At 65.3% G+C, this 53,124-nt stretch carries 62 protein-coding genes and 2 pseudogenes (2 of these 64 only partly in view); 33 read left to right on the forward strand and 31 right to left on the reverse strand.

Annotated elements, in window-relative coordinates; genetic code table 11:
• From mdcC to BLS74_RS35270, 8 genes are all read left to right on the forward strand, one after another.
• Positions 1 to 28 carry the 3' portion of a malonate decarboxylase acyl carrier protein gene (mdcC, locus tag BLS74_RS28220; RefSeq protein ID WP_093110451.1) on the forward strand. Its footprint begins 305 nt before the window's first position, so only the last 28 of its 333 coding nucleotides appear in the window; its start codon lies off the left edge, out of view; it ends in the stop codon at positions 26 to 28.
• A complete protein-coding gene (locus BLS74_RS28225; protein WP_093110452.1) occupies positions 25 to 903 on the forward strand; it encodes a biotin-independent malonate decarboxylase subunit beta in 879 nt (292 codons plus the stop codon). Before mdcC ends, BLS74_RS28225 begins: the two co-directional genes overlap by 4 nt.
• Positions 904 to 917: 14 nt before the next feature.
• Entirely contained in the window at positions 918 to 1,619 is a 702-nt protein-coding gene (mdcE, locus tag BLS74_RS28230) for a biotin-independent malonate decarboxylase subunit gamma (protein WP_093110453.1), read from the forward strand.
• A gap of 14 nt (positions 1,620 to 1,633) precedes the next feature.
• Complete coding sequence (gene mdcG / locus BLS74_RS28235; RefSeq protein ID WP_093110454.1) at positions 1,634 to 2,317, forward strand: malonate decarboxylase holo-[acyl-carrier-protein] synthase; 684 nt, start codon at positions 1,634 to 1,636, stop codon at positions 2,315 to 2,317.
• On the forward strand, positions 2,314 to 3,177 hold the full coding sequence (gene mdcB / locus BLS74_RS28240; RefSeq protein ID WP_093110455.1) for a triphosphoribosyl-dephospho-CoA synthase MdcB: 864 nt from the start codon (positions 2,314 to 2,316) through the stop codon (positions 3,175 to 3,177). The genes mdcG and mdcB overlap by 4 nt, the downstream gene beginning before the upstream one ends.
• A complete protein-coding gene (locus BLS74_RS28245; RefSeq protein WP_093110536.1) occupies positions 3,174 to 4,085 on the forward strand; it encodes an acyltransferase domain-containing protein in 912 nt (303 codons plus the stop codon). Before mdcB ends, BLS74_RS28245 begins: the two co-directional genes overlap by 4 nt.
• 52 nt (positions 4,086 to 4,137) lie before the next feature.
• Entirely contained in the window at positions 4,138 to 6,105 is a 1,968-nt protein-coding gene (gene acs, locus BLS74_RS28250; protein WP_093110456.1) for an acetate--CoA ligase, read from the forward strand.
• Positions 6,106 to 6,211: 106 nt separating this feature from the next.
• Positions 6,212 to 6,631 carry a hypothetical protein gene (locus BLS74_RS35270; RefSeq protein ID WP_244504049.1) on the forward strand — a complete coding sequence of 140 codons (420 nt, stop codon included), beginning with the start codon at positions 6,212 to 6,214 and terminating at the stop codon, positions 6,629 to 6,631.
• Positions 6,632 to 6,850: 219 nt separating this feature from the next.
• Here BLS74_RS35270 and BLS74_RS34620 read toward each other — a convergent pair whose 3' ends face one another.
• A complete protein-coding gene (locus BLS74_RS34620) occupies positions 6,851 to 7,132 on the reverse strand; it encodes a hypothetical protein (RefSeq protein ID WP_170855743.1) in 282 nt (93 codons plus the stop codon).
• Between the two features lie 636 nt (positions 7,133 to 7,768).
• Between BLS74_RS34620 and BLS74_RS28270 the strand changes: the two genes are divergently transcribed.
• Positions 7,769 to 8,266, forward strand: coding sequence for a helix-turn-helix transcriptional regulator (locus BLS74_RS28270; RefSeq protein ID WP_093110457.1), 498 nt, complete (start codon positions 7,769 to 7,771; stop codon positions 8,264 to 8,266).
• Entirely contained in the window at positions 8,263 to 8,928 is a 666-nt protein-coding gene (locus BLS74_RS28275) for a nucleotidyl transferase AbiEii/AbiGii toxin family protein (protein ID WP_093110458.1), read from the forward strand. The genes BLS74_RS28270 and BLS74_RS28275 overlap by 4 nt, the downstream gene beginning before the upstream one ends.
• Here BLS74_RS28275 and BLS74_RS35275 read toward each other — a convergent pair.
• Entirely contained in the window at positions 8,896 to 9,078 is a 183-nt protein-coding gene (locus BLS74_RS35275) for a phage integrase family protein (RefSeq protein WP_244504056.1), read from the reverse strand. The two genes, BLS74_RS28275 and BLS74_RS35275, sit on opposite strands and share 33 nt — an antisense overlap.
• A gap of 42 nt (positions 9,079 to 9,120) precedes the next feature.
• Between BLS74_RS35275 and BLS74_RS35280 the strand changes: the two genes are divergently transcribed.
• On the forward strand, positions 9,121 to 9,330 hold the full coding sequence (locus BLS74_RS35280; protein WP_093110459.1) for a hypothetical protein: 210 nt from the start codon (positions 9,121 to 9,123) through the stop codon (positions 9,328 to 9,330).
• A gap of 103 nt (positions 9,331 to 9,433) precedes the next feature.
• Entirely contained in the window at positions 9,434 to 9,628 is a 195-nt protein-coding gene (locus BLS74_RS28290) for a hypothetical protein (protein WP_139191765.1), read from the forward strand.
• A gap of 65 nt (positions 9,629 to 9,693) precedes the next feature.
• Here BLS74_RS28290 and BLS74_RS28295 read toward each other — a convergent pair whose 3' ends face one another.
• From BLS74_RS28295 to BLS74_RS34055, 5 genes are all read right to left on the reverse strand, one after another.
• Positions 9,694 to 12,237, reverse strand: coding sequence for an isoleucine--tRNA ligase (locus tag BLS74_RS28295; RefSeq protein WP_093110461.1), 2,544 nt, complete (start codon positions 12,235 to 12,237; stop codon positions 9,694 to 9,696).
• Positions 12,238 to 12,875: 638 nt separating this feature from the next.
• Positions 12,876 to 13,286 carry a phasin family protein gene (gene phaP / locus BLS74_RS28300; protein ID WP_093110462.1) on the reverse strand — a complete coding sequence of 137 codons (411 nt, stop codon included), beginning with the start codon at positions 13,284 to 13,286 and terminating at the stop codon, positions 12,876 to 12,878.
• Between the two features lie 142 nt (positions 13,287 to 13,428).
• A complete protein-coding gene (locus tag BLS74_RS28305) occupies positions 13,429 to 13,662 on the reverse strand; it encodes a DUF2789 domain-containing protein (protein WP_093110540.1) in 234 nt (77 codons plus the stop codon).
• 431 nt (positions 13,663 to 14,093) lie between these two features.
• Positions 14,094 to 14,603: a hypothetical protein gene (locus BLS74_RS28310; protein WP_170855744.1), complete on the reverse strand. Its 510-nt coding sequence runs from the start codon at positions 14,601 to 14,603 to the stop codon at positions 14,094 to 14,096.
• Between the two features lie 402 nt (positions 14,604 to 15,005).
• Positions 15,006 to 15,440, reverse strand: a complete 435-nt coding sequence (locus BLS74_RS34055; protein ID WP_170855745.1) for a hypothetical protein — start codon at positions 15,438 to 15,440, stop codon at positions 15,006 to 15,008.
• Positions 15,441 to 15,625: 185 nt separating this feature from the next.
• Here BLS74_RS34055 and BLS74_RS28320 point away from each other — a divergent pair, with 185 nt between their 5' ends.
• Positions 15,626 to 16,300, forward strand: a complete 675-nt coding sequence (locus tag BLS74_RS28320) for an alpha/beta hydrolase (RefSeq protein WP_244504050.1) — start codon at positions 15,626 to 15,628, stop codon at positions 16,298 to 16,300.
• Between the two features lie 96 nt (positions 16,301 to 16,396).
• Here the strand turns inward: BLS74_RS28320 and BLS74_RS28325 are convergent, their stop codons facing one another.
• Positions 16,397 to 16,615, reverse strand: coding sequence for a hypothetical protein (locus BLS74_RS28325; protein WP_093110465.1), 219 nt, complete (start codon positions 16,613 to 16,615; stop codon positions 16,397 to 16,399).
• Positions 16,612 to 16,839 (reverse strand): hypothetical protein, encoded by a 228-nt coding sequence (locus BLS74_RS28330; RefSeq protein ID WP_093110466.1) that lies wholly within the window; start codon positions 16,837 to 16,839, stop codon positions 16,612 to 16,614. The genes BLS74_RS28325 and BLS74_RS28330 overlap by 4 nt, the downstream gene beginning before the upstream one ends.
• Positions 16,840 to 17,267: 428 nt before the next feature.
• On the opposite strand from BLS74_RS28330, the gene BLS74_RS28335 reads away from it, so the two are divergent.
• The 3 genes from BLS74_RS28335 to BLS74_RS35670 all read left to right on the forward strand — a co-directional run bounded on the left by BLS74_RS28335 (position 17,268) and on the right by BLS74_RS35670 (position 18,997).
• On the forward strand, positions 17,268 to 17,948 hold the full coding sequence (locus BLS74_RS28335; protein ID WP_093110467.1) for a cyclase family protein: 681 nt from the start codon (positions 17,268 to 17,270) through the stop codon (positions 17,946 to 17,948).
• Positions 17,949 to 18,104: 156 nt separating this feature from the next.
• Positions 18,105 to 18,875 carry a DUF72 domain-containing protein gene (locus BLS74_RS28340; protein ID WP_348272446.1) on the forward strand — a complete coding sequence of 257 codons (771 nt, stop codon included), beginning with the start codon at positions 18,105 to 18,107 and terminating at the stop codon, positions 18,873 to 18,875.
• Complete coding sequence (locus BLS74_RS35670; RefSeq protein ID WP_348272447.1) at positions 18,872 to 18,997, forward strand: hypothetical protein; 126 nt, start codon at positions 18,872 to 18,874, stop codon at positions 18,995 to 18,997. Before BLS74_RS28340 ends, BLS74_RS35670 begins: the two co-directional genes overlap by 4 nt.
• Positions 18,998 to 19,050: 53 nt before the next feature.
• On the opposite strand, the gene BLS74_RS35595 is transcribed toward BLS74_RS35670, so the two are convergent.
• The 6 genes from BLS74_RS35595 to BLS74_RS28365 all read right to left on the reverse strand — a co-directional run bounded on the left by BLS74_RS35595 (position 19,051) and on the right by BLS74_RS28365 (position 22,300).
• Complete coding sequence (locus tag BLS74_RS35595) at positions 19,051 to 19,185, reverse strand: DUF6537 domain-containing protein (protein WP_280142674.1); 135 nt, start codon at positions 19,183 to 19,185, stop codon at positions 19,051 to 19,053.
• A 32-nt stretch (positions 19,186 to 19,217) separates the two neighbouring features.
• The gene (locus tag BLS74_RS28345) at positions 19,218 to 19,862 is read right to left on the reverse strand and encodes a pyridoxamine 5'-phosphate oxidase family protein (RefSeq protein WP_093110468.1); all 645 of its coding nucleotides are present in this window, start codon (positions 19,860 to 19,862) and stop codon (positions 19,218 to 19,220) included.
• Positions 19,863 to 19,874: 12 nt separating this feature from the next.
• Complete coding sequence (locus BLS74_RS28350) at positions 19,875 to 20,906, reverse strand: carbon-nitrogen hydrolase family protein (RefSeq protein WP_093110469.1); 1,032 nt, start codon at positions 20,904 to 20,906, stop codon at positions 19,875 to 19,877.
• A 132-nt stretch (positions 20,907 to 21,038) separates the two neighbouring features.
• Positions 21,039 to 21,611, reverse strand: a complete 573-nt coding sequence (locus tag BLS74_RS28355; RefSeq protein ID WP_139191768.1) for a hypothetical protein — start codon at positions 21,609 to 21,611, stop codon at positions 21,039 to 21,041.
• 34 nt (positions 21,612 to 21,645) lie between these two features.
• Positions 21,646 to 21,960, reverse strand: coding sequence for a helix-turn-helix domain-containing protein (locus BLS74_RS28360; protein WP_093110471.1), 315 nt, complete (start codon positions 21,958 to 21,960; stop codon positions 21,646 to 21,648).
• Between the two features lie 64 nt (positions 21,961 to 22,024).
• Positions 22,025 to 22,300, reverse strand: a complete 276-nt coding sequence (locus BLS74_RS28365; protein ID WP_093110472.1) for a hypothetical protein — start codon at positions 22,298 to 22,300, stop codon at positions 22,025 to 22,027.
• 166 nt (positions 22,301 to 22,466) lie between these two features.
• Between BLS74_RS28365 and BLS74_RS28370 the strand changes: the two genes are divergently transcribed.
• The 4 genes from BLS74_RS28370 to BLS74_RS28380 all read left to right on the forward strand — a co-directional run bounded on the left by BLS74_RS28370 (position 22,467) and on the right by BLS74_RS28380 (position 25,891).
• Positions 22,467 to 22,976, forward strand: a complete 510-nt coding sequence (locus tag BLS74_RS28370) for a hypothetical protein (RefSeq protein WP_093110473.1) — start codon at positions 22,467 to 22,469, stop codon at positions 22,974 to 22,976.
• Positions 22,977 to 23,029: 53 nt separating this feature from the next.
• Positions 23,030 to 23,317, forward strand: coding sequence for a hypothetical protein (locus BLS74_RS34065; RefSeq protein WP_139191769.1), 288 nt, complete (start codon positions 23,030 to 23,032; stop codon positions 23,315 to 23,317).
• Between the two features lie 89 nt (positions 23,318 to 23,406).
• On the forward strand, positions 23,407 to 24,519 hold the full coding sequence (locus tag BLS74_RS28375; protein WP_093110474.1) for a mandelate racemase/muconate lactonizing enzyme family protein: 1,113 nt from the start codon (positions 23,407 to 23,409) through the stop codon (positions 24,517 to 24,519).
• A gap of 445 nt (positions 24,520 to 24,964) precedes the next feature.
• Positions 24,965 to 25,891 carry a ketopantoate reductase family protein gene (locus tag BLS74_RS28380; protein ID WP_093110475.1) on the forward strand — a complete coding sequence of 309 codons (927 nt, stop codon included), beginning with the start codon at positions 24,965 to 24,967 and terminating at the stop codon, positions 25,889 to 25,891.
• 198 nt (positions 25,892 to 26,089) lie between these two features.
• Here the strand turns inward: BLS74_RS28380 and BLS74_RS28385 are convergent, their stop codons facing one another.
• On the reverse strand, positions 26,090 to 26,383 hold the full coding sequence (locus BLS74_RS28385) for a DUF1330 domain-containing protein (protein ID WP_093110476.1): 294 nt from the start codon (positions 26,381 to 26,383) through the stop codon (positions 26,090 to 26,092).
• 305 nt (positions 26,384 to 26,688) lie between these two features.
• A complete protein-coding gene (locus tag BLS74_RS28390; protein WP_093110477.1) occupies positions 26,689 to 27,693 on the reverse strand; it encodes a helix-turn-helix transcriptional regulator in 1,005 nt (334 codons plus the stop codon).
• 118 nt (positions 27,694 to 27,811) lie between these two features.
• Here BLS74_RS28390 and BLS74_RS28395 point away from each other — a divergent pair, with 118 nt between their 5' ends.
• Positions 27,812 to 28,420 carry a glutathione S-transferase family protein gene (locus BLS74_RS28395; RefSeq protein ID WP_093110478.1) on the forward strand — a complete coding sequence of 203 codons (609 nt, stop codon included), beginning with the start codon at positions 27,812 to 27,814 and terminating at the stop codon, positions 28,418 to 28,420.
• Positions 28,421 to 28,540: 120 nt separating this feature from the next.
• Here BLS74_RS28395 and BLS74_RS35285 read toward each other — a convergent pair.
• The 4 genes and pseudogenes from BLS74_RS35285 to BLS74_RS28415 form a co-directional block, all read right to left on the reverse strand.
• Positions 28,541 to 28,900 (reverse strand): annotated as a pseudogene (locus BLS74_RS35285) (hypothetical protein); the annotation flags it as partial.
• Between the two features lie 74 nt (positions 28,901 to 28,974).
• Entirely contained in the window at positions 28,975 to 29,628 is a 654-nt protein-coding gene (locus tag BLS74_RS28405; RefSeq protein WP_093110479.1) for a glutathione S-transferase family protein, read from the reverse strand.
• Between the two features lie 131 nt (positions 29,629 to 29,759).
• Complete coding sequence (locus BLS74_RS28410) at positions 29,760 to 30,302, reverse strand: nucleotidyltransferase family protein (RefSeq protein ID WP_093110480.1); 543 nt, start codon at positions 30,300 to 30,302, stop codon at positions 29,760 to 29,762.
• A gap of 386 nt (positions 30,303 to 30,688) precedes the next feature.
• Positions 30,689 to 31,387, reverse strand: a complete 699-nt coding sequence (locus tag BLS74_RS28415) for a winged helix-turn-helix transcriptional regulator (RefSeq protein ID WP_093110544.1) — start codon at positions 31,385 to 31,387, stop codon at positions 30,689 to 30,691.
• A gap of 103 nt (positions 31,388 to 31,490) precedes the next feature.
• Here BLS74_RS28415 and BLS74_RS28420 point away from each other — a divergent pair, with 103 nt between their 5' ends.
• Both BLS74_RS28420 and BLS74_RS35290 read left to right on the forward strand, forming a co-directional pair.
• The gene (locus BLS74_RS28420) at positions 31,491 to 32,918 is read left to right on the forward strand and encodes an FAD-binding oxidoreductase (protein WP_093110546.1); all 1,428 of its coding nucleotides are present in this window, start codon (positions 31,491 to 31,493) and stop codon (positions 32,916 to 32,918) included.
• Between the two features lie 187 nt (positions 32,919 to 33,105).
• Positions 33,106 to 33,207: pseudogene (locus BLS74_RS35290) on the forward strand (cupin domain-containing protein); the annotation flags it as partial.
• Positions 33,208 to 33,350: 143 nt separating this feature from the next.
• Here the strand turns inward: BLS74_RS35290 and BLS74_RS28430 are convergent.
• Positions 33,351 to 33,977, reverse strand: coding sequence for an adenylate/guanylate cyclase domain-containing protein (locus BLS74_RS28430; RefSeq protein ID WP_212733713.1), 627 nt, complete (start codon positions 33,975 to 33,977; stop codon positions 33,351 to 33,353).
• A 130-nt stretch (positions 33,978 to 34,107) separates the two neighbouring features.
• On the opposite strand from BLS74_RS28430, the gene BLS74_RS28435 reads away from it, so the two are divergent.
• The 3 genes from BLS74_RS28435 to BLS74_RS28445 all read left to right on the forward strand — a co-directional run bounded on the left by BLS74_RS28435 (position 34,108) and on the right by BLS74_RS28445 (position 38,894).
• Positions 34,108 to 34,935, forward strand: a complete 828-nt coding sequence (locus BLS74_RS28435; RefSeq protein WP_170855746.1) for a phytochelatin synthase family protein — start codon at positions 34,108 to 34,110, stop codon at positions 34,933 to 34,935.
• 337 nt (positions 34,936 to 35,272) lie between these two features.
• Positions 35,273 to 36,199 carry a histone deacetylase family protein gene (locus BLS74_RS28440; protein ID WP_093110482.1) on the forward strand — a complete coding sequence of 309 codons (927 nt, stop codon included), beginning with the start codon at positions 35,273 to 35,275 and terminating at the stop codon, positions 36,197 to 36,199.
• A 4-nt stretch (positions 36,200 to 36,203) separates the two neighbouring features.
• Positions 36,204 to 38,894 carry a bifunctional acetate--CoA ligase family protein/GNAT family N-acetyltransferase gene (locus BLS74_RS28445; protein WP_093110483.1) on the forward strand — a complete coding sequence of 897 codons (2,691 nt, stop codon included), beginning with the start codon at positions 36,204 to 36,206 and terminating at the stop codon, positions 38,892 to 38,894.
• Between the two features lie 149 nt (positions 38,895 to 39,043).
• Here the strand turns inward: BLS74_RS28445 and BLS74_RS28450 are convergent, their stop codons facing one another.
• Both BLS74_RS28450 and BLS74_RS28455 read right to left on the reverse strand, forming a co-directional pair.
• Positions 39,044 to 39,331 (reverse strand): hypothetical protein, encoded by a 288-nt coding sequence (locus tag BLS74_RS28450; RefSeq protein ID WP_093110484.1) that lies wholly within the window; start codon positions 39,329 to 39,331, stop codon positions 39,044 to 39,046.
• A 197-nt stretch (positions 39,332 to 39,528) separates the two neighbouring features.
• Entirely contained in the window at positions 39,529 to 39,885 is a 357-nt protein-coding gene (locus BLS74_RS28455; RefSeq protein WP_093110485.1) for a hypothetical protein, read from the reverse strand.
• Between the two features lie 167 nt (positions 39,886 to 40,052).
• Here BLS74_RS28455 and BLS74_RS28460 point away from each other — a divergent pair, with 167 nt between their 5' ends.
• Both BLS74_RS28460 and BLS74_RS34080 read left to right on the forward strand, forming a co-directional pair.
• Positions 40,053 to 40,307: a hypothetical protein gene (locus BLS74_RS28460; RefSeq protein WP_244504058.1), complete on the forward strand. Its 255-nt coding sequence runs from the start codon at positions 40,053 to 40,055 to the stop codon at positions 40,305 to 40,307.
• On the forward strand, positions 40,228 to 40,428 hold the full coding sequence (locus BLS74_RS34080; protein WP_139191771.1) for a DUF993 family protein: 201 nt from the start codon (positions 40,228 to 40,230) through the stop codon (positions 40,426 to 40,428). Before BLS74_RS28460 ends, BLS74_RS34080 begins: the two co-directional genes overlap by 80 nt.
• A gap of 326 nt (positions 40,429 to 40,754) precedes the next feature.
• On the opposite strand, the gene BLS74_RS28465 is transcribed toward BLS74_RS34080, so the two are convergent.
• From BLS74_RS28465 to BLS74_RS28495, 7 genes are all read right to left on the reverse strand, one after another.
• Positions 40,755 to 41,168, reverse strand: coding sequence for a VOC family protein (locus tag BLS74_RS28465; RefSeq protein WP_093110487.1), 414 nt, complete (start codon positions 41,166 to 41,168; stop codon positions 40,755 to 40,757).
• Between the two features lie 60 nt (positions 41,169 to 41,228).
• A complete protein-coding gene (locus BLS74_RS28470) occupies positions 41,229 to 42,224 on the reverse strand; it encodes a 2-hydroxyacid dehydrogenase (RefSeq protein ID WP_093110488.1) in 996 nt (331 codons plus the stop codon).
• Between the two features lie 49 nt (positions 42,225 to 42,273).
• Positions 42,274 to 43,332: a threonine ammonia-lyase gene (locus tag BLS74_RS28475; protein ID WP_244504051.1), complete on the reverse strand. Its 1,059-nt coding sequence runs from the start codon at positions 43,330 to 43,332 to the stop codon at positions 42,274 to 42,276.
• Between the two features lie 82 nt (positions 43,333 to 43,414).
• Entirely contained in the window at positions 43,415 to 44,167 is a 753-nt protein-coding gene (locus tag BLS74_RS28480) for a LamB/YcsF family protein (RefSeq protein ID WP_093110490.1), read from the reverse strand.
• Positions 44,168 to 44,210: 43 nt separating this feature from the next.
• A complete protein-coding gene (locus tag BLS74_RS28485; RefSeq protein WP_244504057.1) occupies positions 44,211 to 45,200 on the reverse strand; it encodes a 5-oxoprolinase subunit C family protein in 990 nt (329 codons plus the stop codon).
• A 20-nt stretch (positions 45,201 to 45,220) separates the two neighbouring features.
• Positions 45,221 to 45,961 carry a 5-oxoprolinase subunit PxpB gene (gene pxpB / locus BLS74_RS28490; RefSeq protein ID WP_093110491.1) on the reverse strand — a complete coding sequence of 247 codons (741 nt, stop codon included), beginning with the start codon at positions 45,959 to 45,961 and terminating at the stop codon, positions 45,221 to 45,223.
• A 28-nt stretch (positions 45,962 to 45,989) separates the two neighbouring features.
• Positions 45,990 to 47,177 carry a pyridoxal phosphate-dependent aminotransferase gene (locus tag BLS74_RS28495; RefSeq protein ID WP_244504052.1) on the reverse strand — a complete coding sequence of 396 codons (1,188 nt, stop codon included), beginning with the start codon at positions 47,175 to 47,177 and terminating at the stop codon, positions 45,990 to 45,992.
• A 406-nt stretch (positions 47,178 to 47,583) separates the two neighbouring features.
• Here BLS74_RS28495 and BLS74_RS28500 point away from each other — a divergent pair, with 406 nt between their 5' ends.
• The 5 genes in view from BLS74_RS28500 to BLS74_RS28520 are tightly spaced (at most 58 nt apart) and all read left to right on the forward strand, a layout consistent with a single transcriptional unit that may run on beyond the window.
• Complete coding sequence (locus tag BLS74_RS28500; RefSeq protein WP_093110493.1) at positions 47,584 to 48,633, forward strand: ABC transporter substrate-binding protein; 1,050 nt, start codon at positions 47,584 to 47,586, stop codon at positions 48,631 to 48,633.
• A 10-nt stretch (positions 48,634 to 48,643) separates the two neighbouring features.
• Positions 48,644 to 50,350, forward strand: coding sequence for an ABC transporter permease subunit (locus BLS74_RS28505; protein ID WP_093110494.1), 1,707 nt, complete (start codon positions 48,644 to 48,646; stop codon positions 50,348 to 50,350).
• A gap of 1 nt (position 50,351) precedes the next feature.
• Positions 50,352 to 51,398 (forward strand): ABC transporter ATP-binding protein, encoded by a 1,047-nt coding sequence (locus BLS74_RS28510; RefSeq protein ID WP_093110495.1) that lies wholly within the window; start codon positions 50,352 to 50,354, stop codon positions 51,396 to 51,398.
• 55 nt (positions 51,399 to 51,453) lie between these two features.
• Positions 51,454 to 52,200, forward strand: a complete 747-nt coding sequence (locus BLS74_RS28515; RefSeq protein WP_093110496.1) for a GntR family transcriptional regulator — start codon at positions 51,454 to 51,456, stop codon at positions 52,198 to 52,200.
• A gap of 58 nt (positions 52,201 to 52,258) precedes the next feature.
• Positions 52,259 to 53,124 carry the 5' portion of a dihydrodipicolinate synthase family protein gene (locus tag BLS74_RS28520; RefSeq protein WP_093110497.1) on the forward strand. It continues 115 nt past the right edge of the window, so the window shows 866 of its 981 coding nt (coding positions 1-866); the start codon lies at positions 52,259 to 52,261; its stop codon lies beyond the right edge, outside the window.

Genomic DNA, 53,124 nt, shown 5'->3' on the forward strand with positions numbered 1-53,124 from the left:
AGCCGAGATCACCGGAGGCAAGCCATGATCAGCTATGCCGAATGCTCGGCGCGCGAGCGGCTGGCGCTGCTGCTCGACCCCGGCAGTTTTCACGAGTGGCTGCCACCGAGCGAACGGGTCACCAGCCCGCACCTGGCGCAGCTCGGCGTGCCATCGGCCTTCGACGACGGCGTGGCGATCGGCCGCGCGACGCTCGACGGCCACGAGGTCTTCGTGGCCGCGCAGGAAGGCGCGTTCATGGGCGGCGGCGTCGGCGAGGTCCACGGCGCCAAACTGGTCGGACTGCTGCAGCGCGCCCTGCGCGACCGGCCGGCGGCGGTGCTGTTGCTGGCCGAATCAGGCGGCGTGCGATTGCACGAGGCCAATGCCGGATTGATCGCAGTGTCGGAAGTGATGCGCGCACTGCTTGACGTGCGTGCCGCCGGAATCCCGGTGATCGTGCTGATCGGTGGCGCCAACGGCTGCTTCGGCGGCATGGGCATCGTGGCGCGCTGTGCCGACCACATCGTGATGAGCGATGCGGGGCGCCTGGCGATGTCGGGGCCCGAGGTGATCGAGGCATCCCACGGCGTGGAGGAATTCGATTCGCGCGACCGTGCGCTGGTCTGGCGCACGACCGGCGGCAAGCACCGCTGGCTGACCGGCGACTGCGACGCGCTGGTCGAAGATGACGTCGCGGAATTCCGCGCGGCGGCTGTCGCGGCGATCGATGCGTCCAGGCCATTGACCCTGGCGGCGCTGGAGCAGGAGCACGCGTTGCTCACGGCGCGCCTGCACGCACTGCCCTCTGACACGGTCGGCCGCGATGAAGCGACGCTGCTCTGGAGCGCACTCGGCATCGCCGACGCGCAGCGGGTCCCGCAGCTTCCGGTGGATGCCGTGCGCGCGCTGCGCGCTTACTAACCGAGGAGCATCACATGCAATGGAATTCCCTTGTCACCCAGCTCTTCGGCTCATACCACGGCATGCGCGCGGACGGCGACTTTCTACAGGGCGAGGTGATATTCGAAGGCGAACCGCTCACAGTGATCGGCACTACAAATCATGCGCCGATCGGGGTCCGTCTCGCGCTTGCGCAGGCCCGAGTGGTGCTCGACACCATCACGCAGCACGCAGGTCGGCCTATCCTGCTGCTGATCGACACCCAGGGTCAGCAACTGCGCCGACGCGATGAATTGCTCGGCATCAACCGTGCGATGGCGCACCTCGGCGCGAGCATCGACCTGGCGCGGCGCCGCGGCCACCGCGTGATCGGCCTGGTGTACGACCAAGCCCTCTCCGGCGGCTTCATCACCTCGGGGTTGATTGCCGACGCCTGCTATGCGCTGCCGGATGCCGAGATCCGGGTGATGCGTATTCCCGCCATGGCGCGCGTGACCAAGCTGCCAGAGGACAAGCTCACGGCGTTGTCGAAGTCCAACCCGGTGTTCGCACCGGGCGTGCGGAACTACGTGGCGATGGGGGGCGTGCGTGCGCTGTGGGAGGGAGACCTGCAGGCCGCGCTGCACGATGCGCTGGCCCATACGCCGACGCAAGATCGGCGCGCGCAGGACGGCGCCGAGCGCGGTGGACGCCAGCTTGCCGCCGCCGTCGTGCAGCGCGTGCTGGAGGCCGCCTGACCGTCGCAAGCGCCATGGTCTTCCTGCGCCGCCACCAACTCGCCCGGCTCTCGGAGGCTGGGTGGTCCGCCGTCCTCGCCCGGCCCTGGGACAGGCATGCGCGCGACTGCCTGACGCATTGGGCGACGCATCGACTGCCGCTGGTGGTGACACGTCAGTCAATCGACGCCGCCGCCAACGGATGGATCGCACTGGGTCTGCCGTCGCCTGAGCGTTGGGAAAAGCGTCGGCTGGCGCTGCAGGTGCCGCGCGCTGCGGTGCTTGGCCTTGACGAGTTCCCGCGCCTTGCCGAAATCCAAGGGCTGCTGCCGCCGTCGGCGCGACGCGCGGTGAGCGATCTTGGTGACGAGCTCGACGCGTGCCATGCGGCAGCGCGCGTCTTCGGAAGCTACGGCTGGCAAGCGATCAGCGGTCTCGATCACGTGCGGCCAGACTCCGATCTCGACATGTGTTTGGCGGTCGAAGGAGCGGCGCACGGGGATGCTGTGACGCGTGCGCTCCAGTCCTTCGGCACCACACGGCCCCGGCTGGACGGCGAGCTCGTGTTCGGCGACGGCGCGGCGGTGGCGTGGCGCGAATGGGCCGCGTGGCGCGCCGGACACGCGCGGGCGGTGTTGGTCAAGCGACTGGACGGCGTGACCCTGCAGCGCGACACCGCGTGGTGCGAACATGCCGCATCGGCGGAGTTGGCCGAATGAGAACCGCTGCGCTCTCATTGCAACCCGACCCGCCGCTCACGCCCGCGGCGATCGGGCGCGCGGCCACGCTTGCGCTGTATGACGAGCTGTCGCTGACACCCAAGCCAGGACTGGTGACACTGATCGACCGCGGCAGCCACGAGGACATGGACGCGCACACCTTCATGCGCAGCCTGTTCGCGCTGCGCCGCTACTTCGCCCAGATCGCCGAAGCCGGCTTCGGCGGCGTAGATTTCGTCGTGCTGGAACGGTACGGTATTGCGGCGGAAGCACGCATGCTCGCCGCCACCGGTGGCATCAACACGCATCGCGGCGCGATCTTCATGCTCGGCCTGCTGTGCGCCGCGGCGGGCGCCGCCCTGCGTGAGCACGGCGGCGCGTCGCATCCACTTCAACTGCGTGATGCGTTGCGCCGGGACTGGGGCGATGCCCTGGCCATGCGCAGCCGACGCCCGCCCACCCTGCCCGGGGGCATCGCCGCACGCCGTCACGGCCTGCGCAGCGCGTCCGAAGAGGCGGCGCTGGCGTTCCCGGTGCTGTTCGAGACGGCGCTACCCGCGCTGAGGGTCGCGCTGGCCCGCGGCCTGACGTCGCAACAGGCTCGGCTCGACACCTTGTTCCACATCATGGCCGTCCTGGACGACAGCAATCTCGCGCACCGCGGCGGCCTCGACGGCCTGCGCCACGCCCAGCGTGCTGCGCGCGGCTTTCTGGATCGAGGGGGCATTGCGCGGCCGGACGGCATTCAGGAGGCGAGAGCCATTGCAAAAGCCTTTGTCGCGAGGCGACTGTCGCCCGGTGGCGCGGCAGACACGCTCGCCGCGGCCTGCTGGATCACTCGCGTGTGTTCAAGCCGATGAGCTTTGCTCTGCTCTTTTCCGGCCAGGGAACCCAGCATCCTGCAATGCTGCCCTGGTTGGCGGACGACGAACGCGTGCGCGACACGTGCGCGCGCCTCGGCATCGACGACTGGCGGCGTGCCCTCGCGGATCCTTTCTGGGCAGAGCGCAACGACAACGCGCAGACGCTGCTGACGGGCCTCGCCTTGGCGGCCTGGGGTCAACTGGCGCCACTCATCATCCCGTCGCCAGCGGCAGTGGCCGGCTATAGCGTGGGCGAACTGGCGGCCTTCAGTGCGGCCGGTGTGATCGAGCCCGCCACAGCCGCGGCCCTGGCGCCGCTGCGGGCCGAGGCCATGGATCGATGCGCCGCCCGTGTGCCCGGCGGGCTCCTCGCCATCAGCGGCATTTCCGAGCCAGAGCTCGAGCGGCTGCGCGTCAAGGCCGGCGTTGAACTCGCCATCCGCAATGGCGGCCCGAACGTGATCCTCGGCGGCCCGCTGGTCGCGTTGGAAGACGCCGAACGCATGGCCGTGGCCGCTGGCGCGCAGTGCACGCGATTGCGGGTCAATGTGGCATCGCACACGTCCTGGATGCGCGAGGCGGCAGAGAGCTTCTCGCGCACGCTGGCGGATGTGCCGTTCCACGCGCCGCAAGTCGCGTTGTTCAGCAATGCGGCGGACCGCATCCGAGATGCAAGTTCGGGCCGGGCTGCGTTGGCCGCCCAGATCGCTCGAACGGTTCGCTGGGACGAATGCATGGAGAACGTCATGGCCCGGCAGGTGCGTTGCGTGCTGGAAATAGGTCCGGGCCAGGCGCTGGCGCGCATGTGGAATCAGCGCTGCCCCACCGTTCCGGCTCGCGCCTGCGACGACTTTCGCAGTCCCGCAGCGATTGCAGCGTGGCTGAGCAGCCACGCGGACCGATGAATCAACCCCGTCCATTGGACGTCTTAGCTCAAGGCTGCACAGGAGATCTACCGTGAACGAGAACGAAACAAAGACCCATCCGATTCCAGTCCCAGATATGAAGGACGCCCATGTGCCCGGCATAGCGGCCTACGACAAGCTGGTAGCCGAGGCCGACGCCGATCACAGCGCCTACTGGTCGCGCCTCGCGCGCGAGTTCCTGATCTGGAAGACGCCGTTCACCAAGGGGCTCGACGACAGCCGGGCGCCGTTCTTTGAATGGTTCGAGGATGGCACGCTGAACGTCTCGTACAACTGCCTCGATCGTCAGGTCGAGCGCGGCCTGGGCGACAAGACGGCGATCATCTTCGAGGCCGACGATGGGCAGGTGACGCGCGTCAGCTACCGCGAGCTGCTGGCGCGCACCTGCCGCATGGCCAATGCGTTGAAGGCGCGCGCCGTCAAGAAGGGCGACCGCGTGGTCATTTACATGTCGATGAGCATCGAGGGGGTGGTCGCGATGCAGGCCTGCGCGCGCATCGGGGCCACGCATTCGGTGGTCTTCGGCGGCTTCTCGGCGCAGAGCCTGCGCGACCGCATCCAGGATGTCGGCGCAGTGATGGTCATCACCGCCGACGAGCAGCTGCGCGGCGGCAAACAACTGCCGCTCAAGGCCATCGTCGACGATGCCATCGCGTTGGGCGGCTGCGAGGCGGTGAAAGACGTCATCGTCTACCGGCGCACAGGCGGCAAGATCGCCTGGGATCTGTCGCGTGACCGCTGGCTGCAAGAGGAGATGCAGAACCAGGCCGAGACCTGCGAGCCCGAATGGGTGAGCGCCGAGCATCCCCTGTTCGTGCTGTACACCTCAGGCTCGACCGGCAAGCCCAAGGGTGTGCAGCATTCCAGCGGCGGGTACCTGCTGCACGCGGCGTTGACCACGAAGTGGACCTTCGACCTGAAGGACGACGATGTGCTCTGGTGCACCGCCGACATCGGCTGGGTCACTGGCCACACCTACATCGCCTACGGCCCGCTCGCGCTGGGCGCAACCGAGGTCGTGTTCGAGGGCGTGCCCACCTATCCCGACGCAGGCCGCTTCTGGAAGATGATCCAGGACCACAAGGTCAGCGTGTTCTACACCGCGCCCACTGCCATCCGCTCGCTGATCAAGGCGGCTGAGGCTGACGAGGCGGTGCATCCGAAGCGCTACGACCTGTCGAGCCTGCGCATCCTGGGCTCGGTCGGTGAGCCGATCAATCCCGCTGCCTGGGAGTGGTTCCACCAGCACATCGGCGGCGGCCGCTGCCCGATCGTCGACACGTTCTGGCAGACCGAGACCGGCGGCCACATGATCACGCCGCTGCCGGGCGCGACGCCGCTGGTCCCGGGCTCCTGCACCCTGCCCTTCCCGGGCATTGCCGCGGCAATCGTCGACGAGACGGGCGCCGACGTGCCCAACGGCCAGGGCGGCATCCTGGTGGTCAAGAAGCCCTGGCCGAGCATGATTCGCACGATCTGGGGCGACCCGGAGCGCTTCAAGGCGAGCTACTACCCGCCCGAGCTCAAGGGCTACTACCTCGCTGGCGATGGCGCCATCCGCGATGCAACGACGGGTTACTTCACGATCACCGGCCGCATCGACGATGTGCTCAACGTCTCGGGGCATCGGATGGGCACGATGGAGATCGAATCTGCGCTGGTGTCTTGCACCGATCTGGTTGCGGAAGCCGCGGTGGTCGGCCGCCCCGACGAAACCACGGGCGAGGCGATCTGTGCCTTTGTCGTGCTGAAGGGTCCCCGCCCGAGCGGCGAGGAGGCGAAGAAAATCGCCAATGAACTGCGCAACTGGGTCGCCAGGGAGATCGGCCCAATCGCCAAGCCCAAAGACATCCGCTTCGGCGACAACCTGCCGAAGACGCGCAGCGGCAAGATCATGCGCAGGCTGCTGCGCTCCGTCGCCAAGGGCGAAACCATCACGCAGGACACGTCTACGCTAGAGAACCCGGCGATTCTGGAGCAGTTGGCCCAGAGGAACTGAGACGGTCGACGTGGCCTTCGGCCCGACCGATGAACCTCTCGACAAAATGCCCGCGCGTTCACCTCGATCCTGCGTGGAAGGTCGCCGACCCATCAATCAACAACCCATGCCCTTCGACAAAGTCTCCCCCGGCAAAGACGCTCCCGAAGCCTTCAACGTCGTCATCGAAATCCCGATGAACGCCGACCCGATCAAGTACGAAGTCCGACAAGGAATCGGGTGCGATCTTCGTCGGCATGACGAAGTCGCCCAAGACCCCTGTCTACTCGTTGATCGAGCGCAGCTATGGGGTGCGCATCACCAAGGTGCAGCAGGACATCCACGGAACCCTGATCGCCGGGGCGAGCGCCGCAGCGCTGAATGTGTCCGACGGCGCGGCCGGACTCTTCATCATCCGGCGACTTCAGAAGAAGCCCGTGAGCTGCGTCAAGCCTCACCGCTGTCGACGGTGCTTCCGCAGGATGTCCGCCTTGACATCATCTCCAAGGTTCGAGGCCTCAAAGAGCTGAGCAGTGCAGAAGGCTGACTTGGAGCACATCATCCGCGCGGCGGCTGATGTCACCAACGAGTACGAGATCATCATCGTCGGAAGCCAGTCCATTCTGGGCTCGATTGCGCACTCGCCTGAGGTCTGCACGATGTCGGCCGAGGCAGACGTGCTGCCGATGAACGATGAGAAGCGGCTATCGGACCTTGTCGATGGCAATCTCGGAGAGGGCTCCCTGTTCCATGAAACGTACGGCTACTACGCCCAGGGTGTCGATTCGAGAGCACCTCGAAGCTGCCCATCGGGTGGCGCGAGCGCCTCGTGCGCGTTCAGAATCAGAATACGAACGGCAAGGTCGGACTCTGCTTGGACCCCCTTGACCTCTTCTTGGCCAAGTGCGTTGCCAACCGAGAGAAAGACCGGAATTTCAATCGTGCGCTGCTTGCGTCGGGCATCGAGAAGTTCGATGAAGCGGTCCAACGGGCTTCGTTGTTGCCGGTCAGCAAGGTTGCCCAGGAAAGGATCGTGGCGCTCATCCATCGGCTCGCAGCGGAGGCCGGTGTCAAGGTGCCCTAGCCCATCTGGCCCTGAAGTCGACAGCCTGATGTCCGGTGCGGGTCGCAGGCCTCAGTCGGTACTCTGGAACGACCCGGAAAAATGGCCTCCTCCCAGAAGCGAGTTGTCGGGAAAGGGTCAGCAAGCTCGCTTGTTGCGAACGTTTCTCACAGCACCGCTGACCCATTGCATGCCCAGCGACACGGGCGAGCGCTCCGCCGGTTTAGAAATTGCGGTGAAGATCGCCCAAGCGGCATCTGCCTCGGCTGGCACCATCCTTGGCGAAACGCCTCGGGTCGAAAGAGCCGGCTATAGCAGAGGTCGCTCCCCCTGGGGAATTCATGCCTGTGATGGCTGTCGTAGGCGCTCAAGGCGTCGCGTAGTTCCTCTTTCGCTCTCGTAGCAAGTCCGCGAAAGCTGTGCGGTGCTACCAGGAGGCGTCCCGTTAAGTCCGTGCGCCCTCGTCTCAGCAGACTGACCTTGACCTTCCGGTCGAGGTTGGGATGCGCGAAGATGATTGTCACGCACACGACGCGACGACAGGTCTGTTTACTATCCTGAACTACACTCTGATCAATATATTGACTATCATTTAGTAAAGTAAATTTTACTTACTGCACCATGCCTATCCTCAACGAACTCGCCACACTGGTGAAACGCCAGCGCGCCGAGATGGGCCTGACGCAGGAGCGCCTGGCCCAGCTTGCCGGTCTTTCCAGGGTAACCATCAACCAACTCGAAACCGGAAAAATTGGCAACCTGAGCCTTATCAACGCAGAGCAGCTCGCCAACGTTCTTGGCTATGGGTTGGGTGTGATCGGTGTGCGCAAGGCCAAGGATGACGTTTCCCAAGCATTGGAAATCGCTGCGAAGACGGCGAGCGTCAGCTACACCGATCCAATCCCGCCAGAAACGCTTCGATTGGCCATCCTGCATGGGGTTGTTGCTCCGAATTACATTCCGCAGTTGAGGGTGCTCCTGGACGAGGCCCCGGTGGGCGTGCTTTCGGACATCACGAGGCAACTCGAGCGAGAAGACGGTGTGCGCCCCCGGTCGACGTGGCAAAAAATGCGCCAGTTGGCGGCTGCCCTGGGTTGCACACGAGGAATCTGGTCGTGAGTGCCCCAGACTTCACGCGCCCGGGAGTCTGGCAAGAGTTGCTCGCGCAAGCGCTGCAACTTACCGATCACCTGGCCGATGTAGTGCGCAACCCAACCTGGAGTTTCGGTGGCGGCACCGTTCTCATGCTGCGTCTGAATCACCGCTTCAGCAAGGACATCGACCTGTTTGTGCCCGACCCGCAGTACCTTGGTCACTTCTCCCCTCGCCTCACAGACGTCGCCGAAGCCCTGACCACGGAGTACGAGGAGGCTGCAGAGTACACAAAGCTGTTCCTGCCGGCGGGCGAGATCGACATCGTCGTGGGCACTTCGCTGACCGACAACGCCTGGGACGCCGTGCAGTACCAGGGCCGAACCATACGCGTGGAATCCTGCGCGGAAATCGTCGCCAAGAAGATGCATCACCGCGGAAACTTGGCCAAGGCGCGAGACCTTTTCGACCTCTGCGCCGTCGCAGACATGGAGCCGGAGGCGATTGAAGTCGCGCGACCGTTCTTTGTGAAGCACGGGAAAGCATTCCTGCAGCGCCTGCGGGATTACAAGGACTTGGCGAATGACGAGTTCGACAAGATCGACCGGCTCGCGTACGACCGATCGTTTGACTACTGCTTGGGGCGTGCGGAAGGCCTATTGGCCAGTCCAGGATCCGGGCGGCCTTGAGTTCGCCGACACCCGGCACCTGATGCGTTCGACCAGAGCGAAAAGCGTCAACACGCCGGCGCGCTCGAGCCGGGCGGCGAGCGAAGGATGGAGCCAGGCCGCAACGCTGTCGACTAGCCGCGGATCCTGCCCACCGGGCCCTCGCGCCATCGCAACGCTTGCAGCTGGTGGTCGATGACTCGGGCGTGACGCTTGGCCCCCCTTGACCTCTTCTTGGCCAAGTGCGTTGCGAACCGAGAGAAAGACCGGAATTTCAATCGTGCGCTGCTTGCGTCGGGCATCGTGAAGTTCGATGAAGCGGTCCAACGGGCTTCGTTGTTGCCGGTCAGCAAGGTTGCCCAGGAAAGGATCGTGGCGCTCATCCATCGGCTCGCAGCGGAGGCCGGTGTCAAGGTGCCCTAGGACAGCTGGGCCTGAAGTCGACAGCCTGATGTCCGGGCGGGTCGCGGGCCTCAGTCGGTACTCTGGAACGACCCGGATAAAATAGTTGGTGATGACGACTTCCGTGACCAAGAACAAGCTTTCCAACGACGGCTTCCGCTATGTCAAGAAGACCGTCGGGACCATCATCGACACCCCCCGCGCCGAATCCATGATGTCGTGCTTCCGCTGCGGCACGTTCAAGCTGCGGAACCTTCTGGTCTCCAAGCGATTTCTCGGCAAGAACATGCTGGTGTGCGCAGAGAAGTGCACGGGTTAATTCCTGCGCGGCGACTCGCTCGCTCAATAGCTGCCCGGGTGCACAGCTGGTTGACGGTCGAGCGTTCAGTTCCCTTGCTCGACGGCAGTGCCCTTGAGCTCCTGCCCAACCTCCTCGCACCGACGGCACAACGCCGACAAGAGCGACAACCGGTCATGTCGACGGCATCGCGGGCAGAGACCGCGGCTCGTTCGGCGAACACGGACCCCGACCGACGTGCCCGCAGCCACCCCGACGCGCGCGACACCGAAGAAATCCCTCATCTCGTCCGGCATCACCAGGAAGAGCTCCTCTGAGCAAGGCAGTGTGACCTCCAGCTCAAGCTGGGCTGCGCTCTTCAAACCGTTGGCCAGGCCCGCCTCCACATGTTGGTGGACCCGGTGTTTGAGACCGCTCAGCTGTTCGTAGGCCGCCCGCAACTCGACAGCTCGCTCCACCTTCGGCATTTGCAGTCCCTCGAGCGTCAGAAGCAAGGCCGAGGCCTCGGCACAGCCCATGGGCTTGCGGACCAACTGGAAGACTTCTTCAGCCGTGTATGGCAGCACCGGCACCAACAGCCGCATGAGCGTGTCAAGCACCCGGCCGAGCACGAACTGCGCTTCACGCCGGCGGGCAGAGTTCGCGGCGTCACAGTAGAGCGCGTCCTTGACGGCCGTGAAGTAGTCGCTTGAGACCGCATCGGCGTACTGCATCAGGGCAGCCGTTGCACCTGCGAAGTCGTAGCGTCCCGCGGCGGCCTGCACCGTGGCCACGAGCTGTTGGAGTTTGACGAGCTGCAGCCGATGCATCGAGTGCGTGAGCTCGACGGGCGCTTTGAACTCGAAGTCGACCAGGTTCTGCAGGCAGAACCGCAGCGTGTTACGCAGCTTGCGATAGCGCTCCACGGTACGTTCGAGCGACTGCGGGGATAGCTTCAGCTCCTTGGTGAAGTCTTGCTGCAGGGTCCAGAGCCTGAGCACGTCAGGGCTGTATCGCTTGAACATCTCGTCCATCGGCAGATAGTTCTTGCTCGACTTCGAATACTTGCGGCCGTGCTCATCCACGACAAAGCTATGGGTGAGCAGCGCCTTGTAAGGCGCCGGCCCGCCTGCGGCCACCGCTGTGAGCAAGGACGACTGGAACCAGCCGCGGTGCTGGTCAGAGCCCTCCAAGTAGACGTCCGCCGTCCTGCCAAAGCGTTTGCGCATCACGAGCTCGTGAGTCACGCCACTGTCGAACCAGACATCGAGGGTGCGACGTGGTCCGTCCGCCTGCCAGGCCTCGACGCCCTCCTCCACCACCCGCGCGAGCAGCGCGGCGTCCACTGCATTGCCCGGGTCTGCAAGGGGCGTGCCCCACAGGCGATTGCGCGACAAGCACCAGGACGTCCGCGACCGCAGCATGCTCCCAAGCCGCTCGCGCGCCGTCTCCGGTACGAACTGCACCTCCTTCAACGCCGCGAGGGCGCGCGGCCCCACTTCTCCCAGTTCAAGAAACCATTCCTCTGATGCCTTGAAGAAGACGGGCCGCTTGTGCCGCCAGCAGTGCGGGTACTCGTGCTGGAGGCTCGTGCGCGAGTGCACCAGATCGCCCACACGCTCGAGCACGTGGTCCGACCCTTCGCGCAAAGTCATGCCCGCCATGTCGCCGTGCAGGAAGCGGCCACCCTCGTCGACGTAGTGCTCAACGCCCAGCCCGTGAGCTTCTCCGACTCGGAAGTCGTCCATCCCAAAGGCTGGCGCCAAGTGCACCAGGCCGGTTCCGCTCGACGTCACATAGTCCGCCGCCAGCAGGGGCACGAGGTCGCCCGTGTAAGGGCTGCGCGCGTGAAGGCCGTGCAGGTCGACGGCCACGCCCGTCATTGCTTCACCTGGCGGCTGTGCTCGGACAAGGGTCCTGCCGCCCTCCTCGACCGCTGCGTAGTCGAGGGCGGGATTGAATGCGACCGCCTTGTTGGCAGGCAGGGTGTAGGGCGTGGTGGTCCACACCTGCAAGAACGTGTTTTCCCGTCCCTCCAGGGCGAAGAGGACCACCACGCTGTCTGATGCCCGCTCCTTGTACTCGACCTCCGCTTCGGCCAATGACGATGCGCAGTCCGGGCACCAGTGCACCGGACGCAGACGCTTCACCACCGACGGCAGCGCGCTGAAGAGGCGCGACGCGCCGGCTTCGAATTCGGGGTCGAGCGTGAGGTACGGCTGCTCCCAATCGGCTGCGACGCCGAAGGTGCGGAACTCGGCTGTCTGGCTGGCCACCTGGCCCTCGGCGTAGGCTCGGCACGACTCGACAAAGTCGCGCGTGTCGGCTTTGGAGTGCCCGAGCTTCTCCACCTCGAGCTCCACGGGGAGCCCGTGACAGTCGAAGCCTGGCACATAGGGCGCGAAGTAGCCATCCAGGCGCTTGAACTTCACCAGGGCATCCTTGAGTGTCTTGTTGACGAAGTGACCAAGGTGCAGGGCACCGTTGGCATAGGGCGGCCCGTCGTGCAAGAGGAAGGTCGGCCGCTCCCCGGGGCTGCGATGTAGCGCATCGACGGTGGCGGGCGCGCCCCACAGGGCGAGATAGGAGGATTTGTCCGAGTGCACTTGCGCGAGCTCGAACGACGACTTGAAAAGATTGAGGCTGTACATGATTTCGGGTCCAGAAAAGCAAAAAGGCAGCGAGGGTGAGTCGCTGCCTTGGGAGGTCGAGGTCGAAAGTGGGGCTAACCGCCCAACGTAATTCGCCCCCGGTGCTCGTTGGCAGCGGAGGTCGGAATAATCGGCATGGACCAGTGCTTGGACACGGTGAAATCGGGCGATGAGTTGAGGTTAGACGCGTTGTATCGCGTAGCCATTTTAGCGGGACGCCATGGCGCCGCGCAAATGCGCACCCCGAGCCCCTTCGGCCCTATCGAGCGCCCACCGGCGCGTCGGGCCAATCGTCGTCCTGAGCCTTGGGAGGAGGAGCTCAAGGACTCCAAATCGTCCAGTGCCTCTCGCTTCAACCGAACGGCGCCGGTTCACCGAGGACGGAACGCTTGTTGGGTTTCGCTGAATCTAGGCTCACTCGAAGGCGGCGCATCACCTCGCTCGCGTCAACATATTCGCCGCTCGTTCTTGCATTGATGCGCGAGCTCACTCCACGAAGGCAGCTTGATCCTTGCGCCCACACACCGACACGCGCACCGCCGCCTCGACGAACTTCGACAGGGCTCTTCCGTACCCGGAACCCGATCGACTTCATCGCGAATTTCACGGGTCACAGACAAATACATGGGTTCTTGTCGCTACTTGGGCTGCATCATTTTCTTGATCTCGTCCACGTGCTCGGCGGCACGCTGCGTGATATGGGCCATCGCATCGGACTGAGAGCGGCGCGCCATCTCGGCGAGTTCTTTCATATCGGCGATCGTCTTTTCGAATGCGCTGCGAACCACTTCAGTTTGCTTTGCCGGGTCTGTGCCCCCGCTGGCAGCGCCCTTGGCAACTTCCTGCATGACTTGCATCGCCTCGGCCATCATTTCGCTTTGCTTGCGGACCATGGCCTGCATGGATTCATAAGCGGCCTTGTTGGCCTCAACCAATGCTTCCACATCCTTGCGTCGCGCCTCGACGATGGCCGTCATGTCGACGCCCGGCATCTTCAACTGCTCGAGCATTTTCTTCATATCGCCAAACGGATTGATCTCTGTTGCCATAGCGTCTCTCCTGGTGATGGGCCGGAACAAAACCTGCGCCGGCGCAGCATCATTGCATATGGTGGCAGCTGTGGCATCCCCCGTCCGCTCAGGGTGTGGTGCCGCTCTGCGGTGCCCCCGCGGCGTTCGACGGGCCGAACGGCTACGCGCGCAGCAATGCGTTCAGCTGATCCACCATCTCGGCCCAATCGGCGTCCTCGCCGATCTCTTCCCGCAGGAACTGCGCTTGCCCAGGCGTCCAGAACGGAGCGTCCGCCAACTCGATCTCGCCGCGCAAGGGCCGATGCCTTGAGATGAATGAATCAATCTCGGGCTGAGTGCTTGGCAACCCAAGCTGACGAAACAGGTTCGGGAGGCTGTGGTCGGTGAGGTCCATTGACGGATTCTCCATCGAACGCGCATCTCTGATCGCGTCCAGGTGTGCCATTTCGCTCGACGGCAACCCTGGTTGTTGCAGCTCGAAGCGCGACGTGGCGTCCATGACATACGACCAATGCCAGGCCCCTTCTCGCTCGACCAATGTGATCGCAACGTCGTGACCGTTGTAGTGGAACTCGGTCTCCAGCTCCGCCATGGGCACCTCCACGGGATTGAGCCCACAAGTATGAGCTTCGCGACCATGGCGCGCGGCCTGTGCGGCCGCCATGGTCAGATCCGGTGCACAGGCGCAGCGCGTCCCGCCCGCAGGGTCCTGGACGCAGATCCGCAGGGGTCCCGCCAGTGCTCAGGCGACGATCCGGGCCTTGCGGTTGAGCGGCGCGCACGAGACATCACGAAGGCGGATTGACTGCCCGAAGGCGCGCCACCTCATCTGTGACCATCGTGCGCCCACCACTGCTTCAAGCGGCGCAGCAGCTGAACCGGACGCTTGTCCGCTCGAACGCGGCTCAGGTGCTCGCGATAGAGCGCACGCTGGGTAGTCAGTGCTGCCCGGAGAGCGACAAGATTGTCCTCTGTGTACAGCCAAACGCCTTGGAGCACGAAGTTGCCGGGCTTGCTCGAGTCCGGCTTCGGTCGAACATGGACGTCCGTGGCGCCGATGCTTCGCAACAGGTCGGATCGGGCTGCGGCAACCATCATGCCCTCGCCATACATCTCTATCTCCCGCGTCAAAGTAAAGCACACGGTCTGGATGCTAGGGAAGCGCTCCGCCAGAAACATAGTGACCTCGACCAGCAAGAGCGGGCCGAAGTTGCGTTGCTCGCTGCCCAAAGCCGGCGAAGCCAAGAAGCGACTGACGTGAACATCCGACCTGTCGGCGCTGACTTCGATCGGATCGAGCGAGCCAAGAAAGCGACCCCGGTCATAGACGAACACGGGTTCACCCAGTTCATAGTTCGACAGGTCCGGGCCCGCGAGGTGCAGTTTCTCAAAGATCAAAATTCATCAGGGTCGATTTCAAGTCATCCGGCGGCTGAAGGTCAAACCGAGGATGACACATCCTCTCTCGGGCAGGTATCGCGCGTTTCGGTGATCAAAGCGGACAATGTGCCCCACTTCACGTTCGGGCCGAGATCGTTATAGAGCATAAGCACCGGCAACGCCAACGAGCCGCCTCGGTTTGGCAACATGCACCGGGGCCGCCGACGCCGATCTTGTTGAAATCTGCATTCGTGCGAACCCAGCCAATCTCCAATTTGGCCGAAGCCTCGTCCCTTTCCCCCGCGGCGATGGCCGCTTGAACGGCCATGCCTCCGGCATCACCCCGTACTGTCAGCGCTATGGCATGGCTGCGAGACGCGACACGCATAGCTTGACTGGTCCACGGCCGACTGGCCCAACCGGGCCACCACCGCCTTGTAGTACTCGATGCCCATCAAGGCGCTCTGGGCCCGATCGGCCGCGTTCTCGCGAATGATCAGCTTGCCGCCGCACGCAAAGAAGGCCGACAGATCCGTGATCGCGCGCCTCGATCGGCGGCATGCGTTCCAAAAAAGCATTGGGGTCTTTTGATATCCCTGTGCAAATGGCGCGACACGGCACCCGCGTGCCTGCCGCGCCGACCGCGCCAAGGACGCCCATCGGCTTGCGGCGACCGCACTGCGCTTCAGCGAGCATGCGGTCCGACCTGGTCGAATTGCCAGCAGGGCTGCGCGCGTACAGCTGCGCTTCATTGAGGCCTTCGAAGCGGTTCTCCGTCTTGGCCTGGTACATGGGTGTCACTCGTTCAAGCGCTCGCCGTCGGGCAACCTCACCGATCACCTTCTGCTAGCCTGATGGCGATGGATGGACCTTGTCCAACTCGGCGGCGATTCGGCATGTGGACTGCGGTCTGCGCAGCTCTCGCCGCTTCCGGCATGGCCGGCTGCAGCTATCTCCCGCGCGCCGCCGTGGTCCCCATGCCCACGCGACTGGACAAGAGCAATTGCACGGCGGATGCCCGGACTCTCCTGGTCATCCTGCCGGGGCGCGGCATGAATTTGCGCGAGTTGGAGAGGGAGGGCTTCGTCGCGGCGGCCCGCTCGCTCGGGCTCGCAGTCGATGTAATGCGCGCCGACGCACATCTGGGCTATTACAGGGACCGCAGCATCCTCGAGCGCCTGCGCACCGACGTCATCGCGCCCGCGCAGGTGAAGGGCTACCGGTCAATCTGGCTGGCGGGCATCTCGATAGGTGGTCTTGGCGCACTGCGATATGCCGAGGCGCACCCTGCAGACGTGGCCGGGATCCTGGCGCTCGCGCCCTACCTCGGTGAGCCGGAAATGACCCAGGCGATCGTCGGCGCCGGCGGTCTGATGCGGTGGAAGGCACCGGCCGGCCCGCTCCTCGACGGGGAAATCGCTCCGCAGGCCTGGCGCAGCGTACGGAGCGTCTTGCTACGGGGTGAAGCATCCGCACGACCTCCCCTCTACCTTGGCTACGGGCTCTCCGACAGCCTCGCGCCCAGTCACCGCGTGCTTGCGCAGGTGTTGCCGCCTGGCCGAGTCTTCACCGCATCGGGTGGGCATGACTGGAAGCCGTGGCTGGGCTTGTGGCAACGCATGCTCGCAGCGTCGGAGCTGCCGCGCTGCTAACCCACCGGAAGGCTCAGGGCTGCGCGAATCTGCAAAACAAAGCCGCACCCCGCTCGTTGCAGCTCATCTGCGCGGCGATGGGAGGTTCTGTGAGTTTCAGGGCGGCGCACGTCGGCGCAGAACCTCAACCGGCCCCACGCCCTGATAGATGGTTTCGCCCGTCTTCAAGGAAGTCACAGTCCAGCGCTCGCCCGGCGTGACCTTGTAGTCTCCGGGCGCAAGCGGCAATTCGCGCTCTTCGTGAACGTCCGGCCCGAGCCACGACGGCATTCGAAGCAGGGTCGACGATTCCCGAAGGAGATCTTGCTGATTCATGGATTCTTACAAGGTTCGTACTTGCCGCGTCGCACGGGCCGGCGAAGAAGCGCGCCGCCCATTTCGCGCGCGTGGCGCTCGTACTCGCGCCGGCGCGCGTCGGCAGGGGAAGGCGACCTGGCTCTGCGCGTCGGATTGATCTCGCACCACCACGTCTGCGGGAACATCGGCCCCGTGCCCTTGGCGCTGCGCGCCGGATGGACTTCGGTGCCGGTGATCAGCAAGCCGTGCGCGTTGAAGCAGCGTCACCTTGTCGAGCAGCGGTATCAGGTAGCTCTCCCGATCCAGTCCCACCAGCACGGCCACGCGCTTCATCCCCTTCCGATACACCAGCAGCTCGCCTGGCACAGGGTCAGCCTCGATGTCCTCGGGGTGCATCTTTTGCCCCTCTCGCCGGCAGCGGCAAATGATGGCGAGCACATGCGGAACATACTGTATGGGCGTATGGGGTATCCAGTTGGCCCCCGTGAACGGACAAGAACTGGATGCGCATCCATGCTTCAGCGCCAAACGCAAGTCGGATGCGGATGGAAACGACCGCCATTGACCGCCCGCCCCTTGCATACTATGGTGCGCTCACGACCGGCACTGAGCGCGAGCCGCACCAGCAGGTCGGAGGTATCTGCGCTGAAATCAAGCGGGGGATGAACAAATGTTTGTCGACCTCTCCCACGTATTCCACGACGGGATGCCCGGCGTCCTCTTCAAGGCTGAGAACGGCGAAACAGTCGAACTCACGGCGCACATTCGACCCTACATGACGCATGCGCAGTCGCTCCCCCACTACGAGAACAAGGCCTCGTTCGAGATCTCTGACGTGGCATTCCAAAGCTCCGTCGGCACGAAGATGGATGCCCCGCGTCACCGTTTCGAAGGCGCGAACGATGTCGCTTCCATCGAACTCGGCCGCCTGATTCTGGACGGCGTCGTCATCGACGCCCGGCACGCGGGTCCCAGGCAGCAGCTGAGGTTGACAGACCTGCAGTTTCCCGAGCATCTCGCAGGCCGGGCAGTGCTGGTGAACTTCGACTGGGATCGCCATTGGGGAACGGAGACCTACCGATTGCACCCGTTCGTCTCACATGAAGTGGTGACCTGGCTCTGCAATGCAGGAATTGCCCTTTTTGGGGTGGACTGCGCGAACGTCGACTCCACGCAGGATCCAGAACGTCCAGCACATACCCGGTTTCTAAGGCAAGGCATCCTCATCGTGGAAAACCTCACCGGACTGTCGCGCCTGCACGGCGCGGCGTTCCGCTTTTTCTCCATCCCGCTGAAGGCGAGGGACGCGGCAGCCTTCCCGGTCCGTGCTTTTGCAGAGGTGCGTGAATGAGCACAGGCGAAACCGCATCTTGTCACGGGCTGGTGAGCGCAAGCTGCGTCGAGCCGCTGGAGGACATTGCCGCGGACCTTTGGCGCGACGCCCGTCTGCGCGCCATGACGCCGGCCGAAGCTGCCCAAAACTGGCTCGAGCCGGTAGCATGTGCCGATGGCCATCCTCGTCGGCACAGCCTCCTGGACTGACAAGACGCTGATCGACTGCGGGCGCTTCTACCCGAAGGAAGCGAAGACGCCCGAGGCGCGTCTGCGCTACTACGCGTCGCTCTTTCCTTTGGTCGAAGTCGATTCGAGCTACTACGGGATCCCCACGCCGATCAACGCCCACAACTGGGCCGAGCGCACGCCCGAGGGCTTCGTATTCAACGTGAAGGCCTTTCGCCTGTTCACCGGCCACCAGACCGACCCGAAGGTGCTGCACAAGGACATCAAGGAGGCGCTGGGCACGAGCCAGACGCTGTACTACCGCAGCACGCCGCCGGAGATCCGCGCCGAGCTCTGGCGCCGGTTCGTCGATGCAATCACGCCGCTCCAGGCGGCAGGCAAGCTCGGCCTGGTCCACTTCCAGTTCCCGCCCTGGCTGATGTGCAACCGCGAAGGGCATGTGCATGTCGAGCACTGCATCGAGCAGATGGAGGGGCACACCTGCAGCGTCGAGTTCCGGCACAAGTCCTGGTTCGACGAGGCGAGCCGCGCCGGCACGATCGACTTCTTGCGCGCGCTCGGCGCCGTGCACACCATCGTCGACGGGCCGCAGGGCTTCGCCAACAGCGTGCCGCTGCTGGCGGAAACCACGAACCCCGACTACGCGCTGGTGCGCCTGCACGGCCGCAACGTGGACACCTACAACATCAAGGGGGCGTCTTCAGCAGCCGAGCGCTTCGACTACGACTATCCGGACCAGGAACTGCGGAGATCGTGATCGAGGTGGTGCGGCTGGCCTACAAGGTGCGCAACACTCACCTGATCTTCAACAACTGCGACGAGGACAAGGGCCAGCGCAACGGGCTCACTTTCCTGAAGATGCTGCTGGCGCACGGTTGAGCGAGCCAGGGCGATGGGGCGTCGGCTCTCAATCCTGGCGTAACACTGGTGCCTCATGCTTGGAGGTGACAGTCGATCTCCAGCCGCGCCTCGAACTGGGCGATCAGGCTGCGTTCCAGGCGACGCTCCTGCGTGTAGCCGAAGACATCGAAAATGCCACCGCGCAGCACCTTGCCCGCGCGAGCCACTTCATGGACGACTTCTCATCCTCGCCCTTAATTCACGATTCTTCGATCGCCTTGATGTAGTCCGTGATGTCGATCGCCGGCATCTCCAATGCCTTGCGACGATCTCGCTCCGGCAAGGTATCGCGCACGAAGTCGATCTGCTTCCAGTTGGGAAACGGCGTTTCCCGCCCTGGCGCGGGCACGAACGGCGAACTCGAGACTCGCTGAAGCTTGGGGATGTATCGAGGACAGTTCAGGAAGATCTCGCTGACGGCAACCCGGACCACGAACTGGGCTTGCGGGTACTCGGAGATCAACGGGTCATCCTTCATCACGGACGCCTCTCCGCTGATCCGCAGGCGGTTGGGCTTCTCGAAGTCGATGAACAGGATGCCGACCTTTGGATTGGCCAACACGTTGCCCATGGACAGGTACATGCCGTTCCCGTCGTAGCAAGGGAAGGCCAGAGTCCGTTCGTCGACCACCTTGACGAAGCCCGCCGGACCGGCCTTGAAGGAGCAGCTTGGCTTTCCCGAGCCATCGGCCGTCGCGAGAAAGAAGAAATCCTTCGTCGCGATGAACGCGGTGTCCAGCGGGTTGAAGGTGTCGTGCAGGTTGTGGGTCTCGATGACATCCGCCAGCCGGCGCGTGTCGAACGCGTCCTGCAACTGGCGCTGTTGGTCGTGATAGATGCTCATGCGGTTCTCCGCTCAGGCGGACAGGGCCTGCGCCGCGGCGGGTTCCGCCACGGGGGTGGCCTCCGTCATCTCAGCCGCGGGAGAAGTCTGGACCACGACGGCTTCCCGCCGGGTCTTGTTCAAGAGCAGCTGCGTCACGTCGGGCCGCGCGTAGTGGCCGCTGGGGTCGGCGGCCGCCTTGGCCAGTGAGATCAGCCCGAGGTCGATGTCCGCGACGACGAAACCCTCCTCGGTCTCGGCCAGGTTCGTGCCGAGCGGAGAGCCGTCCGGCCCGTAGATGCGCGCGAAGCCACCACCGGCGAGCAGCAGCTGCTTCTTTGTCGGGTCGGTGCACAGCAGGTCGACCATAGGGCTCGATACCGTGGCGCATGGCGCGATCACGAAGCACTGGCCCTCGGCGGCATAGAGCTGGCTGGCGCCGTTGTTGACCTCCGGGCCGAGCGCGTAGGCGCCGCCCCGATAGAGGGAGAAGCTCGGCCAGGCGGCACAATGGATCTGCTCGTTCTGCGAGTACATGGCGTACTTGGAAAGCGGCTGCAGATGCTCCCAGCAGCACAGTGACCCGATGTTGCCGATCTCTGTTTCGCACACGCTGAGGTCGGAGCCGTCGCCCTCGCCGAAGACGGTGCGCTCGACGTGGGTGGGCTTGAGCTTGCGGCGCGTCTGCACGACGTTGCCCTTGTCGTCGATCAGGAACTGAGCGATGTAGAGGCTGCCTCCGGCCTTCTCGCTGAAGCCCGACGAGATCCAGATGCGATGCTTGCGTGCGGCGTCCCTGATGCGCTCGAACTCGGGCGATCCGATCACCAGCGAGTTGTCGTGGTAGCGCTGCACGAACTGCATGCCCCAGGCCGGCGAATCCAGCCAGATCCACCAGGGGTAGCCCGGCAACCAGGTCTCGGGGAATGCAAGCAGCTGGATGCCATCCTTCGCCGCGCGGCCCATCAGGTCGATGGTCTTGTCGATCGTCGCGTCGAGGTCGAGGAACACAGGGGCGGCCTGGACCGCGGCGACGCGTAGCCTGGGGTGGGTCTTGCTTGTCATGATGGAGAACTCCGGTGGATTTCGAGCGTGGTGCCCAAGGGCTGAGGGGTTGTCCCCGCCTTGTCAGCAGGTTGACAGAAGACTAGGGCGGCTTCGGCTTTGACGCTTGTCCAGGCGTTGCAGCGTTCTTGTCTAAAAATCGCGCATCGTCGGATTTCGCTGCTGGCACATCCGGCACAGAATGGGGCCGATCAACACCCCTCCGTCGTCGCCGCAGCCGCTTACGTATGGCGGCTGGCTCATGACCTGATCGACCAAACGCTCGAAGGGCGCGATGCCTGTGGTTGCTTCGCAGCGGCCGAACACCTTGGCGCGATGCACGCCCAACGCCGCCAAGTACGCCCAGGCGCCGGCGCGTTCGTACTCGTGCTCCACGCGCATTGACTTTCCCGCCTCGGTGGGCAGGCTCGGATGCATGCGCAGCCGAGCCTGGATACTGGTCTTCTCGTCGGTCGAGATGACGAACTCGTCCTTGCGCAGCGACTGCCCTTGCCAGCGTCGCTCGTACAGGTCCAGGATGCGGCCGGCCTTGGCCTGGAAGTGCGGGTCGCGCGCAAAGATCCAGCATCGGTGCCGCCACGGGCGAATCGCGTCCTCGTGCAACCAATGCCAAACCGTGCTGTCGCTGATGCGCGCCACCAGGCCCGAGCGCTGCGCGTGTCGCGCCACGTCGGCGACGCTCAGGCACGACAGCGGCAAGCCCAAGGTGGCCGGCAACTCGCATGCGAGCGCCTTGATCTCAACCGTGACCTCTGGGGGGAAAGACCCGAGGGCGTCCCGGGCGGGCTCTCTCTTCGAGACCCGCCAATCGCTCCTTGAAGAAACGCTGGCGCCACTGACTGACCACCTCGCGCCGGGTGTCCAGCCGCGCGGCGATCTCGTCGTTGTCCAAGCCGTTGGCGGCCATCAGGATCATCTTGGCTCGAACAACTTCGAAATACGGCAACGTATATCTGGTTGCACGACGATTCAACTCGGCCGACTCATCCAGCGTCAACTCGATATGGAACGGACTCTTCCTTGGCATATGCAACCCCTGGTCGAAGGATTGCATCAAGACGCCATACGTGGCCGAACTTATCAAGAATACACGTGGCCGTATTTATGAAACTGCCTACTTAGTCAGGCAATTGCTGGAGTTCGGCGAGCGTCGCTCGCAGGGTGCCCAACGCTTTCACGGCGGCAGCGAACTCGCCCACTTCCACGCCCTGATCGCTCAGGCTCTGTAGCACGAACTGCTCAAAGGCATCGCCGGTCTTTCCCTCAAGCAACTGGTGATCTTCGAGGATCACATTTCCAAGCAACAGCAGCTCTGCCAGCGCGCGAGCAGGCCGGCGATGGGAACGTTCGAACTCGACTCGCAGGGCTGCGATCTCATCACTGGTGGCCGTCATGAGCGTAGTTTGCCCCAGCCTTCAGCCATTCTCCAAACGAGATATTCCGCAAGCGGTTCGCGCCAGCTTGCTGGCAAAGGATGTACTGACCTAGGCCGGAAGTGCAGCGGACAAACACCATCGCTCGAAACATACTTTCCTATCCAAGTCCTGATCGGGCCGGCAGATGGAAACTGGAAAGCTGCTCGCGATTGTGGAGGTTGCACAAGCCAGACGGTTTGCATGTCAGGCCGCAGGCTGTGGCCGCACTGTTTTTCGGCAGCTTTACGTCGTCGTCCACAGCGAGGGAATCATCGTCCTGGGCGCAGGCTGCTATCGAAAGATGCTCGGCACCGAAGTCTCAGCTCGGCCGCTGCATGGGACGCCTGATGTCCGCCGTCTCACCGAGCGGGAGTGCAGCTTGCTCGCGGAGAATCCGGCTCAGCTGATGGCGGAGTTCGACGCGGGACACGCATCCGCCTTCGGTGCTCTCTCGGCGCGTCCGAGCCCGCGCGAGGCCACCCCGCGCGCGCGAACTCCTCGCTTGCCCATTTGGACCAGACGCCAGTTTGGTGCGCAGGCGGAGAAAGAGGTTGAAGCGCAATACGGGCGAAGCTCGGACCTCAAGGGCTGGCGTTCGCTGGTCGACCTCCGCATCAGGGAGCTCGCGGACCGGGTCACCGCGTCGAAGGCGTAGCGGCCCAGCAGGGTGCAGATCTGACTCAAGGATGGCGGGTGCCGCAACCCTCCATGGCTCAAGCTGTCGATCGGCGGCCAGGATCGAAGGCCGTGGCGTTGCGCATCAAGGACTTTGGAGCAGCTCTGCCAAGCTACTTTGAACGCGCTGGGCAACACACTTTGAATTTTCCGGTGGGTTTTTCACCCATCTTTGAATTTTCCGGGGGCCGCGAGGGGATCTCGAGCCGCCGCCGGTTAGGTCGCAACCGCCGGTTGGGGCCCGTTGCGGTCTTTCAGTATCAAGAGGAGCTGACCTTCATCAAAGTTACTGAACGGCCAGGAGCCGTCAGTCGCGACTGACGGCTCTCCAGGTAGGGCGACGAGCGAATTGATCAACATCCCGGAACCCGTCATCATTGACGGCACACGATTGGTGCAGAGGTCCAGCCATGAAGATCGAGCGCATCGAGATCCACCTCATCCGCGTGCCCTTCGACATGGGCGCGGCGCCAAAGGCCTTTGCCGGTATGAACTGGACGTCCGTGGACTCGCTGTTCGTGCGCGTGTGCACCGATGTCGGCGTCGAGGGCTGGGGCGAAGGGTGGGGGCACGTCGCGTGTCCGACCACGAGTGCAGCGCTGGCGAGCCTGGTCGGACCCGCGTTCATCGGAAGCGAGGTTTCCGACCGGTCCGCGTTGATGGCCGAGATGGCGCATCGCTTTCACATTCATGGACGCAGCGGCCCGGTCGTCTATGCGCTGTCGGCCATTGAGATCGCGTTGTGGGACATCGCCGGCAAGGTGGCATCGTTGCCGATCGCATCGCTGCTCGGCGGAGCGCCGCGCGAACTGACTGCCTATGCGAGCCTGCTGCGCTACGCGGAACCGGAGTTGGTCGCACGAGCGGTCGAACGAGCCCTGGCCCAGGGGTTCCGACACATCAAGCTGCACGAAGTCCGGCTGGAGACCGTACGCGCTGCGCGTGCCGCCTGCGGCGAGTCCGTGTGGATGGCCCTGGACACCAACTGCCCTTGGAGCGTATCGCAGTCGATCGACAACGCACGAGCACTTGAAGCCTCGCGGCTGGCTTGGCTGGAAGAGCCGGTATGGCCGCCGGAGGACTTCCATGGTTTGGCTCGCGTGCGCGCAGCTGCCTCCACGCCGATCGCCGCCGGCGAAAACGTCGCCGGCATCCACGAGATGGAGTCCATGCTGCGCACGGGCGCGGTCGACATCTGCCAGCCCAGCGTCATCAAGTTCGGCGGCATCGAGGCGGTCGCTCAGGCCGTGACCCTGGCGCGCGCGCACGGCGTCGACTATGTGCCGCACTGCTTCTACTTCGGCCCCGGCTTTCTGGCGTCGCTGCACTTGGCTGCAGCGTACGCACCGGAGGTGCCGTTTGAACTCTTCTTCGGCGACCTGCAGGCCAGCCCCTACCACGACGCGGTGCGGGCTCGCGACGGCCAGCTGGCCGTGCCAACGGGACCGGGGCTCGGGATCGAGCCGGACCTGGCCGTGATCGATCGCTGTCGTCTGGGCGCGCCGATCGTGATCGGGCGCTGACCCGATCGGCATTTAGGTCATTCAGTCACGGGGTTCGTCGACCACCGCTGCAGTCGAGCGGCACGCCGCACAGACGAGTCACCGGGGAGGTGCAGGCAAACAAAGCCTGCTGCTCGGGCGATCCAGTCACAGTGCCCAGCTCGTGAATCCATGGCAGCGCGCAGTGCCGCCAGATTTGGGCGAACGGCTCGGCTGAGCCCGTTGCTGCACGCAGCCCAGGCGGATGCTGACAGAGGTGGGGCTTTCCGGGGCCGTGGCGTAAAGGGGCGTTCCGCACTCGGGCCAGAACACCTGAGCGCGCCGGTTGCCGCTCTGGGCGACCTTCACGTCACTGTTGGTCTTGCATGCCCGGAGCCCGCTTGGTACTTCGGCGCGGCGGCTGGCGGGGATGGTCCGAGGAGACCGTGAGGGTATGCTGCAGCCGAGCAGTAGAAGGAGGCGCACCATGCGTATCGCGTTCATGGGCTCGGGTGGATTGGGCGGCTACTTCGGCGCTCGCCTTTGCAGAGGGGGTGCAGATGTGCACTTCATCGCCCGCGGCAGTCACCTTCGAGCCATGCGTAGCGAAGGCCTGCGCGTGGAAGGCCCCGAGCCCATCCATATTCCTCGCGTCGCTGCGACTGACAATCCAGCAGAAGTCGGCGTGGTCGATTACGTCATGCTCTGCGTCAAGCTGTGGGACACGGAAGCTGCCCTGCAGCAGATCCGCCCATTGGTCGGCGCGGGCACGACCATCATCTCGTTTCAAAACGGTGTTCTGAAGGATCAGTACCTGCGAGCCGCCTACGACGCATCGCAGATCATGGGCGGCGTCGGCTACGTGGCGACGACGATCGACAGGCCCGGCGTCATACGTCAAACAGGGTCGATGCAGAGGCTGCTGTTCGGCGAGTTCGATGGCTCGCGGTCAGCCCGGGGGCAAGCGCTCCTCGAGGCCTGCCTCGCCGGCGGCATCAGGGCGGAACTCTCCGAGAACATCCTTCGCGAGATTTGGCAGAAGTATGTGTTCTTGGTGGGCTTGTCGGGGACCACGACGACGATTCGCAAGCCCATCGGTCCGATCCGCGAAAATCCGCAGACACGTGCCTTCCTGCTCGAAGTGATGCGCGAGGTCGTTGGGGTCGGCAGGGCCTACGGCGTGGATTTGCCCGAGAACTACGCTGAAGTGCGCCTCCAGCTTGCAGACGACGTGGCCTATGACATGACCTCCTCGATGCATCACGATCTCGAGCGAGGCAATCCCTTGGAGGTCCGCTGGCTCTCCGGGGGCGTTGTGGAGCTTGGTCAGCGCAAAGACATACCGACGCCCCTGAATCGCGCGATCGCCGACATCCTCGCACTGCACGCTGACGGAACAGCGAGCGCAAAGTGACGCCCGACAGATCGGCACACAGGTTCCGCCAGGCAGGACCTCGCCCGCTCCCGTGGGCCGTTGATCCCTGACGTCGAGCGTCGGAGTTCGGGCGCCTGGATCGAACTGCAATAAGGCCGCTCTGGGTTGAGAGCGGCGTCGAGCGGCTGCTTTTTGGCATCCACATTGAATGGCTGGTGATGGCCGGTTGCGGCTGGCCTAGGGGTCGAGACCCTCAACACTCACGAGGCGCGCCGAACTGCATTCGTCCCGAATCGTCTTCAGGCCTTGGTAGACAGGACCGTTGTAGAAGGTCTCCCACGCCGACACCGAAGGAAATTCGAGGATGACCATTCTTCGAGGTAACCAGTCTCCCTCGTATACCTTGTGGGCGCCACCACGGGCCAAGTACCTCGCGCCAGCAGCTTCGAGCGCTGGCTTCACTTGGCGCATGAAATCCTGATATCGCTCAGCATCGCGAATCTCGACGTCAAAGACAACGTAGGCGGCCATGTCATCTCCAATATTCGGGAACGCAGCTTACAGCGTTCGTGTCTCGAACGAATGGGCGTGCGCGCGAGCACGGAGCTGGGCGAGCGCACCCGCCTCTGGTCGTTCTGATCCGCGGGAGAATCGTCATGCGGCGCATGCCAAGGCAGGAATCATGAACGCATCGATCGTCCCGGACAACCTGAATGCCAAGGCGCTCTACGAACGCCTGGGATTCCAGATGGAGGGCGTCAAGCGCAGATCTTTCCGGGTCGATGGCACCGTACCACGATGCCTACGCGATGGCGCCGCTGCGAGAAGCCTGACGCTCAGGCGGGCCCTGCCATCTTCCTGTTCTTCTTCCTCGGCTTCTCGCCGGCCGCAAGGCAGCGCGCGAGACGCTCGCTCGCGACGCGCAGCCGCTGCTTCAGCGCAGCGGGCTCCAGCACCTCGTAGTCCACGTCGAGCGCCATCAGCCAGTAGACCAGCGAATCGAGCGCGTTCGCGCCGCACTGGAGGAGGCATCGCTTCGCATCGATCTCTTCCAGCAAGCCGGCCGATGGCGGAATGCGCCGCGCCATCGCCGCGCGCGGCGCGTGGAGCACCACGCGCGCCTGCTCGGAGTAGGGGTTGACCGCGAGCGAGCGCGACACATAGGCGCGCAAGTCGCCGCCCTCGGGTGCGGGGCGCGGCGCGAAATGGCCGCCGGTGGCGAGCGTGCCCGCGATGCGATCGATGCGGAAGGTGCGCCAGTCCTGGCGCGCCGGGTCCCAGGCCACGAGGTACCAGCGCTGGCCGGTGTGCACCACGCCTTGCGGCTCCACGGTGCGGGCGCTGGCGCGGCCCTGGCTGTCGGCGTAGTCGAAGGACAGGCGCAACTGCTCGCGGCAGGCGGCCGCTAGTTGCGCGAGCTGGGCCGCGTCGACCACCGGCCCGGCCCGATCGAGCGGGACGATGGCGGAGCGCAGCGCGTCGATCCGGCGGTGCAGGCGCGACGGCATCACCTGCTCGAGCTTGACGAGCGCGCGCAGCGACGCCTCCTCGATGCCGGTGACGGCCCCGGCCGTCGCGGTGCGCAGCGCGATCGCAGTGGCGAGCGCCTCCTCGTCATCGAGCAGCAGCGGCGGCAGCGCGTGGCCCGGGCGGAACGCGTAGCCGCCCGCCACGCCGCTGCTGGCATGCACGGGGTAGCCCAGTTCGCGCAGGCGGTCGATGTCCCGGCGCAGCGTGCGCGGGTGGATCTCCAGCCGCTCGGCGAGCTCGGCGCCGGCCCAGTGGCGGCGGGTCTGCAGCAGGGAGAGCAGGCGAAGAAGACGCGAGGAGGCGGTCAGCATAGCAGGACTGTAGCTCGCATCGAGGGCGGAATCTGTCCGCAATGACATCTAGAGTTCACGACATCGCAGCTGCGGCCGCGACAGTCCCCCGAAACCCCAACCCAACCAGGAGCCCACCATGTCCCTCGTCCTCTACTGGCACCCCATGTCCAGCGCCACCCCCATCGCTTGCGCCCTCGCCGAGCTCGGCGTGCCGCACGAGCGCGTCAAGATCGACATCCGCAGCGGCGAGCAGCGCAAGCCCGACTACCTCGCGCTCAATCCCAACGGCAAGGTGCCCACGCTCACGGTAGACGGCGCGTCGATGTTCGAGGCGCTCGCGATCCACCTGTGGCTAGGCGAGCGCTACGGCGTGGCGCGTGGCCTGTGGCCGAAGGCGGACACGCCTGAGCGGCTGCAGGCGACGTCCTGGTGCGCATGGTCCTACGTCACCTACGGCGCGGTGCTGGTGCGCCTGCAGGTCGCGGCGCATGGCGAGGAAGCGCTGCGCAGCGCGGCCCATGAGGAAGCCGCGCGCGAAGGGCTGAGCCAGTTGCTTGCGCTGCTCGACGCACGCCTGGCGAAGCAGCCCTGGATGCTGGGCGCGGACTACTCGCTCGTGGACCTCGTGGTCGGCTCGGTGATCGGCTACAGCGTCTACATCGGTGCGCCGGTGTCCTCGCACCCGCACGTGCAGGCGTGGCTGCAGAAGGTGCAGGCGCGGCCCTCGATGCAGATCGAAGCCTAGGGGAGGCGACATCGCCCGCGCACCGCGCTGCAGCCGGCTCGCCTCGGCCTGCGCGCAGCGCTTGCGCCGCCAGATGACCACGCCGGAGACGCTGAGCATCGCGACCACCAGGCCCATGGCCGAGATCAGGATGCGGACGGGCAGCCCGAGGAGGCAGCCCGAATGGATCGGGAACTGGGCCTGCACGAAGAGGTCGGCGGCCGTGCCCTTCCACGGTTCGCTCGCCGAGTGCACGGGCGTCGAGGCTGTCGACGTAGAGCGTGCGGTGGCCGACGCCGCCGCTGCCGTGCCAGCGCAGCTTGCGTCATCTTGCTGGGTCGCTTCTCGATTGGGGCTTGGGTTGAACGTCCAGTCCTGGCCGACTGTAGCCAGTAGCGGTCTCGGAGCTTCGGGCCCAAACGCGACTTCCCGCTTTCTACAACGAAGTGGACCTTCGGCGCTCACGTCTTCTCGTCGTCCGCGAGCGTCCGGCGAACCCACCTTGAACGGCTCGCCTGCGGCGGCCAGGGCGACGGCTGTGCATCGCTTCGACCGCGCCGGCAGCGGCGGCCCCGTCAGCCCTCCGGTAAGGAGGCGGCGTTGATCGCCAGTTGCGCGGCGAACGCCCGCTGGTAGGCCGGCCGCGCTTCGCCGCGAGCGACATAGGCGGCTAGGCTGGGAAACTCGTTCAGCAGGCCGGACGGTCTCAGCCGGAGCAGCACCGACACCATCAGCAGGTCGCCCGCGCTGAAGCCGCCGTCTAGCCAGTCGCCGTCGCCCAGGCGGGCGGCCAGCTGGTTCAGTCGGGCGCGCACCCGGTCCTCGACGAGGGGCAGGCGCTCGGCCTTCCAGGGCCTGTCGCCTTCCACCAGCTTGACGGTGACGAGTTCGAGGATGGGAGGCTCGACCGTATTGAGCGCCGCGAACATCCACGTGATGGCGCGCGCCCTTGCGTTGGCATCGGCGGGGAACAGGCCCGAGTGGCGCTCGGCGATGTGCAGCACGATGGAGCCGGTCTCGAACAGCGCGAGGTCGCCTTCCTCGTAGGTGGGGATCTGGCCGAAGGGATGCAGCGCCAGATGCGCGGCCTCCTTCATCGCGCGGAAGGCCACCAGGCGCACCTCGTAGGGCAGGCCGGCTTCCTCCAGCGCCCAGCGGACCCGCGTGTCGCGCGCCAGACCCTTGCCGCCGTCGGGCGACCGTTCAAAGGCGGTGATGGTGATGGTCATCGTGTGTGTCCTTTCGTTCGCCGCGGATCATCGCTCTGCAGGAAAGGGCTGTGCGCTCATGCGATCAGGATTCGACTCGTTAGTCGAAAGACCGGTTCTGGCCGGTGACGGCTGTTGGGCGAATTCTGCTTTCAGCATTCTTCTATCGAAAGCAACGGCCACCGCTCGCCGAACCGCTTTGATTGCACTCGCTGCCGGTACGTAGCGGCGCTCGCTCTGAGCGGGTTGTGCCGAACGAGCAGTTCGAACAGGTCGTCGAGCCCGTGCGGAGCCACGACCCCAATCGATTCCTCATCATTCAGGTTGACGCCCACACATGTGGCGAACTCCGGCCAGGTGCCCACGCCTTCTTCGAGGGACCGAACCGGCGGTACCACCTGCCCGAAATTGTTGGCGAACCAGTCGTGGACCGTGGCTTGGTTCGTGACCTCCCAACGCAACGCCGGCATTGCCTCGCGGAGGCGACGTTCAAGGTCCGCGTCCTGCCCGGGACTGTCCGCCGCGTCGTCGAAGTAGACGACGTCGACGTCTTCAATCGCTGAAGGCCGTTCATAGCCATGGAGCGCGTCCCACACGAGCGAACGCACGGCGCCGGCGCCGATGCACCAAGAGTTCAAACCAAGTGAGCGCACCACCCTCAATGCCGCCATCACGCTGCTCGACGAGCGCACCATGGCGACAAGCCGTGCCCCGAGTTCAGGCTGAGAGTGGAGGTTCATGGTTTGTGGCGAAGGCAGAAGCTGTCCGCGACCGTCGGCTCTTGGCCGACTACGGTAGCACGCGAGCATAGACCCAAGGACCGCTCCCGTTGCGAAGCTGCCTCGAGCCGAACTTCGCTTCAAGACTGGCTGCAGTCATTCGGCTCCTCACCGTATGCGGCGCGTGTGCGCTCTTTTCTGCCGGCCAGCCCCTGACGAAGCGGTCAGCCACGAAATTCGGCGGCCAATAGCTGCCGCGCTCTCCCACCGGCGAACTCGCTCGATACCTGCCGTTCGGCTTGACCATAGACCGGACCCTTGCGGTCGGTGCGGTGCCAGAGTGGGAGCCCGCGTCGGGCCTGTCAGCCTGCGGGGCTCCCGTCGGCACGGGCGACCGGCGTGATCTGGGCGAACATGCTGCGGGCGTTCCAGGTTGGGAAGGCTCTTACGAGCGACATGGGGCCGTGGAGTCGGATGCGGCCCTCGCGGGTGGCTTGGGCCCAGGTGAGATGGCCGGCGTGCCATTTGACGAAGGCTTCGGCTTCCGCCGTGATGTAGAGGTCCTCGTCGCGGCCGGGGCACGTCTTGCAGATCTCGGTGTCTCCGAGCTCGATGAGTAGCCAATAGCGCTCAGGGCGCGGCCGACCGGTGAAGTCGAAGCGGATGACGATGCGTCGATCCGGGAGCCGGTCTCGGCGGAGCGCGTGGCACATCGACCACAGGGCCACATACGGGTCGAGGTTCTCGGGGGCGATCTCGAGCCAACGCGCACCCCACTCACCGAGTACCTGGCAAACTGTGAAGAGCTCATGGCCCGCGGACGTGAGCTTGTAGTGGCGCCCGCGCCCGTCGGGCTTGGGTGCCGACTCGACGATACCGCGCCGTTCGAGCTGCCTGAGCCGCTCTGAGAGCAGGGTACGCGACAGTCCGGGCGCGCCCTCCAGGATCTCACTGAAGCCTCCGCACCCCAGGTGCAGGTTGCGGATGATCAGCGGCGTCCAGCGCTCGGCGAAGATCTCGGCACCACGGGCGATGGGGCAGTATTGGCCGTACGTCCTCATAATCCCAGTGTCGCGCACCCACCTTCGGCTGTGAAGTCCAGATTTTTGACTTTACGGCCGCGGTCCGCGGTGGTCCGATGTGGTCCTCGAAGTGGAGGACACCATGACGACACCAACGACCACGGAATTGGGCCACCGGAGCAAGCAGCCAACCCTCGTTGAAATCGACGGGTTTCGAGGCCGGCTGATCAGTGCCCACCACGCCGACTACGACATCGCGCGTGCCGTGTGGAACGGCGCCATCAACCGGCACCCGCGTCTGATCGCCCGATGCATCGGGGTCGCCGACGTGGTCGCGGCTGTGCGGTTCGCCCGCGACCACGATCTGGAGATCGCCATACGAGGGGGAGGCCACAACGTGGCGGGCACCGCCGTTTGCGACGACGGGATCGTCATCGACCTCTCGGCCATGCGGGCCGTGCGGGTCGATCCCGCCCATCGCAGGGCCTGGGTGCAGGGCGGTGCGCTGTGGGGCGACGTCGACCACGAGACGCAGGTGCACGGTCTGGTCACCACCGGTGGAATCGTGAGCCACACCGGCGTCGCCGGGCTCACCCTCGGCGGTGGCGTCGGATGGCTGATGCGCAAGCATGGACTTACGGTCGACAACCTTCTCGCCGCCGATGTCGTAACAGCCGACGGCGAGCTGCTGCGCGCGTCCGAGGACGAGCACCCCGACCTGTTCTGGGCGCTGAGCGGCGGCGGCGGCAATTTCGGCGTGGTCACCTCGTTCGAGTTCCGCCTTCACTGCGTCGGGCCGACCGTCCTGGCCGGGCCCATCCTCTGGGACGCGAATGACGCCAGCGAGGTTCTCCGCTTTTACCGCGACTTCGTCCGCGACGCTCCCGACGAGCTCGGCACAGTAGTGAGGTTTGGCACCGCGCCACCGCTGCCGGTTATTCCCACGGATCTGCACTGGCGCCCGGTGATGATGGTCGGCAACTGCTATGCCGGGCCGATCGAGGACGGTGAGCGGGCGCTCGGCCCGCTTCGCGTGTGTCGGCCTCCTCTTGTCGACCTGGTCGGCCCCACACCATACGTGGGATTCCAGAGCGCACTCGATTCGACCGTCGTCCACGGCTGGAACTACTACTGGAAGTCAACCCACCTCCCCGATCTCAGCGATGACCTCATTGACGTGATTGCCGAGCACGCGTTCACCTGCGCGTCGCCACGGTCGTACGTGGCGATGTTCCATCTGAAGGGCGCGGTGAGCCGAGTGGCCGAGGGCGGGACAGCGTTTGGGAACCGGCAGGCTTCGCACGCGATCACGCTCGATGCGGTATGGCGGCCCGGCGAGGACTTCGCCACGCGGGACACCGCTTGGGCAAGGGGGTTCTTAGCCGCCCTCGGCCGGTTCCGGGAAGGCGTCTACGTCAACTTCCTCGGCGGCGACGAAGACCCCGGCCGGGTCCGCGAGGCGTACGGCGCCTTCGTCTATGACCGGCTGGTGGACGTAAAGACCAAGTACGACCCCGACAACGTCTTCCACAACAACCAGAACATCCGCCCGCGGTTGAGTCATGCGTGAGCAATGGCGACTGCCTGCTGCGAGGCCCAGAGGCAGCCATTCGACCGGCCGCTCTGGGATGCCAGTGGATTGGGACCTTGAGATCCACGAAGGACCGCGACGGGTCGAGCGGCGCCAAGCGGCCGCTATCTGACGCCAGCATCGAAGGGCTGGTGCTGGCCGGCCGAATCCGGCCATCGGCCGCATTTACACCATTCCTCCGGGCCACGACGCATGGGTCGAAGGCAACGACCCGTTCGTTGGCTTCGAGATGATGAGCGCAGAGGAATACGCAAAGCCCAAGAGCTGACCCCGACTGGTCTGACCTCCCTTCAGTGATGAGCGGATCGCGAGCTACTCGAGCCGGCGGCGATGGCTGCCGTCGGCTGGACCGAAGGTGGCGCGCCGAAACAGCATGCTCGGGAGCGAGGCTTCTTTCGAGCTCGTCGCCGCTCAGGACGAGAGGTCGTAGTTCCAGTCGCCGGCAGCCCAGGAGGCGGGCTGCGAATGCGGACTCGAACTACTGCGCGTACCAGCCCTAGTCCGGGACCACGCCGCGCACAGCCCAAAACGAGGTTGTAAGTGCGCGCGGACCGTCGGGAACACCGCAAAGATACGCTGCCCTGACATGGCGCTGCTGCTGTCAGTGACGGCGTACACCTCGACCGGCGCCGCCTTGCCCCGGAACGACGCCGCCCCGAGGGGCTCGACCGGAATGCGTCCACCGAGTGCCATGCAGGTTGCCGGATCGATCAGGATCGTCCGCTTCGCAAGCTTGGTGTGCGCCTCGAGTCGTGCGGCAAGGTTCACCGTGCCGCCGATGCAGGTGTAGGTCGCGCGCTGCTGCGTGCCGGTGTAGCCCGCCACCATTTCGCCGGTGGCGATTCCCACGCCGATGCGGATCGCAGGCTTGTCCGCAGCGATGCGCTCTGTGTTCAGCAGCTCGACCATCTCGACCATGTCGAGCGCCGCGCGCACCGCGGCCGCGCTGTGGTCGGGCAGCGGCAGCGGGGCGCCGAAGATGGCCATCAGCCCGTCGCCGTCCAGCGGCGACCTGCGCTGAAAGCGAAAAAGCCACACGGTCGCCTCTGGGACCGCCTCGAGTTTTTCAACAGAATTCTGCGGCGAGCTGACGATCGACAGCCCCCACTTCTACGGCAGTGCGGCGTAGTCGACAATGGGCCGCCCTCCGCAACCCCTGGAGTCACTCATGTCGCCGATCAGAAGCCTCGTCTGCGCCGCGCTGCTCGCCACCGCAACGCTCCTGTCGGCCTGTGCCACGCATGGCGCGGCAACGAGCCCAGCGACGACGAGCGTAGAGGCGAAAGCGTCTCCTGCGCTCGTGCCGTTTGCGTCCGATGAAGGCCTGGCACGTCTTGGCCGCTCGGGCGCAAAGATTGATTTCGCGGCGCTCGCCAACCAATTTGAAGCCCAGTACAACGGCACTTTCTGCGGGCCCACCTCGGCCGCGATCGTGCTCAACGCCGTGCACAGCCGCAGTGCCGACCTGCCACGCGACCACACGCGGCTGCGCAAGGACGATGTGCAGTTCATGCGAGCCGGCGCCGATCCGATCGTCCCGCGGTTCACGCAGGACAGCGTGATCGACAGGGGCCCCAAGACACGTGCGCAGGTGCTGGGCGAGCCGATCACCATTGGCGGCAAGCAGGTCAAGGATTTCGGCTACCAGCTGCGCCAGTTTGACGCAATGCTGCGTGCAAACGCGCTCGTCACCAGAGTTGTCGTCGTTGACGATGCGCTTTCCGAGCAGGCCATCCGCGCTGACATGGCAAACAACCTCGCGCGCGGCGGCGACTACGTGATCGTGAACTACAGGCGTGAGGCCGTGGGCCAGAAGGGAGGTGGCCACATCTCGCCGCTCGGCGCCTATGACGCTGCGTCAGACTCGTTTCTCGTGCTCGATGTCAACCCGGCTGTAGCGGGCTGGGTCTGGATGCCGACGGCCACGCTGGTGAAAGGCATGCGCACTTTCGACACGGTGGAGAACCGTGGCTACGTGCTGGTCCACGCGCCATAAGCCCTCGGGCAACGCGAAGAAGTGTCGCTAGCTCATGTCCGTGCGTCAGGTGGCTCAGTCGCCATTTCTGGCACCAGTGGCCGCGGTCCCCGCTCGCGCATTGACCGACCCACCGGCACGGTTCCCTGCCTGCCGCTCTGTGACCAGCTCGATCGCCATCGCCTCTGCGGCAGACGAGCCCGCCATCTCGTGGGCACTTGTCGCGCCCCCCGACAACGATCGCCAGCGACTGCGCCGGCGCCCTTGCCTTGATGCAGCTCATGAAATATCGGATCGACCGCGCCTAGACTGCGCGCAGACCTCCGCCGCGCGGCGCGGGATGGCCCAGGAGCCGAATTTGCTGACCGCTTACATCACTCACCCCGACTGCGCACGCCATGAGATGGGCGCCGGCCATCCGGAATGTCCGGAACGGCTTTCGGCCATCCACGACCGGCTTCTGATCAGCGGTCTGCTCGACTACATGGTCCCGTACGACGCTCCGCTCGCCACCGATGATCAACTGGGGCGGGCACACTCGCTCGCCCATGTGCGCGAACTTGCTGCGGCTTCGCCGGACGAAGGGCATCACCAGGTTGACCCCGACACCAGCATGAACCGATACACCATGCAGGCTGCACGGCGCGCGGCGGGCGCCTCGGTTCTGGCTTGCGACCTGGTTCTTTCGGGCAAGGCGCCCGCGGCGTTCTGTTGCGTCCGGCCCCCGGGCCATCATGCCGGGCGCGCCGCCGCCATGGGCTTCTGCTTCTTCAACAACGTGGCCGTCGGCATTCGGCACGCGCTCGATGTGCACGGCCTGCAGCGCGTGGCGCTGATCGACTTCGACGTCCACCATGGCAATGGCAGCGCCGACATCTTCAAGGGCGACGAGCGTGTGCTCATGTGTTCCATATTCGAAAAAGGGATCTATCCTTTCTCGGGCGAGGAAGACGAGGGTCCGAACATGGTCAACGTCGGCTTGCGTTCGCGCTCGGGCAGCGACGCTTTCCGCGCAGCGGTCATCCACCAATGGCTGCCGGCGCTCGAGGCCTTCGCCCCCGAGCTCATCTACATCTCCGCCGGCTTCGATGGCCACCGGGAGGACGACATGGGAAATCTGGCGCTGGTGGAAGGCGACTACACATGGGTGACGCAGCAGATCATGGCCGTCGCGCAGCACCACTGCCGGGGCCGGGTCATCTCCTGTCTCGAAGGCGGCTATGCACTGAGCGCGCTGGCGCGCAGTGCCGCGGCGCATGTCAAGGTCCTGATGGGTGCAGACTAAGGTCATGGACAAGCACTACCTCACGCCGCTGCTGGCGCCGGGCTCAGTCGTTGTCTTCGCGGGCCACGCCGAAGACCCGGTAGGCCAGACTTCGCACGCCCGGGCCGTGCGCGAAGCGCTTCGCGCAGACCGGTTCAACGGAACGCTGCAGTTTCTGGACGTCCGCACCAGCGGCACGCTGGGGGATCTGGCGCAGACGCGCTCCGATCTCGCGATCATCGCGCTGCCCCCTCAGGAGATCGCCTCTGCACTGGAGGTCGTCGGCCGCATCGGCTGCCGCGCCGCGCTCGTCATCTCCAATGGCATCGCCACCGAGCAGGCTGCGCAACTGCGAAAGATCGCGCGCCGCGACGGCGTTCACCTCCTCGGTCCGAATTCGCTCGGCTTTCAGCGCCCCCCGTTGACGCTCAATGCCAGCACGGCCGGCCCGCTGGCCAAGGCCGGCCCGCTCGCGCTGGTGTCGCAGTCGGGCGCCCTGACGGCATCGATGCTCGATTGGGCGCGCGAGAACGCGGTCGGGTTCTCCAGCGTCGTTTCGCTCGGCCGCCATACGGCGGTGGACATCGCCCAGGTGCTGGACTTCCTGGCCAACGATGCCGCCACCCACAGCATCATCGTCTACCTCGAAGGGATCTCCAGCGCACGTCGCTTCATGAGCGCCCTGCGGTCGGCCTCGCATGCCAAGCCGGTGGTGGTGCTCAAGGCCGGTCGCAAGCCCGCCGGCAACGAAGCTGCGCACACGCACAGTGGCTCGACCGTCGGCAGCGACGATGTCTTCGACGCTGCGCTGCGACGCGCCGGTGCGGTGCGGGTGCGCTCGTTCGTCGAACTGTTCTCGGCCGCCAAATGCCTGGCCTCGCGCTATCGCCCGGTCGGCCGGCGCCTGGCCATCGTCACCAATGGCGGCGGCCCGGGTGTTCTGGCGGCGGACTGGGTCAACGAGATCGGCCTGCAACTCGGCAAGCTGTCACCCGACTCGCTCAAGACGCTGCAGCCCCGGCTGCCCGCGTCGGCTTCGCTCACCGATCTGATCGACCTTTCGGAGGAAGCCGAGCCGGCGCACTTCCGGGCCGCGGTCGATGCGGCCGCCGCCGACCCGCAGATCGACGGCGTCCTGGCAATCTTCTCGCCCAAGACAGGGGCCGATGCGGTCGCGGTGGCGCGCGTGCTGGCCGACATCCCGCGGCCGATGAGCAAACCGCTGCTGTCATGCTGGATGGGCGACGCCTCGGTCGGCCCCGCGCGTGCGGTGCTGGGGGAGGCCACCATCCCGAGCTTCCGCACGCCGGAAGCGGCGGTTGGCGCGTTCGGCAACATCGCGGCTTTCTATCGGAACCAGGCGCTGCTCCAGCAGACCCCGCCGCCGCTGTCGGCGCTTGCCAAGCCGGATATCGAGGGTGCGCGGCTGCTGATCGAGAGCGTGCTGGCGGAACGGCGCAAGGTACTGACCGAGATGGAGTCGAAGACCTTGCTGTCTTCCTTCCATATCCCGATCACCCGCACCTTGCTGGCGCGCAGCGCCAACGAAGCGATGATGATCGCCGCCCAGCTGGGCTTCCCCGTCGCGCTCAAGATCGATTCGCCCGACATCAGCCACAAGTCGGATGTGGAGGGCGTGGCGCTGAACGTCATGAACGGAGCCGGTGCACGCGACACGTACAGCGACATGATGGAACGCGTGGCGCGCCTGGCGCCCGACGCGCGCATCAACGGCGTGACCGTTCAGAAGATGGCCACGGCCCGGCGCGGGCGCGAAATCCATGTGGGCCTGGTGACGGACGATCCCTTCGGCCCCGTCATCGTGTTCGGCGCAGGCGGCACCATGATCGAGCTGCTGGACGACCGTGCCATGGAGCTGCCGCCGCTCAACCAGTTCCTGGCGCGCCGGCTGATCGAACGCTCGCGGGTCGCCGAAACCCTGCACGAATGGCGCGGGGCCGCAGCCGTGGACATGGAGGCGCTGGAACAGGTGCTGCTGCGGGTTTCCGAGATGGTGTGCGAACTTCCCGAACTGCGGGAGATGGACATCAACCCGATCATCGTCGACGAAACGGGCGCAGTGGCGGTCGATGCTCGCATCGTCGTCGACAGCACGCCGCAAGGCGCAAGCGGCCTCATCAACAGCTACCAGCACCTGGCCATCCTGCCCTACCCTGCGCGCTACCAACGCGAGTGGCCTTTGCCCGGTGGGGGCACCTACACCGTGCGAGCCGTTCATCCCGACGACGCGCAGATGCTTCAAGCCCTGGTGCAGCAGCTCTCGCCGGAAAGCCGCTGGTTCCGGTTTGTCTCGCGCTTCCACGAGTTGCCGCCGTCCATGCTTTCGCGCTTCACCTTGATCGACTACGACCGCGAGATGGCGCTGGTCGCAGTGGTGCGGGAGCGTGGCGTCGCGGACGATGGCGCGGTCCGCGAGACCGAACGCATCGTGGGCGTGTCGCGCTACATCACCAATCCAGATCAATCGAGTTGCGAGTTCTCGTTGGTGGTTGCAGACGACTACAGCGGCAAGGGACTGGGATCACGCCTGTTGGAGGCGATCATCGATGTGGCCCGCGACAAGGGCCTCTCGGAGATCGATGGGCTGGTGCTGAGCAACAACGCCGATATGCTGAAGCTCGTGAAGAGGTTGGGTTTTTCGATCAAGTCCTTTACCGAAGATCCGGACTTCAAACTGGTGAGTCGGGCCTTGTGACTCGAGCTCGCTGAGCATCAATGCGCCGACGGCTGCTGCGGCTCGGACCGAACCGGGGTTGCGCGGAGCTCTGTGATCGCGTCTGCGCGTTGCCGTTTGCAGGATCGAATCGCGAGTTCCGCAGATGCAAGGCAGTTCGCGCGGATGCCTTAGGCTCCCACGAAGGTCAGCCGCACCTCGTGCGCCAGCCCATCGCGAACGATGTCTCGGGCATCGTCATCTGCGAATTCGAAGAGTGCATCGGGGATATCGTCCTCCTCGAGCGCGAAGAGGATCTCGATGGCCCCTTGCTGGGCTTCCGAGAAAGTGCCGACCTGGGTCAAGCGGTTGAACTTCGCAGCCGTCTCCTGCGGCGCCAGCTGGCGCAACTCGAGCAACTCGAGCACGAGCTCGATCTGCGATGGGGTGAGGGGCTTGGGGGCAGCGGAAGACATCATGGCGTTCGATCCTTTTCGGTGGGGCTCGGGACTGTTCCTTTGCTGAGAATCAGTCTCTTCGTCGATCCTTAAGCGTCGCTGAAAAGTGCTCGCTTGCCGGCTCGGCAGTTGAGCGATCAAGAGCACGCAGCGTTTGACTCAGACCCAAATGTTGGGGCGTACAGAGGTACTGACGTCCCCTCCGGGGCGCACTCGGATCAATCGTCCCAATCCCGACGGTGGTGATGGCGATGGCGCCAACGCTCGTCCGGCCCGTAATAGACCTGCGCCGGCGGCCCGTAGTACACCGGTGCCGGGCGGTAATAAGCTGGCGGCGGCGGCCGGTAGTACACGGGAGGAGCCGGCTGATAGTAGGTCGGTGCAGGACGCGAATAGACAGGTGCCGGCTCGTAGTACACGGGGCCAGGCTCGGCAACGCCGATCGCCACGCCCGGAGCACTGATGCCGACAGACCAGTTCACCTGGGCATTCGCTGACGCGGCGGCGAAAAGTGCACCAACTGCCACAGCACCGGCCGCGGACCACTTGAAGAAGGCTGAACGATTGAGGTTCACAGAGACTCCTGAAGGGGCGAAAACCACCCCTATGCAGTCCACAACGTGCGCCTCGCGATCGAGGTCGACGTCTGCTCTGTGAAGATGGTTGCTGAACGTGACCAATCCGGGCTTGTGCCTTCGCTGCGAAATCCTGCCGCTTGCCACCAGCGGCCAACGATAGGGGGATGATCCGACTGATCGCCTGCCGGGTTCCGCTACGCGCACCGGCCCGAAGAACGCTCGCGCCTGTGGAAGGCGCGGCACACTTGGGCAGCAACGTCGTCGACAAGGTGCCGCTACCGCTGAACGGCTTCGTCGACATCCCTACCGGTCCGGGCCTCGGCATGAACCTGCTGCCGGATGCGCAGAAGATCCGCCCCCCGTTGTCCAAGCCGATCACGATGCGGCCGCACTTTGACGGCTCCATGGTCGATCAGTAGCGCAGCGCATTTTGCGCGAGTGTTCGCGCTGGCCGACCAAAGCGGCGCGCTGGCAGACCCGGACCTCGCCTGCGAGCGCATGAAGGCCCATCTGCAGGTTGCCTGCGGCCTGCACGGGTGAACGCGCCGTCGTCGGTCGTCGGCCGCATCCAGGACAGATCTCGCCACAGTCTTTAGAGGAAAAGGCCGTGCTTCTTAGAGCATCGTCTGCGCCGTTTCAGAATGGCCGCGCCGCGCTACCCTACTCCTTGTCGCGCGGCTCAGCCGCTTTGACCTGGAGATCGTTGGGCTATCCCATGGCGTACCTCGGAAAAGACAGACGCTGAAAAGCAGTCTGGTACACGCAAGCTTGGGCGCTCCCCCGAAAAACTCGTCGCGACCCGCGCCAGCACTCGCTCTCCCCCTGGGCCAGTCGGCACAGGGCGCTCCAGTCGTCTCGGGGCCGACTCAGGTGGCGTAGACCGCTTCCAGGTCGCGAAACCCCTTGATCTCGATCGGATTGCCGAAGGGGTCGAGAAAGAACATCGTCCACTGCTCGCCGGGCTGGCCTTCAAAGCGCACCTGCGGCACCAGCACGAATTGCGTGCCTGCATTGATGAGGCGCTCGGCCATGGCCTTCCAGTCGGCCAGCGCCAGAATCAGTCCGAAGTGCGGCATGGGCACCAGCTTGTCGCCCACGTGCCCGGTGGCCGCGGTGACGAAGGGCTGCCCCAGGTGCAGGGAGATCTGATGGCCGACGAAGTTGAAGTCGACCCAGGTGTCGGTGCTGCGGCCTTCCTGGCAGCCGAGCACGTTGCCGTAGAACTGCCGCGCGCGGTCCAGGTCGGTGACGTTGAAGGCGAAGTGGAAGATGGATTGCATGGGGTTGAGGTGTTGTGGATGTGTGATGAACAGGACAGGTTTGATGCCGAGTGCCGCGTCTCAGTACCCCTTGCCGAGGTCGACGACGCCGCTCAGCGTCGGGCTCTCGAGTCCGGCGCTGACCTTGGTTGCGATCTGGGCGATGGCCTCTCGCACCACCGTCTGCGCGGCAATGTGAGGTGTCAGGACGATCTCCGGGCGCCGCCAGAACGCATGGCCGGGCGGCAGGGGTTCCTCTTGCGTGACGTCCAGCGTCGCGCCCGCCAGATGCCCCTCGTCGATGAGGCGCAACAGATCCTCCTCGACCAGATGTGCGCCACGAGCCACGTTGATCAGATAGCCACCCGGCTTCAGCTGCGAGAGCGATGCGTGCGACAGGATGCCCTGCGTGGCGGGTGTCAGCGGCAGCATGCACACGAGGATGCGGGTCTCCGACAGGAAGCGATCGAACTCGTCGGCGCCCGACAGGCATGTGACACCGTCGATCGTCTTGGGGGACTGGCTCCAGCCGAACACCGGGAAATCGAACTGCGCCAGGCTCCAGGCGACCCGCTTCCCGAGCGCCCCAAGGCCCATGACGCCCACCGGGAAATCGCTGCGGATCGGCGGCTTGCGGGGTGCCCATGCACCGGAGGCTGCACTGGCCTCGTACCGATCGAACTCACGGAAGTGGCGCAGTACCGCGTGGCTGACGTACTCGGCCATCTGCACGGCCATGCCACCGTCTTCAATGCGCACGATACGAGCCTGCGGCGGAAGCCGGAGTTTCATCAGCGCGTCGACGCCCGCACCCATGTTGAAGATGATCCGCAGGCGCGGATGGGCGTCCATGAACGCCTGCGTGGGCGACCACACGATGGCGCATTCGGCCTGCTCGTCAGTGTGGGGCCAGGCGCTGATCGTGGCATGGGGCAGTGCGGCCCGCAGGCCGAGCTCCCAGGTGGCGGCTTCCGTGTGGCTGCAGCACAGCGCGATCCTGTCGCGGACCTCCTGTGGTCCGGATGCGTCGCCTTGCGACGCGGTGGCAGCAGAAGAGGTGGAGAGGGAAGCTTGCATGAAAAGGTTCGTGAAAGGGTTGATCGCGGGGTGCGATCGGTGGCGAATGTCAGGCGGCCACCGCCGCAGCGGATTTGAGACAGTTTGCGAGCATGGGCAGGTCGACGTTTCCGCCCGAGAGCACGATGACGCTGTCGCGCCCGCCCATCGACAAGTGACCGGCCAGCAGCGCTGCCAACGCGACCGCGCCACCGGGCTCGACCAGCATATGGAGTTCCTCGAGCGCGAAGCGCACGGCGACAGCCACTTCAAGGTCCGTCACGGCCACGGCCTTGTGCAGGAAACGCCGGTTGATCTCGAAAGGCAGTTCGGCCGGCGTGGCCGCCTGCAGCGCATCGCAAAAGGTCGCCGCGCCGGGCTCGTTCACCTCGCGCCGACCACTGGCGAGTGAGCGCACGGTGTCGTCGAAGCCCGCGGGCTCGGCGGCCACGAGACGCGTTGCAGGGCTCATCGTGTCGACGACCAGCCCACACCCGGCCAAGAGACCGCCACCGCCGCAAGGAGCGGCGAAGGTTCCCAGATGGCGCAGCGCATCGTCGGGCAGATCCTGGAGCGCTTCCAGCGCGACGGTGCCCTGCGCGGCGAGCACATCGGGATGGTCGCCCGGCGGAACGAGCGTGCCGCCCGTCTCGGCCAGCAACTGCATGCCGATCGTTTCACGGCTCTCGCGACGGCGGTCGTAGTGCACGACGCGCGCACCCTGGTCCAGAGCACGGGCCACCTTGTTGCGTGGCGCGTCGATCGGCATCACGATGGTCGCGATCACCCCCAGCTGCCGAGCAGCCCAGGCGATGGCCTGGCCATGGTTGCCCGTCGAGTACGCGACGACGCCGCGCATGCGCTGCTCCTCCGAGAGGCCCAGCAGGGCATTGAAGGCGCCCCTTGCCTTGAAGGAGCCGGTGACCTGCAGGTTCTCGGCCTTGAGCCACACTGGCGCACCCGCGATCTCGTCGAGTCGGGCCGATCGCAGCAAGGGCGTGCGGCGAACATGTAACGCGATGGCGCGGCCGGCACGTTCGACGTCCTCGAAGGTAGGCACCCGCATGGCGCCGAACATTTCGTGCGTGATCGAAGGCGATGGACGGGTTCTGGTTTCTATCGTGCTCATGGGCATAGAGGCATGGAGTTACACACGAGCGCGCGTACCGGTGATCGGGCGCGCGACATTCCGGACAAGGGCTTCGAGGCGCTCACGTCGCCGCGATGGCGATACCGTCGGCCAGTAGCGCAGCACGGATTCGTTCTGCGAAAACGACGGCGCCGGGCTGGTCGCCGTGGATGCAGAGCGTGTCGGCGGCGACCGGCACGTCCACACCGTTCACGGAACGCACGACACCGTCCAGCACCATGCGCCGGACCTGCGCAATGGCCTGTTCGACGTCCTCGATCATGGCCCCCGGCCTGGATCGCGGCGTCAGGGTGCCGTCGTCCTGGTAGCTGCGGTCCGCAAAGACTTCGAACCGGACCGTGAGCCCCTTGTCGCGCGCCGCCTGCGCAATGTTCTTGTTCGCCACGAAGAGCTGCAGCGCCGGATTGAAATCGAACACCGCCTGCGCCACCGCCTCGGCGAGTGCCGGCTGCTGCACGGTCATGTTGTAGAGGGCCCCGTGCGTCTTGACGTGATGCAGGGTTGCACCCTGGGACTGGGCAACGCCCTGGAGCGCACCGACCTGGTAGATGACCAGCGAATAGACCTCGCTCGGCGACATCTCCATCGCCCGTCGACCGAAGCCCTGGCGGTCGGGCAGGCCGGGATGGGCACCCAGCGCCACACCGTTGGCTATGGCGGCCCGCACCGTCTTTAGCATCGTGTCGGGGTCGCTCGCGTGAAAGCCGCAGGCGATGTTCGCGGAGGTCACGTGCGGGAGGATCCGGAGATCCTGTCCCATGACCCAGGGGCCGAAGCTCTCGCCCATGTCGCAGTTGATGTCGATGGATGGCATGAATGGATTCCTTGTGGGTGAAGCGGTTAGCGAGATGCAGCGGTCAGGTCAACGCCCGTCCGGCCGCCTCGCGCACCAACGCCAGTTGGTCTTCGACCAGCAGCCAGGCGTGCTCGGCGGCCTGCTGATCGATCGGGGTGAAGCGAATGGAGGCGCCGGGCAGCGCTTGAGCCAAGGCCGGCAGGTCGGCACTGGCGACATAGGCGATCTTGGGGTAGCCGCCCGCGCTCTGCCGGTCAGCCATCAGGACGATCGGCTGGCCGTTGGGAGGCACCTGCACCGTGCCGAAGCTCGTGGCCTCGGAGATCATCTCGAGCGGTCGCGACAGGACAAGATCGGCCCCTTCGAGCCGGTAGCCCATCCGATCGGATTTCGAGGAAATCGTGAACGGCGTGCGCACGAACCGTTCGCGCGCTTCCTCCGAAAAATCCTGCCATTGCGGGCCCGGGATGAAGCGCAGGCCTTCGAGCGCCGCCGACGGCGGTTCCGCGTCGACGCATGCCGCCGTCACGAACGGCAAGCCGCTCTGCACCAGCGTGCGTTCCAGCGCCAGCGTGGGGTCGGCCCTGCGCGGGCGCGCCACGGGCACGCGGTCGTCCTTGCGCAACGCCCGCCCCTCGTGGCCGCCGAAAGCGCCCGGCCGATAGGTGCTGCGGCTGCCGAGCACCGGCGCCGTCGCGAAGCCGCCGCGCACCGCCAGGTACATGCGTGCGCCACGCGTGCGTTCACCGAACTCCAGCGTGACGCCACGGCGCAGTAGCACCGCGCAATTCATGGGAACCGGCCGGCCCGCGGCCGTGATCCTGACGCGAGCGCCGCAGATGGCCAGCAGCATGTCGCAGGCAAACTGGACGCTGGGACCGGTCAGCGTGCACTCCAGCGTTGCCGCGTCGTCTTCATTGCCGACGAGCATGTTCGCCGTGCGATGCGACCACTCGTCCATCGCGCCGGTGACCGGCACGCCGAGGTGCTGATGCCCGACGCGCCCCTGATCCTGCAGAACCGAGAACATGCCAGGCCGCAACACCAGCATGTGCGCCACGGATGCCCGGGTCATGGCGGCCGCTCCTGCATCCGCTCCAGTTCGGACGCCGAGATCGGATAGAAGCGCACCCGCGCGCCCTGCGGCATCCTCGTGGGTGGGGTCTTCGTCACGTCGAACAGGTCCCAAGGCGTCCGTGCGATCACGTTCCAGCCCCCTGGCAGCGCCATCTGGTAAATGGAGGAGATGCCATTGGCGATGGCGACCGACCCCGCCTCCACGCGCAGGCGCGGCGTGCTGCGGCGAGGCACATTCAGCCTCGGGTCGAGGGGGCCGAAGAAGGGGTTGCCGGGCGCGAAAAAGTAGGCGTAGAGCGACAGCGGCGTTCCCGAATGCAGGGCGATGACCTCTTCGGCCGTCAGGCCGCAATGGCGGGCCACGTCGTCCAGGTCCGGACCGTAGTCGCCGCCGTAGCAGGCGGGAATCTCGATCACCTCCTCGTTGACCGGCCGCTCGGGAACGCGGCCTGCGAGGAGTTGCTCCACCAGGCGCGTCAATTGAGACGATGCCACGCCCTGCCGGCGATCGAACGCGAGTGGCCGGTAGTGCAACGCGACGGTAGTGAATGCGGGCACGACATCGACGACGCCGGGCAGTTGCGCCGACGACAGGTGTGCGGCCACCGCCTGCACGGTCCGGCTGGTGTCGGCGCCGACGCGGTCGCCCAGGCGCACCTGCAAGCAGCGGTCGCCCACGGGTTCGATCCGCCATCCCGAGATGGAAAGCGACGGTGTCTTGGAAGAAGTTCTCATGATGTCTGTGGCTGTGCAGCGCCCTCGCTCAGGCCTGAACCAGTCGGCCGCAGGCAGTGACGATGCGTTCGCAAGCCGTCTGCAAGCGGTCCTCCGACACCGCATAGGCGAAACGCAGGTAAGAAGCCAGGCCGAATGCAGAGCCCGGGACGCACGCCACGCCCGCGCTGTGCAGCAGATAGTGGGCGAGGTCGGCATCGCTGTCGATGGTTCGACCCTCCGGCGTGCGCATTCTGATGGCGCCAGCGCAGTCGGCGCACAGGTAGAAGGCCGCCGGCGGTGTATCGACCCGCAGCATCGGACTGGCGGCCGCCAGCAGCTCGACCGCCAGATCGCGCCGCCCACGCAACCGGCTGCGCCATGTGTCCAGAAAATCCCTCGGCCCCTCGAGTGCGGCCGTTGCCGCGACCTGGCTGACCGCGCTCGGATTGCTGGTGCTCTGAGACTGGAGGAGCTCCAGTGCCTTGATCAGCCATGCAGGCCCGCCCGCATAGCCCAACCGCCACCCCGTCATCGCGAAGGCCTTGGACACGCCGTTGACGGTCAGTGTCCGATCGATCATGTCGGGCGAGGCCTGCGCAAACGACTGAAAGACGCCATCGAACACGATCTCTTCGTAGATGTCGTCGGAAATCACCAGCACCCGTGGATGGCCGCGCAACACGTCCGCCAGCGCGCGCAGTTCATCGGCCGTGTAGAGCGCACCCGATGGATTGCACGGTGAATTGAGCATGAGCCATCGGGTGCGCGGCGTGATCGCGCCCGACAGCATCTTCGGCGTCAACTTGAAACCGTTGGCGCTGCCCGTCGTCAGCACGACCGGCTCGCCGCCGGCGATGCGCACCATCTCCGAGTACGACACCCAATAGGGCGCAACCATGATGGCCTCATCGCCCGCATCGATGGTCGCCAGCATGGCGTTGAACAGGAGCTGCTTGGCGCCGGTTGCGGCCATCACCTGCGTGCTGTCGTAGTGCAGGCCGTTGTCTTGGCGGAACTTGCGGACGATGGCCGCCTTGAGCTGCGGCGTGCCGCCCACGTTGGTGTAGCGGGTGTGCCCTTGCTGGATGCCGGCGATCGCGGCCTGTTGGATATGGAGCGGTGTGTCGAAGTCCAGTTCGCCTTCGCTCAGGCTGATGACGTCTCGGCCTTCAGCAAGCAGCCGGCGGGCGGCTTCGGCCATGGCGCCGGTGGCCGACGGCTTCGCCACAAGCATGCGTGCGGACAGGTGACTGTGAACGGACGGACCTGGAAATTCGTGGCGTGAGTTCATGGTACCGGACGGAAACAAAGGCGACTCGAACGCACCAGGACTAGCGATCGACTTTGGTGCGCGCACAGCAAGACGGTGCACGAAATGCCAGGAGCCAGTCGTCAAACTGGCGCGCGGCAGCGCTCAAGTCGTCCTGACGCAGCGGCTGCCCTGCGCATGTCCAGAAGGCAAGCGCTCCTGCGTTTCCCTTGGATAGACATCTGCGTCGCATCCTGCATTTCGGTCTTCGGTTCTGGTTCATTTTTAAGTTTGGTATGCCATTGGCATGCAACATGCATGCCACGGAGCAGGCCCGGCAATCCGCAACGATTGCCGCCGTATTCGTAACCTGTACCAATCGGAGAGAGAGATGAAAAGTAAGTTGCTGACGATGGGCCGCATCGTGATCGCGACCGCGGTCCTGCTGGCTGGCGCCGCGCAAGCCGCCGAACTGAATTTCGCGAGTTGGGGTGGCGCCTACCAAGGCGCGATCCGCGACGCGTGGCTCAAGCCCTTCGCCAAGGAAACCGGCATCAAGGTGACCGAGGACACCGACCCGCAGGTCGCGAAGATCCGCGCCATGATCGACACCAAGACCGTCGCCTGGGACGTAGTCACGGAGAACAGCGCCCGCCTGACGCGCGGCATCAAGCTCGGTGTGTTCGAGAAGATCACGCCGGAAATGGTCGACCAGAAGCACGTCATTCCCGGCGCGCGCAACGAGTACGGAGTGCCCTCGGAGATCTTCTCGACGAACGTCGGCTTCTCGACCAAGGCATTCCCCGCGGGCAAGCCGCAGCCGGTCAGCTTCGCCGATTTCTGGGACGTCGTGAAATTCCCCGGCAAGCGCACGCTGCAGGACGATCCGTCCACCGTGATCGAGGCTGCACTCATCGCCGACGGCGTCGCGCCCGGGGATGTCTACAAGGTGCTGTCCACGCCCGCAGGCATCGACCGCGCGATGAAGCAGATCGAGAAGATCAAGCCGCACGTGGCCATGTGGTGGAAGAACGGCGCCGAGCCGGTCAACGCACTGGGCAGCGGCGAGGTGGTGATGGCGCTGGGCTGGAACGGCCGCTTCCAGGCCGGCATGGATTCGGGCCTTCCGATCCAGATGGGCTGGGGCAATGCGGTGGCGCAGGTCGGCTACTTCGCGCTGGTCAAGGGCGCACCGAACCGGGCCGAAGCCATCAAGCTGATGAACTACATCACCGCGCCGAAGAACCAGGCCGAGTTCAGCAAGTACATCGCCTACGGCCCGACGACCGAAGCGGCATTCCCGCTGATCGACGACGCGCGCAAGCAGCGCCTGCCTTCGACGCCGGAACGCCTGAAGTCCGCGCTCTTCATGGATTCGGAGTTCTGGGACAAGAACGGCCCGGCCATCACCGAGCGCTACAACCAGATCCGCGCGCGCTGACCCCTGCATCATGGCAAGCACCGCCCTTCCCCTTCCCCACGCCGCGACGCCGCCCGCGGCGATTCCCGCGCGGCGTGGCTGGAACCGCGCTGCGGTGTTCGCCGTGCTGCCGCTGCTGGTGTTCCTCCTGTTGGCCTTCGTCGGACCGATCGCGGGCTTGCTCAAGGAGGGCTTCCTTCGCGACGGCGCGCTCACGCTCGCCAACTACCGCCATCTGCTAGACACGCCGATCTACCGGATCGTGCTGGGCAACACCTTCACCATCGCCGCCGCGGTGACCCTGTCGTGCATCGTGATGAGCTACCCGTTGGCCTACCTGATGGCCACGGTGCGACCGGGCGTCGCGCGGCTGCTGTTCTTCGCCGTCCTGCTGCCGTTCTGGTCGAGTGCGCTCGTGCGCACCTCGGCATGGATCGCGCTGCTGGGCAAGAACGGGCCGCTGAATACATTGCTCACGACTGTTGGCATCCTCGATGAGCCGATGGCGTTCCTCTACAACTTCACCGGCGTGATGATCGGGATGACGCACGTGCTGATGCCGTTCGTGGTCCTGCCGCTCTACGCCGCGTTCCGCGCCATGGACACCACGCTCGTGCAGGCCGCGCAGAGCCTCGGGGCGAGTTCGGTGGGCATCTTCCGCCACGTGGTACTGCCCTTGACCAGCCCGGGCGTGGTGGCCGGCGGCATCATCGTTTTCATGAATGCGGTGGGCTACTACATCACGCCGTCGCTCATGGGGGGGCCCGCCCAGCGCATGGTGGCGGAGCTAATTTCGCACAACATCTCGGAAGAGCTGAACTGGGGACTGGCGGCCGCACTGGCCGCCATCTTGCTGGCAACGGTGCTGCTGTCGCTGTGGGTGTTCAACCGCATGTTCGGTCTGGACAAACTCATCAGCGGCTCGACCGGCAAGGGCAGCAGCGCGCCCACGGCAGGACGCACGCCGGGGGGCCGCGTCGCCGTCGTTGCCGGACTCGCCTGTGCGGCGTTCCTGATCCTGCCGATCCTCGTGGTGATTCCCATGAGCTTCGGCACGACCGACTTTCCGGTGTTTCCACCGCCTCAATACGGACTGCGCTGGTACACGAATTTCTTCGAGGATTCGAAGTGGATCGGCGCGTTGTGGTCGAGCGTGCGGGTGGGGTTGACGGTGACGGTGCTGGCCACCGTGCTCGGCACTGCGGCGGCGCTGGGTGTCCACAAGATGACCTCCGCCCGCAAAGGCTGGCTCGACGCGCTGTTCGTCATCCCGATGTCGGTGCCCGCCATCATCACGGCCGTCGCCCTGTTTTATTTGACAGCGCCTCTGGGCTGGGTCGCCAACTCGGTCGCGGTCATCATCGGCCACACGGTGCTGGCGTCCCCCTATGTCTACATCACCGTGCGCGCTGCATTGCGCAGCTTCGATTCCAGCCTCGAGTTGGCCGCACTCAGCCTCGGCGCGTCGTGGCCCGCGATGTTCCGGCTGGTCATGATGCCCGCCCTCTTGCCCAGCCTCATCGGCGGTGCCGTCTTCGCTTTCGTCACCTCGTTCGACGACGTGGTGATGGCGCTCTTCCTCACCACCATCCGCAACAGGACCCTGCCCAAGCTGATGTACGAGGGCCTGGCCCACGACTTCGACCCGACCGTGATTTCCGCCTCCTGCGTGTTGATCGCAGCCACCGCCCTCATCCTGATTGCCAACCTGCTTCTCGGCAGGAAGAAAGGAGATTGACATGCCATCCAACCACCAGACATCGGGGCACTCGCCTCTCGGACTCTCCATCCGTCCCGAACGCCAGGGCAAGGACGTCGCGCTCAGCGGCATCCGCAAGGTCTACAAGGATGTCGTCGCCCTGCCGGAGGTCAGCCTGGCCGTGGAGCGCGGCGAGTTCTGCACGCTGCTCGGTGCTTCCGGCTCGGGCAAGACGACCCTGCTGAAGATCATCGCCGGCTTCGAGGCGCCGGACGCCGGCAGCGTGCGCATTGCCGGCCGTGACGTGACCCGTATGCCCATCGCCGAGCGCAACATCGGCATGGTGTTCCAGAACTATGCGTTGTTTCCGCACATGTCTGTGTTCGACAACGTCTCCTTCGCGCTGCGCATGCGCCGCCTGAACCCGCACGACATCCGCCGCCGCGTCGCAGAGGCACTGGAGCTGGTCAGCATGGGCCCGCTCAGCGACCGCCTGCCTCGCGAACTCTCGGGCGGCCAGCAGCAGCGCGCGGCCCTGGCTCGCGCCCTGGTCTTCACGCCTGACATCCTGCTGATGGACGAGCCCCTCGGCGCGCTCGACAAGAACCTGCGCCAGGCGATTCAGTTGCAACTGAAGAAGCTCCACCACGACCTGGGACTGACCGTCGTCTTCGTGACACACGACCAGGACGAGGCGATGAACCTGTCCGACCGGATCGTGATCATGGACCAGGGGCGCATCGTTCAGACCGGCGCGCCCGAAACGCTCTACCGCGCCCCGGACTCGGCTTTCGTTGCGGGTTTCCTTGGCGAGTGCAATTTCATCGACCAGACCAGCCGCACGCTCGCCGTGCGACCGGAAAACGTCCGCCTGGGCGCACAGCTCGGTGCCGATGACATCCGGCACGAAGGACGGGTCCTGACCTCGACTTTCTGCGGCCTTCACTGGAAGGTGTTCATCGAGTCCCTCGGCCGAACCGTGGTCGCCTATGCGCCCGCCGGCGTCACCGGCGCGGACCGTACGCCGGGCCAGTCCGTGGCGTGGGGATTTCGGGCCACGGATGCGATGGAGTTCGCCGCTGCGTGAGCGGCCGCAGCGCCTCCACCAGTTCCTCATTTCAACTCTTTCAGCTGAAACCAACATGATCTCGCTCACCAAGACAAGCCCGACGGTCGGTGCCTCCTCGGCGTCGGACGCAGAGTCGGATCTCGAAGCGCTTGAACCCAGCCTTACCGCCGCCGTCTCCGACACCGCCGACGGCGTCGATCTGGCGGGGGACGCCTACCGCATCTTGCTGGAGATGATTCAGCTCGGCCGTCTGCCGATGGACAAGCCGCTGCAGGAACGCACCCTGGCCGCGACCCTCGGCATCTCGCGGACACCGCTGCGCGAGGCGATGAGCCGGCTGATCGGCGGGGGCTTCGCCATCCGCACACCTCGAGGTCAATTGATGGTGCGCGAACCCACCCTGCGCCAATACCTCCAGATTCTCCAGATACGCGTGTTGCTCGAGGGTGAAACCGCGGCCGCCGCGGCCACACGGCTCGACGTTCAGCAAGCAAAGCAGATCCTGGCGCAAGTCCAGGCGCTCCTGGTCGCGCGAAACACCTCCAAGGAAGAGAACCACCGCATCGACAACCTGGTGCACGACACGATCGCCATGGCGAGCGGCAACCCGCTGATGGCCCAGACGGTTCACGATCTGCGCATCAAGGCGCGGTGTTTCGACCAGAACGCCGCCCCCGAGCGTTTTGCCCCGAGTTGCCAGGAGCACATGGCCATCCTGCAGGCCATCATCGATCGCGACCCCGACCAGGCCCGTGCCGCGATGCAACAGCACCTGGAAAACGCCCGAACAGGCCACGTGGCCCGCCACACCAGCATCTAGCCCGTCCGCAGCCTTGGCAAGCGCCTCTTCGGCAAGCCTGATCCTTCATCGCATATTCATGACATCCGACTCCCGCATTCACGCACGCTCTTCCGGTGTGTTCATCATTTCCGCCACGCCTTTCAGCGACGACGGCGCGCTCGACCTCCAAAGCACCGACACCCTCGTCGATTTCTACCTGGGCCACGGCGTCTCCGGCATGACGATCCTCGGCATGATGGGCGAGGCCCCGAAGCTGACCGAGGAAGAGTCGCTGGCCTTCACCCGTCGCGTACTACAGCGCGTAGCGGGCCGGGTTCCGGTGGTCGTCGGCGTGAGCCACGCATCGAACCAGCACGTGGATCGCCTGGCCAAATCGGCCATGGACCTCGGCGCTGCCGGCGTGATGCTGGCCCCCGCACCCAACCTGAAGATCGATGACCAGGTTCATGGCTACTACGCCACCGTCGCGCGCATGCTTGGCGCCGACGTGCCGATCTGCCTGCAGGATTTCCCGCAGTCCACCGGCGTCTACACCTCGGTGGACGTCGTCAACCGGCTGGTCGACGAGTTTCCGCAAGTGGTGATGTTCAAGCACGAAGACCTGCCCGGCCTGCGCAAGCTGACGCAGATACGTTCGCAGGCAGAGTCCGCAGGCCGCCGCCGCATCAGTATCCTGGTCGGCAATGGCGGGCTGTTCTTGCCCCAGGAATTGCTGCGCGGCGCGGACGGTGCCATGACCGGATTCGCCTATCCCGAAATGCTCGTGCAGGTCTGCGCGCTGTTCGCGCAGGGCCGGCAGGAAGCGGCCGAGGATCTGTTCGACGCCTACCTTCCCTTGCTGCGGCACGAGTTTCAGTACGGCATCGGCCTCGCGCTGCGCAAGGAGACGCTGCGCCTGCGCGGCGCCATCCGCAGTGCGGCGGTCCGTAAACCCGGTCCGGT

The organism is Variovorax sp. CF079 (assembly GCF_900101545.1).
Lineage (GTDB): Bacteria > Pseudomonadota > Gammaproteobacteria > Burkholderiales > Burkholderiaceae_C > Variovorax.

What these genes read in the sequence shown, in the direction of transcription:
- BLS74_RS28225 (WP_093110452.1), top strand. Translation starts at nt 25, where the DNA reads ATGATCAGCTATGCCGAATGCTCGGCGCGCGAGCGGCTGGCGCTGCTG.
- BLS74_RS28305 (WP_093110540.1), bottom strand. Translation starts at nt 13,662, where the DNA reads ATGGACCTCACCGACCACAGCCTCCCGAACCTGTTTCGTCAGCTTGGG.
- phaP (WP_093110462.1), bottom strand. Translation starts at nt 13,286, where the DNA reads ATGGCAACAGAGATCAATCCGTTTGGCGATATGAAGAAAATGCTCGAG.
- BLS74_RS28420 (WP_093110546.1), top strand. Translation starts at nt 31,491, where the DNA reads ATGACGACACCAACGACCACGGAATTGGGCCACCGGAGCAAGCAGCCA.
- BLS74_RS28485 (WP_244504057.1), bottom strand. Translation starts at nt 45,200, where the DNA reads ATGCTGGTGTTGCGGCCTGGCATGTTCTCGGTTCTGCAGGATCAGGGG.
- BLS74_RS28390 (WP_093110477.1), bottom strand. Translation starts at nt 27,693, where the DNA reads ATGCTGACCGCCTCCTCGCGTCTTCTTCGCCTGCTCTCCCTGCTGCAG.
- BLS74_RS28340 (WP_348272446.1), top strand. Translation starts at nt 18,105, where the DNA reads ATGGCCATCCTCGTCGGCACAGCCTCCTGGACTGACAAGACGCTGATC.
- BLS74_RS28325 (WP_093110465.1), bottom strand. Translation starts at nt 16,615, where the DNA reads ATGAATCAGCAAGATCTCCTTCGGGAATCGTCGACCCTGCTTCGAATG.
- BLS74_RS28350 (WP_093110469.1), bottom strand. Translation starts at nt 20,906, where the DNA reads ATGACAAGCAAGACCCACCCCAGGCTACGCGTCGCCGCGGTCCAGGCC.
- BLS74_RS28510 (WP_093110495.1), top strand. Translation starts at nt 50,352, where the DNA reads ATGCCATCCAACCACCAGACATCGGGGCACTCGCCTCTCGGACTCTCC.
- BLS74_RS28375 (WP_093110474.1), top strand. Translation starts at nt 23,407, where the DNA reads ATGAAGATCGAGCGCATCGAGATCCACCTCATCCGCGTGCCCTTCGAC.
- BLS74_RS28500 (WP_093110493.1), top strand. Translation starts at nt 47,584, where the DNA reads ATGAAAAGTAAGTTGCTGACGATGGGCCGCATCGTGATCGCGACCGCG.
- BLS74_RS28415 (WP_093110544.1), bottom strand. Translation starts at nt 31,387, where the DNA reads ATGAGGACGTACGGCCAATACTGCCCCATCGCCCGTGGTGCCGAGATC.
- BLS74_RS28320 (WP_244504050.1), top strand. Translation starts at nt 15,626, where the DNA reads ATGCCCACGCGACTGGACAAGAGCAATTGCACGGCGGATGCCCGGACT.
- BLS74_RS28470 (WP_093110488.1), bottom strand. Translation starts at nt 42,224, where the DNA reads ATGCAAGCTTCCCTCTCCACCTCTTCTGCTGCCACCGCGTCGCAAGGC.
- BLS74_RS28445 (WP_093110483.1), top strand. Translation starts at nt 36,204, where the DNA reads ATGGACAAGCACTACCTCACGCCGCTGCTGGCGCCGGGCTCAGTCGTT.
- BLS74_RS28460 (WP_244504058.1), top strand. Translation starts at nt 40,053, where the DNA reads ATGATCCGACTGATCGCCTGCCGGGTTCCGCTACGCGCACCGGCCCGA.
- BLS74_RS28270 (WP_093110457.1), top strand. Translation starts at nt 7,769, where the DNA reads ATGCCTATCCTCAACGAACTCGCCACACTGGTGAAACGCCAGCGCGCC.
- BLS74_RS28505 (WP_093110494.1), top strand. Translation starts at nt 48,644, where the DNA reads ATGGCAAGCACCGCCCTTCCCCTTCCCCACGCCGCGACGCCGCCCGCG.
- BLS74_RS35270 (WP_244504049.1), top strand. Translation starts at nt 6,212, where the DNA reads ATGCCCTTCGACAAAGTCTCCCCCGGCAAAGACGCTCCCGAAGCCTTC.
- BLS74_RS28245 (WP_093110536.1), top strand. Translation starts at nt 3,174, where the DNA reads ATGAGCTTTGCTCTGCTCTTTTCCGGCCAGGGAACCCAGCATCCTGCA.
- BLS74_RS28405 (WP_093110479.1), bottom strand. Translation starts at nt 29,628, where the DNA reads ATGACCATCACCATCACCGCCTTTGAACGGTCGCCCGACGGCGGCAAG.
- mdcE (WP_093110453.1), top strand. Translation starts at nt 918, where the DNA reads ATGCAATGGAATTCCCTTGTCACCCAGCTCTTCGGCTCATACCACGGC.
- BLS74_RS34055 (WP_170855745.1), bottom strand. Translation starts at nt 15,440, where the DNA reads ATGTACCAGGCCAAGACGGAGAACCGCTTCGAAGGCCTCAATGAAGCG.
- BLS74_RS28480 (WP_093110490.1), bottom strand. Translation starts at nt 44,167, where the DNA reads ATGCCATCCATCGACATCAACTGCGACATGGGCGAGAGCTTCGGCCCC.
- BLS74_RS28450 (WP_093110484.1), bottom strand. Translation starts at nt 39,331, where the DNA reads ATGATGTCTTCCGCTGCCCCCAAGCCCCTCACCCCATCGCAGATCGAG.
- BLS74_RS28435 (WP_170855746.1), top strand. Translation starts at nt 34,108, where the DNA reads ATGTCGCCGATCAGAAGCCTCGTCTGCGCCGCGCTGCTCGCCACCGCA.
- BLS74_RS28295 (WP_093110461.1), bottom strand. Translation starts at nt 12,237, where the DNA reads ATGTACAGCCTCAATCTTTTCAAGTCGTCGTTCGAGCTCGCGCAAGTG.
- mdcG (WP_093110454.1), top strand. Translation starts at nt 1,634, where the DNA reads ATGGTCTTCCTGCGCCGCCACCAACTCGCCCGGCTCTCGGAGGCTGGG.
- BLS74_RS34080 (WP_139191771.1), top strand. Translation starts at nt 40,228, where the DNA reads ATGCGCAGAAGATCCGCCCCCCGTTGTCCAAGCCGATCACGATGCGGC.
- BLS74_RS35275 (WP_244504056.1), bottom strand. Translation starts at nt 9,078, where the DNA reads ATGGCGCGAGGGCCCGGTGGGCAGGATCCGCGGCTAGTCGACAGCGTT.
- BLS74_RS28410 (WP_093110480.1), bottom strand. Translation starts at nt 30,302, where the DNA reads ATGGTGCGCTCGTCGAGCAGCGTGATGGCGGCATTGAGGGTGGTGCGC.
- BLS74_RS28515 (WP_093110496.1), top strand. Translation starts at nt 51,454, where the DNA reads ATGATCTCGCTCACCAAGACAAGCCCGACGGTCGGTGCCTCCTCGGCG.
- BLS74_RS28385 (WP_093110476.1), bottom strand. Translation starts at nt 26,383, where the DNA reads ATGGCCGCCTACGTTGTCTTTGACGTCGAGATTCGCGATGCTGAGCGA.
- BLS74_RS28345 (WP_093110468.1), bottom strand. Translation starts at nt 19,862, where the DNA reads ATGAGCATCTATCACGACCAACAGCGCCAGTTGCAGGACGCGTTCGAC.
- mdcB (WP_093110455.1), top strand. Translation starts at nt 2,314, where the DNA reads ATGAGAACCGCTGCGCTCTCATTGCAACCCGACCCGCCGCTCACGCCC.
- BLS74_RS28370 (WP_093110473.1), top strand. Translation starts at nt 22,467, where the DNA reads ATGGAAACTGGAAAGCTGCTCGCGATTGTGGAGGTTGCACAAGCCAGA.
- BLS74_RS28360 (WP_093110471.1), bottom strand. Translation starts at nt 21,960, where the DNA reads ATGCAATCCTTCGACCAGGGGTTGCATATGCCAAGGAAGAGTCCGTTC.
- BLS74_RS34620 (WP_170855743.1), bottom strand. Translation starts at nt 7,132, where the DNA reads ATGGATGAGCGCCACGATCCTTTCCTGGGCAACCTTGCTGACCGGCAA.
- BLS74_RS28335 (WP_093110467.1), top strand. Translation starts at nt 17,268, where the DNA reads ATGTTTGTCGACCTCTCCCACGTATTCCACGACGGGATGCCCGGCGTC.
- BLS74_RS28365 (WP_093110472.1), bottom strand. Translation starts at nt 22,300, where the DNA reads ATGACGGCCACCAGTGATGAGATCGCAGCCCTGCGAGTCGAGTTCGAA.
- BLS74_RS34065 (WP_139191769.1), top strand. Translation starts at nt 23,030, where the DNA reads ATGGCTCAAGCTGTCGATCGGCGGCCAGGATCGAAGGCCGTGGCGTTG.
- BLS74_RS28395 (WP_093110478.1), top strand. Translation starts at nt 27,812, where the DNA reads ATGTCCCTCGTCCTCTACTGGCACCCCATGTCCAGCGCCACCCCCATC.
- BLS74_RS28465 (WP_093110487.1), bottom strand. Translation starts at nt 41,168, where the DNA reads ATGCAATCCATCTTCCACTTCGCCTTCAACGTCACCGACCTGGACCGC.
- pxpB (WP_093110491.1), bottom strand. Translation starts at nt 45,961, where the DNA reads ATGAGAACTTCTTCCAAGACACCGTCGCTTTCCATCTCGGGATGGCGG.
- BLS74_RS28380 (WP_093110475.1), top strand. Translation starts at nt 24,965, where the DNA reads ATGCGTATCGCGTTCATGGGCTCGGGTGGATTGGGCGGCTACTTCGGC.
- BLS74_RS28475 (WP_244504051.1), bottom strand. Translation starts at nt 43,332, where the DNA reads ATGAGCACGATAGAAACCAGAACCCGTCCATCGCCTTCGATCACGCAC.
- BLS74_RS28495 (WP_244504052.1), bottom strand. Translation starts at nt 47,177, where the DNA reads ATGCTTGTGGCGAAGCCGTCGGCCACCGGCGCCATGGCCGAAGCCGCC.